This window comes from Brevibacterium sp., assembly GCF_031179145.1.
Taxonomy (GTDB): domain Bacteria; phylum Actinomycetota; class Actinomycetes; order Actinomycetales; family Brevibacteriaceae; genus Brevibacterium.
In genome coordinates, this window is the sequence record NZ_JAPSIB010000001.1 from 229,974 (window position 1) to 286,059 (window position 56,086).

Sequence of the window (56,086 nt, forward strand, 5' to 3'; positions counted from 1 at the left end):
CCGACGTCAGGTTCCCCGGCTCGTTCCAGGTGGTGCGCGGGCAGTCGGTGCTCGCGTCGACGCGCGGTCACGTCGAGACGGTCCGCCTCGATCCCGTCGCACCCCCGGCCCGGTACGAGACGATCGAGGCCGTCGCCGAGGCGGATGTGCTCAATCTGGGCCCCGGATCCTGGTACACCTCCGTCATGCCGCACCTGCTCGTGCCGTCACTGGCGCAGGCGATCGAACGCTCGGCGGCCGTGAAATCCCTCACCCTCAACCTCAGCTCCAGTGATGGCGAGACCCGCAACCTCAGCCTCGGCGAACACCTCGTCTCACTGCACCGGCACGCCCCTCGCCTGGTCCTCAACTACGTCCTCGTCGACGAGGCCGCAGTGGTCGCGGAACCGGACCTGGCGACCCGTGCCGAGGACATGTTCAACGCCAAGCTGTGGGTGCGCCCGATGAGCTCCAGGCGGGCAGGACAGCACGACAGCCTCAAACTCGCGGCGTGTTACCGTGACATGTTGATCGACGCCGGGATCGACGTCGATGAGCAGTGGTAGGAAGAGCTTCAGGAGGGACGAACAATGGCACTGACCGCTCAGGTCAAGGATGAGTTGGCACGGGTGAAGATCACCCGCACCTCCGCTCGGAAGGCCGAAGTCTCCGCGATCTTCCGCTTCTCCTCGGCGCTCCACCTCGTCAACGGCTCCATCGTGCTCGAGGCCGAACTCGACACCGCTCAGGCCGCCAAGCGCCTGCGCAGCGAGATCAAGGAACTCTACGGGCAGTTCGCCGACATCGTCGTCATCAACGCCGCCGGCATCCGCCGGTCCAACCGCTACCTGCTCCGCGTCACCCGCGACGGTGCGGCGCTGGCCCGGCAGACGGGACTCGTCGACAACCGCGGCCGGCCCGTGCGCGGGCTGCCCTCGGCCATCGTCAACGGCTCGGTCGCCGATGCCGAAGCCGCCTGGAGGGGAGCCTTCCTCGCCCACGGCTCGCTGACCGAACCGGGACGCTCCGCCGCGCTCGAGGTCACCTGCCCCGGACCGGAAGCGGCGCTGGCCCTCGTCGGCGCCGCGCGCCGGCTGGGGCTGAGCGCCAAGGCCAGAGAGGTCCGGGGAGTCGACCGGGTCGTCATCCGCGACGGCGACGACATCGCCGCTCTGCTCACCCGGATGGGATCGCACAGTGCCGTCCTCGTCTGGGAGGAGCGCCGGATGCGCCGCGAGGTGCGCGCGACGGCGAACCGTCTGGCCAACTTCGACGATGCGAACCTGCGCCGGTCCGCACGCGCGGCCGTGGCCGCCGGAGCCCGGGTCGAGCGGGCATTGGAGATCCTCGGCCCCGATGTTCCCGAGCATCTGCGCTACGCGGGTCAGCTGCGCGTCACCCACAAACAGGCCTCCCTCGAGGAGCTCGGCCAGCTCGCCGACCCGCCGATGACCAAGGACGCGGTGGCCGGTCGCATCCGCCGGCTCCTGTCGACCGCCGACAAGCGGGCCGAGGAACTGGGAATTCCGGGAACCGAAGCCAGCCTCACCCCGGAGATGCTCGAAGATCGCTAAGATCTTCAGGAGTACCCGATCCACTGTCGAAAGGCCCCCATGAGGACATATTCCGACCCCCAGGAATTCGCCCACCGCACGGTCCTGGTCCGCAGCGACCTCAACGTCCCCATGGACGGGACCACGATCACGGACAGGGGTCGGATCCTGGCTTCGGCGGGCACCATCCGGGAACTCGCCGAAGCCGGCGCCCGCGTCATCGTCATGTCCCATCTGGGCCGCCCGAAGGGCGAGCCGGACCCGCAGTACTCGTTGGCGCCCGTCGCCGCCGAACTCGCCTCCGCGATCGGCCGCGACGTCGTCTTCGCCACCGACACGGTCGGTGACGACGCCGAGGCGAAGGCCGCAGCGCTGAGCGACGGGCAAGTCATGCTGCTGGAGAACCTGCGGTTCAACCCCGGTGAGACCTCGAAGGACGACTCCGAGCGCGCAGCCTTCGCCGCCGAACTCGCCGCGCTGGCCGAGGTGTTCGTCTCCGACGGTTTCGGCGTCGTCCACCGCAAGCAGGCCTCGGTCTACGACATCGCCTCCCTGCTGCCTCACTATGCCGGTTCGCTCGTGCGCACGGAGGTCGAAGTCAGCGATCGCCTGCTCAACTCCCCGCAGCGGCCCTTCAGCGTCGTCCTCGGCGGGTCGAAGGTGTCCGACAAGCTCGGCGTCATCGACAACCTCATCGACCGTGCCGACCACCTGCTCATCGGCGGGGGAATGGTCTTCACCTTCCTCTCCGCCCTCGGCCACGACATCGGCTCCAGCCTCGTCGAGAGGGACCGGGTCGATGACGTCAAGGGCTACCTGGAACGGTCCCGAAACGGCGGTGCGACGATCCACCTGCCCACCGACATCGTCATGGCCGCCTCGTTCTCCGCCGACGCCGATCACTGGGTGCGCCCCGTCGACGCCCTCGAATCGACTCCGGCCGGCAGCGCCGCGCTCGGTCTCGACATCGGCCCGGACACCGCCGCCGCCTACGCCGAGGTGATCGCCGGGTCTGCGACCGTGTTCTGGAACGGACCGATGGGTGTGTTCGAGTTCCCCGCCTTCGCGTCCGGCACCAAGACCGTCGCCGAGGCGCTGACCTCGACCGGCGATCCCGAGCGGCTGACCGTGGTCGGCGGCGGCGACTCCGCCGCAGCCGTGCGGACGCTCGGATTCGCCGACGAGGACTTCGGGCACATCTCCACCGGCGGCGGCGCCAGCCTGGAGTATCTGGAGGGCAAGACGCTGCCCGGACTCGTGGCACTGGGATGAGGAAGAGGACGACGATGAGCGAACGCACCCTGCTGCTGGCCGGCAACTGGAAGATGAACCACGACCACCTCGAGGCCATCGCCACCGTGCAGAAGCTGGCGTGGGCGCTTGAGGACGCCAAACTCGACGAGACGTCCTGTGAGGTCGTCGTCATCCCGCCCTTCACCGACCTGCGATCGGTGCAGACGCTGATCCAGGGCGACAAGCTGTGGCTGCACTACGGAGCTCAGGACGTGTCCCGGCACGAGCCCGGCGCCCACACGGGTGAGATCGCCGCGAGCTTCCTGTCCCGGCTCGGCTGCACCTATGCCGTGGTCGGCCACAGCGAGCGGCGCGCCGACAACCACGAGACCAACGAGGTCGTGGCGGCGAAGGTCAGAGCCGCCCTCGGCCATGACCTCACTCCCATCCTGTGCGTGGGCGAATCCCTGGCCGAGCGACAGGAGAAGTCCCACATCGACTTCACCCTGAACCAGCTGGAGGAATCACTGGCCGGATTCGAGGCGACGGACCTCGACGGTCTCGTCATCGCCTACGAACCCGTCTGGGCCATCGGCACGGGGGAGACGGCGACGGCCGCGGACGCCGCCGAGATGGCGGCGGCGATCAGGAAGCGGCTCGGTGAGCGCTTCGGCGAGGGTCTGGCCGCAACCACCCGCATCCTCTACGGCGGATCGGTCAAGGCCGACAACGTCGCGGAGATCGTCGCGTCGCCCGACGTCGACGGGGCCCTCGTCGGCGGGGCCAGCCTCAGCGGCCCGGACTTCGCCGCTTTGTGCAAGGCTGCCGTCGGCAAGTAGACTGCCAGCAAATCCTCTGACGAAACATAGGTTGAACTCGACGTGGAAATCCTCAACATCATTCTCATCGTGGTGCTCGTCATCACGAGCATCTTCCTGACTCTCCTCATCCTCATGCACAAGGGCAAGGGCGGCGGAATGTCGGACATGTTCGGCGGCGGGATGTCCTCCTCACTGGGCTCCTCGGGAGTCGCGGAGCGCAACCTCAACCGGTTCACCACGCTGATGGCCGTCATCTGGGGTGCCAGCATCGTCCTGCTCGGAGTCCTCACCCGCTTCAACTCCTGAGACCGAACCGGTTCGGATTCCCGCACACCCGGGTCTCCGAACACGCAGAGAAGGGCCCCTCCCGCAACCGGGAGGGGCCCTTCTCTGCGTCGGCGCGCTCAGTCGACGCCGTAGTGGTGGCGGGGCTCGATCGCAGCGATGGCGTCGCGCAGCTGCTCGAGACCCTTGGTCCGATCGAGAAGATGGACCCGCAGCACCCGCCGGCACTTCTCCCTCAGCGCAGCGGCATCGCCGAGAGCCTGAGCCCGCTGCAGGACGCTGAAGCCGTAGGAACGACCGGGAACCAGCAGCTCCGTCCGGGGATCAGCCGTGATCTGGAGGTACACCCCGTTCGGATGCCCGCCCTTGTGGTACTGGCCGGTCGAATGCAGATACCGGGGCCCGAAGCCGAAGGTCGTCTGCACTCCCGAATGGCGGGAGACGAGCGGGCGCAGCTCCTCGGCGTGGGCCTCGGCGATCCGGTCGAGGAACGCCTGCACGCCGACGTAACCGTACTCGTCGACCTCGCCGAAGAGCGATTCGAGCGCTGAGACGAGGTCGGTGGCCTCGCCCACGTCACCGAAGACCTGGACCTGCCCCTCACGGAACGCCGGTTCCTCGTCGTCGGTTCCGCCGCTGCCCTCGAGGACGGTGCGGGCATGTGCCTTCGCCGCCTCGACATCGGGCTGGTCGAACGGGTCGACCCCGATGCTGTAACCGGCGATCGCGGTGGCGAACTCCCAGAACAGGAACATCTCGCCGAGGCTGCCGTCGATGACCGCGTTGAAACCCGAAGGGGCTCCGAACTCCACGGCCGGCCCGAGCGCGCACAGCACTGCGTCGGCACGGGCGTCGGCGAAGCCGACATCGCCCGTCCCAGCGACGACGACGGGCAGGATCCCCTGGCCGTCCTTGCCGAGGGATTCGGCGACGAGCTGCTCGATCCACTTGCTCAGACCCGCCAGCGCCGGTGAGGTCTCAGCGAGCACGAGCTTCTCGGTGGCCCGCGCATGGGCGATGGACAGCCAGGTGCCGAAGCGCAGCGCAGGATTGTCCGCGCTGTCCGAGGCCAGCCCGGGCAGCGCCTCGGCGGCCTGAGCGACGATGGAGCGGATGTCGACACCGGCCAGCCCGGCCGGCACCAGGCCGAACGCGGACAGCGCGCTGAAGCGGCCGCCGACGGTCTCATCGGCGTGGAACGTCGCGAGGAAGCCCTCCTCGACGGCGAGCCGATCGAGCTCGGTGCCCGGGTCGGTGATCGCGATCATCCGCCCGGCGGGATCGATCCCCGCCGTGGTGAAGGCATCGGCGAAGGCGCGGCGGATCGCGTCCGTCTCGATCGTCGTGCCGGACTTCGACGCGACGATGAGCACGGTGTGGGCGAGGTCGGTGCCGATGGCCTCGATGACCTGGTTGGGGTCGGTCGAGTCGACGATCTCGAGAGTGACGTCGGCGGACTCTGCCATCACCTCCGGGGCCAGGGAGGACCCGCCCATTCCGGTCAAGGTGATCGAGCGCAGACCCTGAGCCCGCAGCTCCTCACGCAGCGTCTCGATCCGTGCGATGAGGTCCTCGGAGCGCAGCGGCAGGTCGACCCAGCCGAGTCGGTCAGCGGCCTCGGACTCGGCCGGCCAGACGGACGCGTCCGCCGCGGCCAGCTTCGAGGGCAGACCGGCGTCGAGGAGACGCCGCAGCTCCGCATCGAACTCCTCCTGGACGGGAACGCTCAGCTGCAGCCTCATGAGGCCTCCAGTGCCTTGGCCACGGTCGCCTGGAGTTCGCTCCAGCTGTCGTCGAACTTCTCCAGTCCCTGGGCCTCGAGCAGCTCCATCACCTCGGCGTAGTCGATGCCGAGGCGTGCGAGCGAGTCGAACACCTCATCCGCGGCCCGGTAGTCCTCGGTCGAGATCTCCCTGTCGACCTCTCCGTGGTCGGCGAAGGCCTCGAGGGTGGCCTCGGGCATCGTATTCACGGTGTTCGGGGCGACCAGCGAGGACACGTAGAGCGTGTCCGGGTAGTCCGGGTTCTTCACCCCCGTCGACGCCCACAGTAGCCGCTGCGGAGCGGCACCGGCGAGTTCGAGGACCTTGAAGCGCTCCGAGGAGAACAACTGGGAGTGGATCTCGTGGGCGAGCACGCAGTTGGCGATTCCCGCCTTGCCCTTGAGCCGCGCGGCGGCCGGATCGTCGAGGGCGTCGAGGCGGGCGTCGATCTCCGCGTCGAGGCGGGAGACGAACACCGAGGCCACCGACTGGATCCGGCTGAGGTCGTGTCCGGCGGCGCGGGCCTTCTCGAGCCCCTGCAGGTACGCCTCGACGACGTGCCGGTAGCGGGTGAGGGAGAACACCAGGGTGACGTTGACGCTGATGCCGGCCCCGATGGTCTCGGCGATCGCGGACAGGCCCGCCTCGGTGGCGGGGATCTTGATCATCGCGTTCGGCTCCCCGACCTTCTCCCACAGCACCTTCGCGCTGGCGGCGGTTCCGGCCGCATCGTGGGCGAGCGGGGGAGCGACCTCGATGGACACCCGACCGTCGACGCCGTTCGTCGCCTCATGGACGTCACGGAACAGGCGGGCGGCGTCGGCCACGTCCGCCGTCGTCAACTCCTCGATGGCCTCGTCGACCGATGCGCCCCGAGCACTGAGCTCGTGGAGGGTGTCGGTGTAGCCGTCCCCGGCGATCGCCTTGGCGAAGATCGTCGGGTTCGTCGTCACACCGGTGACGTGGGACTTCTCGATCATCGCGGCCAATCCGCCCGATTCCAGGCGTGTGCGGGAGAGATCGTCGAGCCAGATCGAGATCCCCCGGTCGCTCAGCTGCTGCAGTCTGCTGCTCATACTCCTACTTTCACGTCGGCTGCGTCGGAGATCGACTCCTTCGCCGCGGCGACGACCGCGGCCGGAGTGATCCCGAACTTCTCGTACAGGGTCACATAGTCCGCCGAGGCGCCGAAGTGCTCGATCGACACGGCGCGGCCGGCGTCCCCGAGGTACTTGTGCCAGCTCATCGCCGAGGCGGCCTCCACGCTCACCCGGGCCCGGAGCCCGCGGGGGAGCACGGTGTCCCGGTACTCGGCCGGCTGGGCGTCGAACCATTCCTGGCACGGCATGGAGATGACCCGGGCGGCGGTCCCGCCGGCCTGGAGCTCCTCGGCTGCGTCCAGGGCGATCGCGACTTCGGATCCGGTGGCGATGATGGCCACCTCGGGGTCCTCTGCCGTGTCGAAGAGGACGTAGCCGCCGCGCGCGGCGACGGAGGCCGGGGCGTACTTCTCCCGGTCGAGGACCGGGACGGCCTGCCGGGTCAGCGCCAGCCCGCTGGGCCCGTCGGTGCGGTCGAGGATCTTCCGCCACACGACGGCGGTCTCATTGGCATCCGCCGGCCTGACGACGTCGAGGCCCGGGATCGCGCGCAGGGCGGACAGGTGCTCGATCGGCTGGTGCGTCGGTCCGTCCTCGCCGAGTCCGATCGAGTCGTGGGTCCACACGAACAGGGTCGGGAGCTGCTGGAGGGCGGCCAGGCGCACGGCCGGACGCTGATAGTCGCTGAAGACGAGGAAGGTGCCGTTGTAGGGGCGGGTGTTCCCGTGCAGGGCGATGCCGTTGCAGATCAGGCCGGCGGAGAATTCGCGGACGCCGAAATGGATGTTGCGGCCGTACTCGTTCCCCGCGAACGTCGACGAGGAGCGGTGGGCAGGCAGGAAGCTCGGCTCGCCCTTGATCAGAGTGTTGTTCGATCCCGCGAGGTCGGCGGATCCGCCCCACAGCTCGGGCATCGCCGCAGCGATGGCGTTGAGGACCTGGCCCGAGGCGGCGCGGGTCGCAATGCCCTTCCCTCCGGCCTCGAAGGTCGGGAGAAGGTCGTCGAGACCGGCCGGGAGCTCACGCAGGGCGAGCCGGTCGAAGAGCTCGACGCGCTCCGGGTTGGCGTCCCTCCAGGACTGGTACGACTTGTCCCATTCGGCGTGCGCGGCGGCACCGCGGTCGCGGACGGCGCGGGTGTGCTCGAGCACCTCGTCGGATACGGCGAAGGTCTGCTCCGGGTCGAAGCCGAGCAGCTCCTTGGTCGCCCGCACCTCGTCGTCACCGAGGGCGGCGCCATGGGCGGCGCCGGTGTTGCGGGCGTTGGGGGCCGGCCACGCGATGATCGTCGACAGGCGGATGAACGAGGGGCGCGGATCCTGCCGCGAGGCTTGGACGGCGGCGTGGAGAGCGTCGATGTCCTCGGTGTACTCATCGCCGGCGGTGAAGTCGACGTGCTGGACATGCCAGCCGTAGGCGGCGTAGCGGGCGGCGACATCCTCGGCGAAGGCGATCGAGGTGTCGTCCTCGATGGAGATCCGGTTGTCATCCCAGATCACCGTCAGGTTCCCGAGCTCCTGGGTGCCGGCGAGGGAGGAGGCCTCACCGGAGACGCCCTCCTCGAGGTCGCCGTCGGAGGCGAGCACGACGATCTGGTGGTCGAACGGCGAGGAGCCCGGCGCCGCGTCGGGGTCGAAGAGCCCGCGTTCGCGACGGGCGGCCATCGCCATGCCGACCGCCGAGGCGAGTCCCGACCCGAGTGGGCCGGTGGTGATTTCGACGCCCGCGGTGTGACCGACCTCCGGGTGGCCCGGGGTCAGGGAGCCCCACGTGCGCAGCGCCTTGAGGTCCTCGATCTCGAGTCCGAAGCCGGCGAGGTAGAGCTGCACGTACTGGGTCAGCGAGCTGTGTCCGCAGGAGAGGACGAAACGGTCGCGGCCGAGCCACTGGGGGTCGGAGGGGTCGTGGTTGAGCCCGTGCTGGTAGAGGTAGTAGGCGACCGGAGCCAGGCTCATCGCTGTTCCGGGATGTCCGTGACCAGCCTTCTGGACGGCATCAGCGGCGAGGAGGCGGGCGGTGTCGACGGCGCGGTCGTCGAGTTCTGTCCAGGACAGGGATTTCATGAGGCGTGGCGGTCCTTCGTTCGGGTCTTCTGCTCTGCGAAGCTTGCACTCAAACTCTACCGTGCCCGACCGCGAACACGACCGTGCGCCGACTGGCAAAAACTTCGACAGAGGGTAGAATCGAGTCCGTGAGCGAACTTCGTCAGACCCCCGGCACGCAGAGTGAACGACCTCTGCAGAGGACAATCGACGAAGAGAGACACTCCAAGCGACCCCGGTCGATCATCGGAGCCTACATCGCTCTGACGAAGCCGCGCGTGATCGAGCTCCTGCTGGTCACCACCGCGCCCGTGATGTTCCTCGCAGCCCAGGGCATGCCGAACATCTGGCTCGTCATCAACACGCTCATCGGCGGCGCCGCGGCTGCGGCCTCCGCATCGGTGTTCAACTGCTATGTCGATCGCGACATCGACGCGAAAATGGAGCGGACGAAGCACCGTCCGCTCGTCACCGGGGAGATCAGCCCCCGGGCGGCTCTGATCTTCGCGTTCAGCCTCGGCATCGGCTCGATCTTCTGGCTCGGCGGGTTCACCAACTGGGTGGCCGCCGGTCTCACCGCCTGCGCCATCCTGCTCTATGCGGTCTTCTACACCCTCGTGCTCAAGCGCCGCACCACTCAGAACATCGTCTGGGGCGGAGCCGCGGGGTGCATGCCCGTGCTCATCGGCTGGTCGGCGGTGACCGGCACGCTGTCGTGGGAGGCGGTGCTGCTGTTCCTCGTCATCTTCTTCTGGACTCCGCCGCACTACTGGCCACTGGCCATCAAGTACAAGGCCGACTACGACGCCGCCGACGTGCCGATGCTGCCCTCGAAGGTGCCGCCGACCTCGGTGGGTCGCCAGATGATCCTCTACACGTGGGCGATGATCCTGTGCTCTCTTGCGCTCATCCCGGTCGCCCCGATGGGTCCTGTCTACTCGATCACCGCGATCGTCGCCGGCGCCTGGTTCCTGTTCTCGTGCTATGCGCTGGTGTCTCGGGCGAAGAAGGGCCTCGACGGCACCTCGCTGCGGGCGATGCGCGTCTTCCACGGATCGATCACGTACCTGTCGGTGCTGTTCCTCGCGGTCGCGATCGACCCCTTCGTCGACCAGCTGATTCCCGGCTTCTGGTGAGGCGCTGACTCTCCCAGCCGCTCCGAGTCGGCGAGAAGCACAAGAAGAAGTAGGAATGCACGGAATCTGTTCCACGCATTCCTACTTCTCTTTGTCGGCAGCTCTGTCTCAGCAGCAGCGTCGTGGCGTCAGCGCCCGGCACCAGCACCGCGCGCCACGGCGGCACCAGGACCCCGCACCACGGGCCTCAGCTGGCGGCACCAGGACCCCGCGCCCGCGCCTCAGCCGGCGGTGACGAGGTCGTCGATGACGATCTTCTTCATTCCCATCAGAGCCTTGATCTGGCCCTCACCGGTCATCAACTCGCCGAGGTTGCGCGGCACGATCTGCCAGCTGACCCCATACCTGTCCTTGAGCCAGCCGCACTGTTCGTGCTCGGGTGAGGCCGACAGTGCCGTCCAGTAACGGTCGATCTCGGCCTGGTCGGCGCATTCCACGGTCAGGGAGATCGCCTCGTTGAAGGTGAAGACGGGACCGCCGTCGAGACAGATGAAGCGGTTGCCGTCGAGTTCGAAGACGCCGGACAGGACTTTGCCCTCCATGCCCTCGAAATGCTCGTCGAGGGAGGCGTCGGGGTACTTCTCGATCGAGACTATGCGGGAGTCGGGGAACACGGAGCAGTAGAACTCCATGGCCTCCTCGGCGCAGTCATCGAACCACAGGCAGGGGACGATCGGTGTCGGCATGGGTGCTCCTCGGGTACGCGCTGTCGGCGACGGCGACGCTTGCTGCGATGGTAGCCGAGAGGCCGATCATATGGAATGCCACGAGCACGATCGGCACCCCGAGGAAGTACTGCACATAGCCGATGAGGCCCTGGCAGATCTCGACGACGAGGAGCACCTGCAGGGGCCGCACCATCGGCTGCCACTTCTTCCGCGCAGAGACCACGAGGGCAACCACGGTCGTGATCACGAGCAGCCACACCGGAAGGGCGTGGGCGCGGGTGATGAGGACGTTGTCGAGCCCATTGCGCGTCGACATCGTCGAACCCGAGTGGGGGCCGGCGCCGGTGGTGAGCACGCCGAAGAAGACGATCGCGGCAGTGAGGCCGAGGATGGTCCACCCGAGTGCCGGCAGCGGTGCGGGTGCCTTCTCCTCCGTGCGCACGCCCGTGTCGTAGGTGCGGCGGACGAAATACGCGGCGACGCCCACGGCGATCGCCGAAGGCACGAAGTGACCGGCCACGACCCACGGGTTGAGCTTCGTCCAGACGGTGATCCCGCCGACCACCGCCTGCACCGGGACGATCGCGGTGAGACCGATGTTGAGCCAGAACAGGTCCTTGCGCTCCTTCCGGTGGCGCCACAGCAGGCACAGGATGGCCACGCCGAGGAGGGCGAGGGCGACGGCGAGGAGGCGGTTGCCGAATTCGATCGCGCCGTGGATGCCCATCTCCTGGGTGGCCACGAGCGAGTCGGGTGTGCACTTCGGCCAGTCCGAGCACCCGAGGCCGGACCCGGTGAGCCGGACGATGCCGCCGGTGAAGATGATGCCGGCCTGGGCGATGAGCATCGCCCAGGCGGCGACGCGGATCTTGGTGGGGACCACTGTTCTCCTCATTCGAATCGGAACCACCTGCGTGCGGCCAGCGTTCCCGCCAGCGCCCACACCAGGAGGACGATGAGTGCTTTGACGTCGGTTGTGCCTGAAGCCACGGCTGCGCGCATCGCGTCACCGAGCGCTCCGGAGGGCAGGTAGGCGACCACGGTGCCCCATTCGCCCGGGTGGGCGAGCACGAGCCCGCCGGCTCCAGCCATGAGCACCCAGATGAGGTTGGCTCCGGCCAGGACCGCCTCGGCGCGCATCGTGCCCGCCATCAGCAGGCCCAGGGACAGGAGGGCGGCGGTGCCGAGGAGGGTGGTCAGGATCAGGGCGGGCACATCGATGTGCCAGTCGAAGCCGAGCACGCCCGCGATGGCGAAGGCCAGGGCGAACTGGATGAGGACCACCGCGATCACTGCGCCGAGCTTGCCGAGGATCAGTCCGGTGGTGCCCAGGGGCGTCGTCGCCAGCTGCCGCAGCACTCCGTAGCGTCGGTCGAACGCCGTCGCGATCGCCTGGCCGGTGAACGCGGTCGAGGCCAGGCACAGGCTCAGCGCCGCCGGCAGGGCGAGGGTGAGCGGGTCGGTGCCCGGCGGGATCATCTCGAGGGCCTCGAGCAGCGGGGTCCGGGCGAGGAAGACAAGCATCCCGAGCGGGAGGATGAGCGAGAGCAGGAGCTGCTCTCCGTTGCGCAGCACGGCCAGGGTCTCGAACCGAGTCTGCGCGAGCACGCGGCGCATCCGCATGTCCCGCGGTGAGCGGGCGGCGCCGGCCCCGGTCGACCCGGTCGCATTGGCGCCGGGAGCGTTCGATCCTGTCGCGCTCGTTCGGGCTCCGGTCATCGCAGCGGCCTCCCTGTGAGTTCGAAGAACACATCCGACAGCGACTGTGCCTGCATCTGGATGTCGGTGATGGACTGGCCCGCGGCGGCGATCGCCTGGCACAGGTCGGCGATCTGCGCGCTCGTCAGCGTGCCCGCGACGACGACGGAGGAATCGCCCGCCGAGGTGGGGGCGATGGCATTCAGGGCCGTGACCAGGTCCGGGTACGGGCCCGGGGGAGCGAGGCCGATGACGAGTCGACGGTTCTCGGGCGAGGAGTTGCGCAGCTGCTCGGGAGCGCCGTGGGCGATGATGCGGCCGCGGTCGATGACGACGACCTCATCGGCGAGCTCCTCCGCCTCGGCGAGGTCATGGGTCGTGAGCACCACCGCCACCCCCTGACCGCGCAGGTCGCGGATGAAGTCGTGGACGACTGCACGGGACTGGGGGTCGAGGCCCGCGCAGGGTTCGTCGAGGAACACGAGACGGGGCCGGCCGATCAGAGCGGCGGCCAGGGCCACCCGCTGTCGCTGACCGCCGGAGAGCCGGCGGATCGTGCGGTTGGCGAAGTCGCCGATCCCGAGGGGACCGGCCAGCTCCTCGACCGGCACCGGGTCGGGATAGAGAGAGCCGAGGTGTCCCAGGACCTGCAGGGGCTTGGAGCTCATCGGCAGTCCGCCGTCCTGGAGCATGACGCCGGTGAGCACCGAGGTGCGCTCATGGTCGCGCCAGGGGTCGAGACCGAAGATCCGGACCTCACCGGCATCCGGGGCGCGGGTGCCCACCGCCAGGGAGATCGTCGTGGACTTCCCGGCTCCGTTGGGTCCGAGCACCGCGAGGATGGAGCCGACGTCCGCCTGCAGATCGATTCCGTCGACGACCTCGTGAGCGCCATAGGAGTAGCGGAGTCTGCGAATGGAGAGGGCCGGTTGTGACACGCCATCATTCTACGCGCCGTCGAAACGGGCCCGGAGTTAGGCTTACCTGGTTTTACGAAACAATTTACGCAACAATATTGTTGTGTTAGTCAAGGAGGTGGGAAATGGCGACGAACGACACGGAAGACAGCCGCACGCGGCAGAAGGTCTTCCGCTCTGTGCTCGACGATGGACCCATCACCGCCTCGGCGCTGGCCAAGGGCCTTGACCTGACCCCGGCGGCGATCCGTCGCCACCTGGACGCGCTGGAGAGCGAGGACCTCGTCGAGGTCCGTGAACTCGCCGGCAAGCAGGCAGGCCGGGGTCGACCTGCCAGGCATTACGTGGTCACCCCCCGCGGGCACGGGGAGCTCAGCCGATCCTACGACCGTCTGGCTCTCGACATCCTCCGCTTCATGCAGAGGAAGGTCGGGGAGGAGGCCATCGCCGACTTCAGCGAGGACCTGGTCGCGAAGCTCCGCGACCGAATGGGACCGGAACTCGACCGCCGGGGAGGCACCACCGTGGCCTCCCGGTCCCGGGCCCTGGCTGCGGCACTGACGCGGGAGGGGTACGCCGCCTCGGCGACGCCGGTGGCAGCCGGAACCCCGCTCGAGGCGATGCAGCTGTGCCAAGGGCACTGCCCGATCCAAGCGGTCGCCGCCGAGTTCCCCGAGATCTGCGAAGCAGAGCTCGCGATGTTCTCGGAGTACCTGGGAGTCGACGTCCGTCGTCTGTCATCCCTGGCGCACGGAGACCACGTCTGCACCACCCATATTCCGACTTCGGAACTCACCCGTCCCCTAATCCACAGCAACGATCGACCTCAAGGAGGTTCACGATGACTGACACCAGTAATCCGATCATCGAGGCGAACCCCGAGCTCAAAGACCTCGGACAGTACGCTTACGGTTGGCACGACAAGAACGACGCGGGCGAGCTTGCCGTCCGAGGTCTGTCCGAAGATGTGGTGCGCAACATCTCGGCCCTCAAGGAAGAGCCGGACTGGATGCTGCAGCGCCGCCTCAAGGCTCTCAAGCTCTTCGAGAAGAAGCCGATGCCCAGCTGGGGCGCGGATCTGACCGGCATCAACTTCGACGACATCAAGTACTTCGTGCGGTCGACCGAGGGTCAGGCCACCTCCTGGGAGGATCTGCCCGAGGACATCAAGAACACCTACGACCGCCTCGGGATCCCCGAAGCGGAGAAGCAGCGACTCGTCGCCGGCGTCGCCGCGCAGTACGAGTCCGAGGTCGTCTACCACAAGATCAACGAGGAGCTGGAGAAGCAGGGCGTCATCTTCCTCGACACCGACACCGGCCTCAAGGAGCACCCGGAGATCTTCGAAGAGTACTTCGGCTCCGTCATCCCCTCCGGTGACAACAAGTTCTCGGCCCTCAACACTGCGGTGTGGTCGGGCGGCTCGTTCATCTACGTCCCCAAGGGCGTTCACGTCGAGATCCCGCTGCAGGCCTACTTCCGCATCAACACCGAGAACATGGGTCAGTTCGAGCGGACGCTGATCATCGCCGACGAGGGCTCCTACATCCACTACGTGGAGGGCTGCACCGCCCCGATCTACAAGACGGATTCGCTGCACTCGGCGGTCGTGGAGATCATCGCGAAGAAGGACGCCCGCGTCCGCTACACGACCATCCAGAACTGGTCGAACAACGTCTACAACCTCGTCACCAAGCGCGCGATCGCCGAAGAGGGCGCGACCATGGAATGGGTCGACGGCAACATCGGCTCCAAGGTCACGATGAAGTACCCGGCCATCTGGCTGACCGGTGAGCACGCCAAGGGCGAGACCCTGTCGGTGGCGTTCGCCGGTGAGGGCCAGCACCAGGACACCGGTGCCAAGATGGTTCACGCCGCCCCGCACACGCAGTCCTCGATCGTGTCGAAGTCGGTCGCCCGCGGCGGCGGGCGGGCCGGTTACCGCGGCCTCGTCCACGTCCACCCGGGAGCCGAGGGCTCGTCGAACAACGTCCTCTGCGACGCGCTGCTCGTCGACAACATCTCGCGCTCCGACACCTACCCCTACATCGACATCCGTGAGGACGATGTGACGCTGGGCCACGAGGCCACCGTGTCGAAGGTGAGTGAGGATCAGCTGTTCTACCTCATGAGCCGCGGCCTCGAAGAGACCGAGGCGATGGCGATGATCGTGCGCGGTTTCGTCGAGCCGATCGCCCGCGAACTGCCGATGGAATACGCCCTCGAACTCAACCGCCTCATCGAACTGCAGATGGAAGGGGCCGTGGGCTGATCCGGCCTACGACCCGACAAGGAGCTTAAGTGACTGACACCACCAATCCGCTGGGCCTCGACGAGCACTCTCATGGCTCTGGGGTTCAGGTACCCGATTCCAAGCGCGACGCCCGCACCCGCAGCTTCGACGTCGCCGACTTCCCCGTCCCCACCGGACGTGAGGAGGAATGGCGCTTCTCGCCGGTCCGCCGACTCGCCGACTACTTCGCCGACGCCGATTCCACCGGACGTCTGAGCGTCAGCGGCGACCTGCCCGCCGGCCTCAACGTCGAGGAGATCAGCCTGTCCGCCGCCCAGGAGCTGGGCATCCTCGAACCCGAGGACCGGGCCGCGGTCGTCGCCGCCAACCGCGCGAAGACCGTCACCCACTACTCGGTTCCCGCCGAGACCGAGGTCGAAGGCGCCGCCATCATCCACGCCGACGGCACCGGCAACGACCTGGTCCACGGTCACACCGTGATCTCGGTCGGGGCCAACTCGAAGGTCACCATCGTCGTCGAGCACGAGGGGCTGGCCCGGTACTCCGAGCTGGTCTCGCTGGTCGTCGGGGACGGCGCCGATGTCACCTTCGTGTCGTTGCAGCTGTGGGACGACGAGTCCCAGCACCTGGGCCAGCACGACGCGATCGTGGGCAAGGACGCGAAGCTCAAGCACATCGTCATCAGCCTCGGCGGTGACATCGTGCGCCTGAACGCGAACGTCCGCTACTCCGCGAACGGGGGAGAGGCCGAACTGCTCGGACTCTACTTCGCCGACGCCGGGCAGCACCTCGAACACCGCACCTACATCGACCACAACTCCGCGAAGGCCACCTCGAACGTCATGTACAAGGGCGCTCTGCAGGGCAAGGACGCGCGCAGCGTGTGGATCGGCGATGTGCTCATCCGCCCCGAGGCCCTGGGAATCGACACCTACGAGCTCAACCGCAACCTCATCCTCACCGATGGGGCGCGCGCGGATTCGGTGCCCAACCTCGAGATCGAAACCGGTGACATCGCCGGCGCCGGACACGCCTCCTCGACGGGGCGCTTCGACGAAGAGCACCTGTTCTACCTGATGAGCCGCGGCATCCCCGAGGACGTCGCCAGGCAGCTGGTGGTGCGCGGGTTCTTCAACGAAGTCATCCAGAAGATCCAGGTCCCGGAGATCGAGACGACCCTCAACGACCGGATCGAGGACGAGCTCTCGCGGAGCGTTCTGTGACCATGATCGACGTGGCGGCCAGCGCTGACGTCGCAGCCGGGGGCACGCTGCGGATCGAAGTGGACAACCACGAGATCTGCATCGCCCGCGACTCCGACGGAACCGTCCATGCCATCGACGATCTGTGCACGCACGGCGAGGTGTCGCTGGCCGAGGGTGAAGTGGAGGGGTGCGCCATCGAATGCTGGCTGCATGGCTCCCAGTTCGACCTCAGCTCCGGCCGGCCGCTGAGCCCTCCGGCCTTCGAACCGGTCTCGGTCTACGCGTGCAAGGAAATCGCGGGCCGCATCCTTCTCGACCCGAGCACCGTGCTCAACTGAGCTGCATGCTCAACTGACCTCAGTCTCGACTGACTACGAAACTACAGCTAAGGATCATCATGTCCACACTGACAATCACCGATCTGCACGTCAGCGTCAACACCGACGCCGGTGCGAAGCCGATCCTCAACGGGATCAACCTGGAGCTCAACTCCAACGAGACCCACGCCATCATGGGCCCCAACGGCTCCGGCAAGTCGACCCTGGCCTACGCCCTGGCCGGTCACCCGAAGTACGAAGTCACCAGCGGGTCCGTCACCCTCGACGGTGAGGACGTGCTCGAGATGAGCGTCGACGAGCGGGCCAAGGCTGGTCTGTTCCTGGCCATGCAGTACCCGGTCGAGGTTCCCGGCGTGACCGTGACGAACTTCCTCCGCTCGGCCAAGACCGCGATCGACGGCGAGGCTCCGAAGCTGCGCAACTGGACCAAGGACCTCAAGTCCGCGATGGAGAACCTCCGCGTGGACCCCGAGTTCGCCTCGCGCAACGTCAACGAGGGATTCTCCGGCGGCGAGAAGAAGCGCCACGAGATCCTCCAGATGGAGATGCTCAGCCCCAAGTTCGCCGTCCTCGACGAGACGGACTCCGGCCTCGACGTCGATGCCCTGCGCATCGTGTCCGAGGGCGTCAACCGGGCCAAGGACGCCACCGACGTCGGCATCCTCCTCATCACCCACTACACGCGCATCCTGCGCTACATCAAGCCCGACCACGTGCACGTGATCATCAAGGGCAAGGTCGTCGAAGAGGGCGGACCGGAACTGGCCGATCGTCTCGAGGCCGAAGGCTACGACCGGTTCCTGCAAGCCGCGGTCTGATGTTCGCCAGACTTCGCAACGACTTCCCGATCCTGGACTCCAGGATCGGGGAGTCGCCTCTGAGCTACCTGGACTCGGGAGCGACGTCGCAGAAGCCGCAGTGTGTCATCGACACATTCACGGAGTACTACTCCCAGCGGAACGCGGCCGTGCACCGCGGTGCCCATTCGCTGGCCGTGATGGCCACCGACGCGTTCGAGGCCGGGCGTGAGGCAGTGGCGGACCTCGTCGGAGGTGCGCCGGAACAGGTGTGCTGGACGAAGAACGCCACCGAGGCGCTCAACATCGTGGCGCTTGGCTTCGACCGGGCCGGCCGCGGCTTCGGCGGGCCGGAGGCCGGGCGATTCGCTCTCGGTCCCGGTGATTCGATCGTCGTCACCGAGATGGAGCACCACGCGAATCTCGTGCCCTGGCAGCAGCTGGCCCAGGCGACCGGGGCCGAGCTGCGCTGGCTGCCGGTCACCGATGGCGGCGAGCTCGATCTCACGGAGCTGAACTCGATCGTCGACTCCACGACGAAGGTGCTCGCCTTCACCCATGTGTCGAACGTGCTCGGGACGATCAACCCGGTCGAGACCCTGGTCGCCCGGGCCCGTGAGGTCGGCGCCTTCGTCGTCCTCGACGCCTGCCAGTCGGTGCCGCACATGCCGGTGGACTTCCCGGCACTCGACGTCGACTTCGCCGCGTTCTCCGCACATAAGGCGCTCGGCCCGACCGGCCTCGGCGTGCTGTGGGGCAAGACCGAGCTGCTCAACGCTCTGCCCCCGGTGCTCACCGGGGGATCCATGATCACCACGGTGAGCATGGAGGAGTCGGCGTTCATGCCGGCTCCGCAGCGGTTCGAGGCCGGCACCCAGCCCGTCGCGGAGGTGGCCGCGTTCGCCACCGCACTCGGATACCTCGCCGAGGTGGGTCTGGACAACGTCCTCGACCACGAACGGGAGCTCGTGCGGATCCTGCTCGACGGAATCGCCGAGATCCCCGGCATCCGCGTCCTCGGCAGCGCCGAGAACCGGATCGGGTCCGTGGCCTTCGACGTCGAGGGCGTCCACGCCCATGACGTCGGCCAGTACCTCGACTCCCAGGGCGTGGCCGTGCGGGTCGGACACCACTGCGCCCAGCCCCTGCACCGCCGCTTCGGGGTCACTGCCTCGACGCGGGCGAGCACGTACCTGTACAACGACGTCGAGGACTGCCGGCGGTTCCTGTCCGCCCTGGCCGAGGTCCGCCCGTTCTTCGGCGTCGGGGAGGTCACCGCATGAGCACTCAGATGCAGCAGCTCTACCAGCAGGTCATCCTCGATCACTCGCGGTCGCGGATCGGCAACAGTGCGCTGCGCCGCGATGCGGCGGACGGCCCCCACGGCTATTCGCACCAGGTCAACCCCACCTGCGGTGATGAGATCGAGCTCGAGACGGAGCTCGGTTCCGACGGGCTGATCGTGCGGTGGACGGGTGACGGCTGTTCGATCTCGATGGCGTCGGCCTCCGTGCTCTCGGAGCTGGCAGCCGAGTCGACGCCGGAGCAGATGCTCGAGATCGAGGCGAAGTTCCACGAGCTCATGCACTCACGTGGCACCATGGAACCGGATGAGGAAGCACTCGGTGACGCCGCCGCGTTCACGGGAGTGTCGAAGTTCCCGGCCAGAATCAAATGCGCTCTGCTGGCCTGGATGGCGTTCAAGGATGCCCTGGGCCAAGCGCAATCGTCCCTTGAGGAGAAGTAATGCCCGAAGTCATTGACTCACCCAGCAATGCGAGCGTCGACGAGGTGATCGAGGCGCTGATGGATGTCGTCGACCCGGAACTCGGGATCAACATCGTCGACCTCGGACTCGTCTACGGCGTCAGCGTCGAGGACGACGGCACCGCGGTCATCGAGATGACGCTGACCTCGGCCGCGTGCCCGCTCACCGATGTGATCGAGGACCAGACGGCGCAGTGCCTCGACGGCATCGTCCCGGCCTACCGCGTCAACTGGGTCTGGATGCCGCCATGGGGTCCCGAGAAGATCACCGACGACGGCCGTGAGCAGATGCGCGCGCTCGGCTTCAACATCTGAGACCCTCAGCCGCATGACATGAGACGAGACGTCCCTGCGGGGACGTCGACCCTCGATTCGCCGAGGTGGGTGTGACGGAACCGTCGCCCCCACCTCGGCGTCGTCCTGGGCGGACGTGGAAGAATGAGAGTCCGACACCGAGGAGCTTCATTGACGATCATTGCCGCCGCAGACGGTTCTGCCCTCGGCAACCCCGGACCCGCGGGCTGGGCCTGGTACATCGACGATGACTGCTGGCACGCCGGCGGCTGGCCGGAATCGACGAACAACCGCGGCGAGCTGATGGCCGTCCTCGACCTGCTCGTCTCCACCGCCGACGTCGACGACGATCTCAAGATCTACTGCGATTCGCAGTACGTCATCAACGCCCTGACGAAATGGATGCCGGGCTGGAAGCGTCGCGGCTGGAAGAAGGCCGACGGCAAGGAGGTCCTCAACAGGGACCTGCTGGCCGAGCTCGACGAGGCGCTGACCGGGCGCAGCGTCGAGTTCGAATGGGTCAAGGGCCACAGCGACCACACGATGAACGAGGCCGCCGACAAACGCGCCCGCGCCGCCGCCACCGCCTATCAGAACGGGACCGCGGTCCCCGCGGGCCCCGGATTCGTCGCCGGGCGAGTTCCCGAGTCAAGAGCCGTTCCCGAGACGACAGCCCCCGAGACGACAGCCCCCGAACCACCCGCAACCACAGTGGTGTCCTGCCGCGTGCCCACGAATATCGCCGACGAACTCGTCGCCCGGGCCCACGCCGCCGACGTCCACCCACAGGAATATCTGGCCGAACTCATCGGCCGCAGTTTGGAGAATCAATGATTCAGGCCTCAGGGCTCGAAGTCGTCGTCGGCGCCCGCACGCTGATGTCCGATGTGTCCTTCCGCGTCGACAAGGGGGACCGGGTCGGTCTCGTCGGCCGCAACGGAGCCGGCAAGACCACCCTGACGAAGGTGATCATGGGCGGTCACCCGGCCGCGCAGGGCAGCGTCTCGGTCTCCGGGACCGTCGGCTACCTGCCGCAGGACCCGCGCAGCGGCGACCTCACGTCCACGGGCAAGGAGCGCATCCTCGGCGCCCGCGACCTCGACGTGCTCGTCCGCCGGTTGCGCAAGGCCGAGCGGCAGATGGCGTCACCGGATGAGAAGGTCGCCGCCAAGGCGATCGAGAAGTACCCCCGCATCGAGGCCGAGTTCATGGCCGCCGGCGGCTATTCGGCGGAGTCCGAGGCGTACGCGATCGCGGCCAACCTCGGCCTCGACGAGGACCTCGTCAGCCAGGAAATCGGCACGCTGTCCGGCGGTCAGCGTCGGCGCGTGGAGCTCGCCCGGATCCTGTTCTCGGCTCCGGACACGATGATCCTCGACGAGCCGACCAACCATCTCGACGCCGAATCGGTGCTGTGGCTGCGCGACTACCTCAAGGCCTACTCGGGCGGGCTCATCGTCATCAGCCACGACCTCGACCTCATCGACGAGGTCGTCAACAAGGTGTTCTTCCTCGACGCGACCCGGCAGACCATCGACATCTACTCGATGGGCTACCGGCTCTACCTCAAGCAGCGCGAGGACGACGAGCGTCGTCGCCGCCGCGAACGCGCGAATGCGGAGAAGAAGGCCTCGGCCCTGACCGCGCAGGCGAACAAGATGATGGCGAAGGCGACGAAGACCGTGGCCGCCCAGCAGATGGTCAAGCGGGCCGAGCGGATGATGGCCGGGCTCGAGGACGAACGCAGCGCCGACAAGGTGGCCAATCTGCGCTTCCCGGCGCCGGCCGACTGCGGACGCGTGCCGCTGACGGCCGAGGGTCTCTCGCGCAGCTACGGCTCGACCGAGGTCTTCACCGGCGTCGACCTCGCGATCGACAAGGGCTCACGAGTGGTCATCCTCGGCTTCAACGGCGCCGGGAAGACGACGCTGCTGCGACTGCTCGGCGGCCTCGACGAACCCGACTCCGGGAAGGTCGTCCCCGGTCACGGGCTCAAGCTCGGCTACTATGCGCAGGAGCACGAGACCCTCGACCTCGACCGCAGTGTGCTGGAGAACATGCGCAGCTCCTCGCCGCACCTCGACGACACCGCCGTGCGGACCGTGCTCGGTTCGTTCCTGTTCTCCGGAGACGACGTTCACAAACCCACAGGTGTGCTCTCCGGTGGGGAGAAGACGCGTCTGGCCCTGGCCACCCTCGTCGTCTCGAGCGCCAATGTGCTCCTCCTCGACGAGCCGACGAACAACCTCGATCCGGCTTCGCGGGAGGAGATCCTCGCCGCGATCCGCCGCTACGAAGGTGCGATCGTCCTCGTCACCCACGACGAAGGAGCGGTGGCCGCTCTCGACCCGGACCGGGTGCTCCTGCTGCCCGACGGCGACGAGGATCTGTGGAACGACTCCTACCTCGATCTCGTCACCCTGACCTGAGCAGGGTCTACCTGAAGCGGTCCTCGAGCAGCGCGTCCTCGTCGGCTTCGTCCTGCCCGCGCACGACCGCAGGGCCGAGCCGGTGGCGACCGTAGCGGCTGCCGGGAGCGATCTTCGCACCCGCTGCCAGGGCCGCCTTGTCGACGACGACGTATTCGACGTCAACAGCCGGTCCCTGACCCGCCTCGGCGGCGGCTCTGCGCTCCCGCCGCGCCGAGATCGCCACGGCGATGATGATCATCACCCCGAACGCGAACCACTGCAGCATGTAGGACAGATGGTTGCCGGGGTTGCGGTCGGGTTCGGGCAGGGCGGTGAGCCCCTGGCCGTCGGTGCCGTCGGCACGCGTGCCGGTGGCCGCGACCTCCCCGTAGGCGTGGGCGTAGGAATTGTCCATGCCGGGGATCCTCGCGGGATCGATCGCCTTGATCATCCCCTTGGGGTTTGTGTCCTCTGACCCGTCCTGCGCAGGGCGGAGGCGGGCTGTGACCGTCTGCTCACCCTTCGGGGCCGGGGGCACTGCCTCGGCGTCGGGAATCCACCCGCGCACCAGCGCGATCGTGTCTCCCGATTCCAGCCGGAACGGGACGACGACGTAGAACCCGGTCTGATCGTTGACGGTCCGGTTGCGCGCCAGCACCGTGTCCTCGGCCAGGTACTCGCCGGTCAGCGTCACCGGCCGCCATTCGTCATCAGGACTCAGCCGCGCCGAGGTGGAGCCGAGGAGCTCATCGATGGCGGCGGGCTGCGCGGAGTAGTTGGCCTCGATCGTGTTGATCTCGTCCATTCGCTGGGTTCGGCGATCCTTCTGCCACAGGGCCAGGCACACGCAGGCGATGACGACGACGATCGTCATGGCGATGTACTTGAGCCAGCGGCCGCTGAGCAGGAATGAGTAGCGGCCGCTCATCCTGCGTCCTCCGGGATCTCGTCGACCGAGACGTCGGAGAGGTAGAAGCCGCGCAGGCGGAGGAATTCGCGCAGATGGTCGAGATGTTCGTCACAGGCCAGCCACACCTTGCGCCGCACCGGGGTGTGCAGGCGCGGGTTGTTCCACAGGATGGCACGTGAGGCATCGGCTCGGCAGCCCTTGGCCGAGCATCTGAGGTCAGCGTTCAACTCTCACTCCCTGTCGGGATCGGATCCGGAGCCGGGCGCGGGCTCCGGTGGGGATGTGGGATCCGGGGACGTGTGTTCGTCCGCCGCTGCGGAATCGTCGTCGACGACGTCCCCGGGGATGATGGTGGTCTCGGACCCGCCTGTGCTCTCGGTCGTCTCGTCGGCGAGGTCCGAGGGGATCGTCGCTCCTCGCGCCGGGGGCAGCTCGAGCCGCGGGGCCTCGTCGATGAGCGCGGAGGCGTCGTTGCGGCTGCGCTCCCGTCCCGCGTTGGCGAAGATCACCGCGGGATAGGGGAGGAGGACGGCACCCGCGACGAAGATCCACATCAGGACCGTGGCGGAGGCATCGAAGGCGAAGTACGCGGCGACGAAGCAGGCTGTCCGGATCCCCATGGTGATCGAGTACTTGATGATCCGCGACCGCATATCGTCGTCAAGGGCGGCCTCGGCCGTCGTGATCTGCTTGGGGTGCTTGGACATATCCTTCTTCGATCGATGGCTGGTACAAAATCATACTCTTGCTTTGTGAGAGTCGTATCGACGCGGTGGGCAAACACGATAGGTTTGGTCTGTATTCGTCGAATCAACAGGAGAGTTCTGTGTCTGAACCACGCGTAGTCCTCGTCACCGGGGGCAACCGCGGGATCGGTCGCACCATCGCCGAGGAGTTCCTCGCCCTCGGCGACAAGGTGGCCGTCACCTCCCGCAACGGAGATGCCCCCGAAGGAGCATTGGCGGTGGCCGCCGATGTCACCGATACCGCATCCCTCGACCAGGCCTTCAGCCAGGTCGAGGAGCAGCTCGGCCCCGTCGAGGTGGTCGTGGCCAACGCCGGCATCACCCGGGACAACCTTCTCATGCGCATGAGCGACGACGAGTTCGAAGCCGTCGTCGACACCAACCTCACCGGTGCCTTCCGCACCGTCAAGCGCGCCATCACCGGCATGATCCGAGCCAAGAAGGGCCGAATCGTCCTCATCTCGTCCGTCTCCGGGCTCTACGGCGTCCCCGGTCAGGCCAACTACTCGTCCTCGAAGGCCGGACTCGTCGGCCTGGCACGGTCGGTCACCCGTGAGCTCGGCTCCCGCGGCATCACCGCCAACGTCGTCGCCCCCGGGTTCATCCGCACCGACATGACCGACGAGCTCAGCGAGAAGCAGCGATCAGACTACCTGTCGACGATCCCGGCCAAGCGCTTCGCCGAAGCCACCGAGGTCGCCCAGGTCGTGCGCTGGATCGCCTCCGACGAGGCCGCCTACATCTCCGGAGCCGTCATCCCCGTCGACGGCGGCCTCGGCATGGGACACTGAGCACCAGCATCACTCGACCAAGAGCCGTTGAGTCTCCGCACGGACGTCGGCTCTGCATAAGCATCATGAGAAAGGACCACCATGGGAATTCTTGAGGGAAAGCGCATCCTCGTCACCGGAGTGCTGACCGAGGCCTCCATCGCCTTCGCGGCCGCCCGCATCGCCCAGGAGCAGGGTGCTGAAGTCATCCTCTCCAGCTTCGGCCGGCAGATGAAGATCACCCAGATCATCGCCGAGCGCCTGCCCGTCACCCCGCGCGTGATCGAACTCGACGCGACCAACGAGGATGACCTCGCCGCCCTGCCCGAGCGTCTCGAGAGCAACATCGACGGCATCGTCCACGCCATCGCCTTCGCCCCCAAGGACGCCCTCGGCGGCGTGTTCCTCGACACCCCCTGGGAGTCGGTCTCCGCGGCGATCCACGTCTCCGCCTACTCGCTCAAGGCCATCACCGTCGCCGCCAAGCCCGTCCTCAACCCGGGCTCCGGCGTCGTCGGCCTGACCTTCGACGCGACGATCTCCTGGCCCGTCTACGACTGGATGGGCGTGGCGAAGGCCGCGTTCGAATCGACCGCTCGCTACCTCGCGAAGTACGTCGGCGACGACGGTGTGCGCGTCAACCTCGTCTCGGCCGGTCCTCTCAAGACCACCGCCGCCACCTCGATCCCCGGCTTCGGGACGCTCGAGGACATGTGGGGCGAGCGCGCGCCGCTGGGTTGGGACCAGAAGGACACGACCCCGGCGGGCAAGGCGATCGTGGCGCTGCTCTCGGACTGGTTCCCCGCCACGACCGGTGAGATGGTCCACGTCGACGGCGGATTCCACTCGACCGGCGCCTGAGTCGGCTCCCACGATGCCTGTGCTCATCCTCGCCCGCCATGCCACGGCGGAAGACGACGGTCCCACCGACTATGAGCGGTCGTTGAACGCCAAGGGCCTGGCCCAGGCGATCGAAGCCGGAGCCGAGATCGCCGAGCGCTGGTCACCCGATGTGGCCATCGCCTCGGCGGCGCGGCGCACCATGCAGACCGGGCAGGCCGTCGTCGAGGCGGTCAACGCCCCCGACGACTCCCCGTCCGCGAGGGGGCTCGAGCTGCGGCTCGACGAATCCCTCTACCGCGCAGGAGTCGAGGACTGGATCGATGTGATCCGCTCGATCCCGGCCGAGGCGAACTGCGCCTACATCGTCGGCCATCAGCCGACCGTCGCCGAGGTGATCGGCCACCTGTGCCCCGACTTCGGAGTTCCGCAGTCGTTCCGGCCGTCCTCGCTGGCGGTGTTCACACTCGAGAGCTGGGACGTCGAACCCGGGCAGTACCCCGAGCCGGAGCTGAGGTACTTCCACGGCGTCTGAGTCGGCAGGGGAACCTGCCTTGGCTCAGAGCAACTGCAGGACCTGGCGCAGGTCGCGTTCGACGATGACGGCGTCGGCAGCCTGCGCCAGCGCCGGCTTCGCGCAGAACGCGACTCCCAGGCCGGCGGCCTCGATCATCCCGATGTCATTGGCTCCATCCCCGACCGCCACAGTCAGGGAAGGATCGCAGTCATAGGTGCGCACGAGCTCGGCGAAGATCTGCGCCTTCGCACTCGGATCGATGACCCGGCCCCGGGTCCGACCGGTGAGTCGGCCGTCTGCGATCTCGAAGCTGTTGGCGAAGACCTCGGTGATCCCGACCTCCGTGGCCAAGGGGGCGATGACTTCGGTGAAGCCGCCCGAGACCAGAGCCACATGACCGCCCCCGGCCATCACCGCCTCGACGAGGTCCTGGGCGCCCGTGGTCAGGGTGATCTGCGACCGGACGGAGTCGAGCACGGACACCGGCAGGCCCCGCAGCAGTGCGACCCGTTCGGCCAATGACGCCGCGAAGTCGATCTCGCCGGCCATCGCCCTCTCCGTGATCTCCGCGACCTGGGGGCCGACCTGGGCGTGGAAGGCGATGAGGTCGATGACCTCCTCATTGATGAAGGTCGAGTCGACGTCCATGACCAGCAGCTGTGCTCTCTTCTCATTCACTCCTTCATCGTAGCCACTGCCGTGATGTAGTCCGCGGCGGCGGGGTGCAGCCGGGCCAGCAGAGCGCCGAACTCGGGCGGGGCCACGGTCGCGGGAGCCAGCACGCTGCGCATCCGGTCGTGGATGTCCAGGGCTGCGTAGATCGCCCGCCCGTCGGCGCTGCGGGGGATGAGCTTCGAAATCGGATGGCTGGTGCTCAGTTCCTCCTGCCAGTCCCGCCACGGGCCCGTGCGCCATGCCTCGGGCACGCGGGTGGTCTCGACGATGCCCAGACCTTCCATCACGAGCAGACGCAGGCGGCGCAGCGCCTCGGCGGGGGTGCCGACCGTGACCGGGCGGAAGACCGTGTCCGCGCAGGCGATCACCTCGACGTTCTCCTCGGCGCCGAGGAGGACGACTGCGACCTGCTGCTCACCGCGGTGGAGGACCACCGGTGCCGTGTGCCGGCCCACCCGCAGCCGGTCGGCCTTCGTCACTGGGGGAGTCGTGTGCGGCAGGGAGGGGTGGTGCAGGGACAGCCGCGCATGGGTGACGCCCTGGCCGGCGATCTCGGCCGCGAAGAGCAGCAGCCCGGTGGGCGCATGAGTGCCGAAGACCTCGTCCGAGACGATGAGGGGAACATCACGTCCGTCGTCGAGGAAGGCCGCGGACACCTCGTCGGGGGCCATCGTCGCACGCAGGCGGTGATTGAGCGCCAGGGTGAGCAGGAACGAGTCGAGAGTGGAGTCCATTCGAACCAGGATAGACCCGCGTGCCTGCGGTGTAGAGCGCGGTGCGCCTGGGATAGAGTGTGGAGACATGAGCGATGTCCTGACTTTGGAGTCCGTGTCCGTGCGCCGAGGAGAGAATTTCCTCCTCCGAGACTTCTCCCTGACCGTCTCAGAAGGTCAGCACTGGGTCGTCCTCGGCCCCAACGGCGCAGGCAAGACGACTCTGCTGGAACTGGCCGCCGGACGGATGCACCCGACCTCGGGAGTGGTCGGCATCCTCGAGGAGAGGCTCGGACGCGTCGACGTCTTCGAGCTGCGTCCGCGCATCGGCTACGCCTCGACGGCGCTGGCGAACCGGATCCCCATGTCCGAAGCGGTCCTCGACACCGTGCTCACCGCCGCCTACGGCGTCACCGGCCGCTGGGTCGAGGAGTACGACGACGCCGACGTCGACCGGGCCAAGGACCTGCTCACAGCCTTCGACATCACCCACCTGGCCACGCGCACCTTCGGCACCCTGTCCGAGGGTGAGCGCAAGCGCGTGCAGATCGCCCGCGCCCTGATGACCGATCCGGAGCTGCTCCTCCTCGACGAACCCGCCTCGGGACTCGACCTCGGCGGCCGTGAGGAGCTGCTGATCGCGATGACCGAGATCCTGTCCTCGAAGTGGGCGCCGGCGACCATCATGGTCACCCACCACGTCGAGGAGATCCCGGTCGGGATCACCCACGCCCTGCTCATCAAGGACGGTGCCCCGGTCGCGGCTGGGCCCCTCGACGAGACCCTGACCGCGGAGAACCTCTCGGAGACCTTCGACATCGACGTCAAGCTCAGCCGCGACGGCGCGCGCTTCCACGCCAGATCGCATCTGCAGTGATGGAGTGGTGGCAGATTGCGCTGATCGTCGTCGCCGGCGTCGGCGCCGGGGGGATCAACGCCGTCGTCGGTTCGGGCACCCTCATCACCTTCCCCGCGCTCGTCGCCTTCGGCGTCCCGCCCGTGGTGGCGACCATGAGCAACGCGGTCGGCCTCGTGCCCGGCAACATCACCTCGTCGCTGGGCTACCGGGAGGAGCTGCGCGGCCAGTGGCGGAGGATCCTCGGGTTCGTCCCCGCATCCATCCTCGGGTCGCTGACCGGCGCCTATCTGCTGCTCCACCTGCCCGAGGACGCGTTCGAGACGATCGTCCCGGTTCTCCTCGTCGTCGCCCTCATCATGGTCGTCGGACAGCCCGCGCTGTCGCGCTATCTCAAGGAGCGCTCCCTGCGCCGGGCGCAGGAGAACGGAACCAGCGCCTCCGTCGCCGAGGTGGGGGACCCCCTCGGCACCGGGCGCTACATCCTCACTCTCATCGTCGTGTTCCTCACCGCGATCTACGGCGGCTACTTCGCCGCGGCGCAGGGCATCATCCTCATCGCCCTGCTCGGGCTCATCCTGCCCGACGACCTGCAGCGCCTCAACGGGCTGAAGAACGTGCTCGTCCTCGTCGTCAACACGGTCTCGGCGACGACGTACATCATCGTCGGCCATGACCGGATCAATTGGATCGCCGTCATCTGCGTGGCCGTCGGCTCCCTCGTCGGCGGGTACTTCGGCGCACGGATCGGACGGAAGTTCTCGCCCGTCCTGCTGCGCACCATCATCGTCGTCCTCGGCCTCGTCGCGATCTGGCGGATCCTGACCCTGTGAGACTCGAAGCGCGTCTCGAAGAACGGTGGGGCAGGTGAACACTCCGGCCAAGGCCCCGATGACCCGCGAGCAGGTGATCGCCGGCGCCCTCGCCCGCGGCATCGCCGCGGATCGACTGCACTTCTTCGACGCCGAGGCGGTGGCAACGCAGCCATCCTCGGTCGGCGGTCCCTCGCAAGGTGAGCTGTCCGGCCTGCGGGACTACACGCACCTGACCGACGTCGCGCTGCGCAGCGTGCGCGAACCTGCCGAAGGGCTGTTCATCGCGGAGTCCTCGAAGATCATCCGCCGTGCGCACGCCGCAGGGCTGAGTGCGCGGTCCTACCTGACCAGCCCGAAGTGGCTCTTCGATCTCGCCGATCTGCTCGCCGGCAATGATGCGCCCATCTTCATCGGCACGGACGCCGCCGTCGAGGCGCTGACCGGCTTCCACCTCCACCGCGGCGCGCTGGCGGCCATGCACCGGCCGGTGACGGCACCCGTCGAGCAGCTGGTGGCCGATGCCCGGCGGCTCGTCGTCATCGAGGATGTCGTCGACCATACGAACGTCGGCGCGATCTTTCGCTCGGCCGCCGCCTTCGGGGTCGACGCTGTGTTGGTCACCCCCAGGTGCGCCGACCCCCTCTACCGCCGCTCAGTGCGGGTGTCTATGGGCACCGTGTTCCAGGTCCCCTGGACCCGCATCGGCGAGTGGCCCGTCGGTGTCGACCGGCTGCGCGAGCTGGGATTCCACGTCGCGGCACTGGCCCTCGATGAGGACTCCGTGTCGATCCAGGAGTTCGCCGCCGCGGCTCCCGACCGCTGCGCCATCGTCCTCGGCACCGAGGGCGACGGGCTCGGGCGGGCGACGATCGCGGCCTGCGATTCGACGGTGATGATCCCGATGAGCGGGGGAGTGGACTCTCTCAACGTCGCCGCCGCCTCGGCGGTCACCTGCTTCGCGCTGCAGAGAGATCCGTCCGGAGGCTGAGGCCCGACTGAGGGCTGAACGGCGGCGCTGCCGACACCGACGATGCCGTCCGGGAGACGATCATCCGCGCCCATCGTGCACTCGACCGTTTCGATGCCGATCGCGCGGCGAAAGCCGACACCGCAGCCCTTACCGATGCGCAGCTGCTGGCAACATCCACACCGACTGGCGTCCGCCCGGCGGCGGCGCGGCCGGAGCACTCAGCCACGACGTCATCCACGGACTCGACATCACCGAACCCCTCGGCCTCCCCGCAGTTCCACCCGAACGGATCCGGCTGGTGCTCGAACACGCCGGTGAGAAGAACCTCGCCTACTTCGGAGTCGACCTCACGGTCGCCGCCTCATCGCCGACGCCGTCGACCTGACCCTCGGCACGGGACCGGACGAAATCCGGATGAGTGCCAGGGAGATGCTACTGACAGTGACCGGAAGGGCAGGCGCAGTGACCTGACCAGCAGCGGGGCGGATATGGGAAGATGAGAACGCTGACATCCCCACCTGACCGAGGAGACCATTGGACCGCAGCCAGCTCGCCCGTGCCCTTGAAAGCGCCCGCATCACGGGGGAGGTGGCGACCCCGCGAGAGAACAACCTCGCCCACATCCACCGGTTCCTCGCCCAGGAGCGGCAGTTCGACTTCGGCGTCGACCTGACCCGGGAGTGGGACTATCAGTCCGTCTTCGCGCTCATGGTCGACCGTGCCGGTCTGCGTCCGGAAGCCGACTACTCCGACGGTGTCGACACCATCTCCACCGACCGCTGCCTCGACGCGCTCGAGGCACTGGCGACGGCCGTCGGTGACGTCGCGCGCGCGGGCGGGACGATCCTCTTCGCGACCGGGCACCCGGCCGGCATGCTGCCGGTGCACATGGCGATCGCCGCGGCCGCAGAGGACAACGGCGCCCGCATCATCGGCCAGGACAGCGTCATCCCCGTCCCGGCCATCGGCGGGGACTGTCGTGAGATCAACCGGGTGTGGATCTGGCACCTGCACGGCGGCACCCCGCACACCCACCTCGCCGAACCCATGCACACCCTCCTCGACGACCTCGATCGCCGAGGAGGACCCGCCCCTGATCTCGTCGTCGCCGATCACGGATGGGCAGGAGCCGCCGCGAGCAGGGGGCTGCGCACCTACGGCTACGCCGACTGCAACGATCCCGCCCTGTTCGTCGCCGAGGCGCAAGGTCAGATCGAGGCAACCGTCCCCCTCGACGACGATGTCGCCCCCTACCTCTACCAGCCGATGATCGGCTTCGTCCTCGACAGGGCGGGGTTCAGCTGAGTGCAGGGTTCAACTGCGGGCGGGCTCGACTGAGCACAGAGCTCAGGCGATCTCGTGGGCGAGTCCGTCGATCACCTCGGCGCCGGGAAGCGACGCCAGGGCCTGGCCTGCGAGGATGAGCTTCGAACCGCGGATCCCGGAGCCGATGATGACGTCGTCGGCCTCGACGATGCGGGAGTCGATGAGGACCCGATAATGCGTGGGCAGTCCGATCGGTCCGATTCCGCCATACTCCATTCCCGAGTCCACGACAGCCCGCTCCATGGGCAGGAACGACGCCTTGCGGACGTCGAGGAGCTTCTTCACGCGCTTGTTGACGTCGGCGCGAGTGTGGGCGAGCACCAAGCAGGCCGCCACCCGCTCCTCACCTCCACGGGCACCGGCGACGAGCACGCAGTTCGCCGAGGTCTCGGGTCCGAGACCGGTGGCATCGAGGAGGGCGGCGGTGTCAGCGATGACCGGGTCGATCGCGAAGACGTCGACCGCCCCATCAACGGTGGGAAGCGCTTCGGCGGTCGGCTGGGCCAGGAGCTCGGGAGCCTCGGCCGCGGGGTGGAGCGTGAACTGGGTCGAGAGTCTCTCCTTAGTGTTCATGACCACAGTCTAAGAGCTTCGGGTCGAATCGCTTCCCCGACGTCCATCGGATAGACTGGACTGTCGGTTCGCGTCCGGTTCCTACGGCGCGAAACGTTTCCAGCAGACGAATTCGGGCACTGGCGGATGGGTCGACCCATACCAGGCGCCTGATTGGATTCAGCAAAGGTAAGCATATGAAAAAGGACATCCACCCGGAATACGCGCCGATCGTGTTCAACGACCTCGCGTCCGGAACCAAGTTCCTCACGCGCTCGACCGCGAAGAGCGACAAGACGATCGAATGGGAAGACGGCAACACCTACCCCGTGATCGACGTCGAGATCTCGAGCGCCTCGCACCCGTTCTACACTGGAAAGCAGCGCATCCTCGACTCGGCCGGTCGTGTCGAGAAGTTCAAGGACCGCTACAAGGGCTTCGGCAAGCGCTGATCCCGCCGCGGCGTCCGGCCGCGCGCACGTTCTCAACGGAAACTGCCCCGCACTCTTGGAGTGCGGGGCAGTTCTCGTCCCTGCTGACGATGCCCAGACGGACCGAGGCCGGCAGCGTCGGGAGGTCAGCCCTCGACCGTCAGCGGTTCGTCGACGGTGACGACCACCTCGGAGGAGGGCGTCGTGCGGGCGGCGGGGTGGAACAGGGACGCGACTCCGGTGGCGTTGTCGAGGCAGCCGGCGATGCCGTGGGCGACCTGCTCCTTGGCGGCGATGACCGCTTCGCGGATGCTCATCCCGGTCGCGATGCCGGCGGCGATCGAACTGGCGAAGGAGCAGCCGGCGCCGTTGACGAGCTTCTCGTGGACCTTGCGCGAGCGCAGGATCGTCGCGGTCTCACCGTCGTAGAGGACGTCGATGGCGTCCTCACCGGCCAGTCGTGCACCACCCTTGACGACGACGTTCTGGGCGCCCTGGGCGTGGATGATCCTCGCGGCCTCGATCATGCCCTGAACGGAGTCGATGGGATCGAGACCGGCCAGGGTCGCGGCCTCCTCGAGGTTCGGGGTGATAACGGTGGCCAGGGGCACGAGGTTCTCGACGAACAGGTCCTTGAGATCGACCATCGTGCCCGCGCCCTTGCAGACGAGGACCGGGTCGAAGACATAGGGCAGTTCGTTGGTCCGCAGCTCGCGGGCGAGCACGAGCGCCGAGTCCACGGATCCGAGCATCCCCGACTTGATCGCCTGGAACTCATGCACGGACAGTGCCGATTCCAGCTGCCGGTTGACGACCTCGGGGTCGATGAACTCGAGCACGTGGCCGTAGTCCGCGGCCGGATCGAAGGTGACGATGCAGGTGACGACGGCGGTGCCGAACGCGCCGTATTCCTCGAACATCTTGAGGTCGGCTTCGAGCCCGGCTCCGCCGGAGACGTCGGAGCCGGCGATGGTGAGCACTTTGGCGGTCATGAGGGTCCTTTCACAATGATCTGACGACGAAGAGTCTACGCGTGCGGCTCACGCGCCCGCATAGCCGTGCTGACGCCACGCCTCATAGAGGGCGATGGACGCCGAGTTGGCGAGATTGAGCGAGCGCCTCGACGGCAGCATCGGGATCCTCACGCTCAATCGCACGTGCTCATCGGCGATGACCGTCTCGGGCAGCCCCGTCGACTCCTGACCGAACAGGAGGACATCGCCGTCACGGTAGTCCACCTCGGCGAAGGACGTCTCCGCGTGCGTGCTGAACGCGATCACCCGGCGATCGCCGAGGTGGTCCCAAAGGTCCGTGATCGACGCGTGCACGGTGACATTGGCCAGGTCATGGTAGTCGAGACCCGCCCGCCGCAGCTTCGCGTCGGAGAGGTCGAACCCGAGGGGTTCGACGAGGTGGAGGTGGGCTCCGGTGACCGCGGCCAGGCGGATGGCGTTGCCGGTGTTGCCCGGGATCTCGGGAGTGTGGAAGACGATGTCGATGTTCATATGGGTGTCATTGTCTCACTTCGGCGCGAGTAGCCTACGCATGAGCAGGTAGCCCTGAGGTGTGCTCTCGGGGTACTGCCCGTGCTGGTCGGGTTCCCGCTCGACGCGAGCGACCGGGGCGAATCCGTGGGCCCGGAGGCGGGAGGCGACCGAGCCGAGCGTTCGCCGGTGGAAGCTGAGATCGACATCGATTCCCGCCAGCTCGGTGAAGTGCTCCACCTGGTGGCCGGCGGCAAGGCCATCCGCTTCGGTGGGATCGGTCGGCTCTGCAGGATGGGTCGGTTCGGAAGGGAGCTGGAAGGCGAGCTGGAAGTGGCCGCCCGGCCGGAGCACCCGGGCCACCTCGGCGAAGACGGCGTCGAGATCCTCGTCCGGGACGTGGATGATCGAGTACCACGCCACCACCCCCGCGAGGCTGTCGCTGTCCCGGGGCAGACAGGTCATCGTCCCGACGGTGAAGTCGATGCCAGGATGATGCTGCTTCGCCTGGGCGATCATCGCCGGCGAGAGGTCGAGCCCGCTGGCCTCGAGACCCAGTGCGGCGAGGAAAGCGGTGATCCGGCCGGGTCCGCAGCCGAGTTCGAGCGTCTCCGCGCTGCCGGTGGCGAGCACGAGTTCGGAGAACGCCCCGAGCACGGCGCGATCATAGGGCTTCGCGGCGAGTTCGTTCGCGATCCAGGCGGTGTACTCCTCCGCGATCGCATCGTAGGAGTCCCGCGTCGCAGTCCGATGGTCGGGTGAATGGTCAGCGCTGCCGGGGGCAGTGTCGCGGTGGCGGTCGGGTGCAGGGGCAGGGGAGTCGGTCATCTGCTCAGCCTATGCCTTCGACCAGCGTCAGCGAGGCTCTTGCCGGACCCCTGTTGGCTGTGCTCAACTGGCAGGACCTGCACTGAGAAGCACCCCGGATCGACGGGCCGCCACCGGCCCGAGGAAAAACCCGGGGTGGATGCGAGGGACGTGATGGACTGGGCTGATTGGCTGCTGCTCCTCGACGCGCATGACTACACGATCGCGCGCGAGGTCATCATGCGCGGGGTCGCGGCCGTGTTCCTCCTGGCATTCCTGTCCTCCTTCTGTCAGTTCCCCGCCCTGCTCGGCGAGCGCGGTCTCCTGCCCGCACCGGTCTTCATCCGTCGGACCAGCGGCCGTTGGTCACCGAGTCTCTTCCGCTGGCGGCGCACCCCCTACAGCGACCGCCTGCTGCGCGTGGTGTGCGTGGTCGGGATGGTCCTGGCCGCCTCGGTGGTGGCAGGGGTGGTGCAGCTGGGACCGGCATGGACGCCGATCCCGGTGTTCCTCGCGATGTGGGGCCTCTACCTGTCGATCGTGAGCATCGGGCAGCGCTTCTACGGTTTCGGCTGGGAATCGATGCTCCTCGAATCCGGGTTCATCGTCGGCTTCCTCGGTTCGCACGAGGTCGCTCCGCCACTCCTCATCCTGCTGTTCCTGCGCTGGCTGATGTTCCGCCTCGAGTTCGGGGCGGGGATGATCAAGATGCGCGGCGATCAGTCCTGGCGCGACCTGACGGCGATGAACTACCACCATCAGACTCAGCCCATGCCCAATCCCCTCAGCCGCTGGGCGCATCAGAAACCCGAGTGGTGGCACAAGTCGGAGACGTTGGGCAGTCACATCATCCAGTTGGTGATGCCGTGGCTGCTCTTCCTCCCGCAGCCGATCGCCTCCTGTGCCGCCTGCCTGATCATCGGCTCTCAGTTGGCGCTGGTCATCACCGGCAACTATGCCTGGCTGAACTGGCTGACCATCATCCTCGCCTTCTCCGGCATCAGCGACTCCTTCCTCCGCTGGGTCGGCGGCGGCCCGTTCCCGAGCTGGGGCTGGGAGCACTGGGGCGAGGCGACCGGCGGGAACGCGGTGGGCGCTGGCGCCTCTGCTGCTGATGGCAGTGTCGCGGTCTCCGGCGCCTCACCTCTGTGGTGGCTGATCCTCACCGCTGGGGTGTTCGTGGTCCTCGCCGTCCTCAGCCGGCGTCCGCTGCTCAACCTCTTCTCCGCGCACCAGCTGATGAACGCCAGCTACAACCGCTGGCATCTCGTCAACGCCTATGGGGCATTCGGCTCGATGAGCCAGGAGCGCCGCGAGGTGATCATCGAAGGCACTCTGAGTCCGGACCCGGAGGAGGCGGACTGGCACGCCTTCGAGTTCAAGGGCAAGCCGGGCGACGTCTCGCGGAGGCCACGGCAGTTCGCCCCCTACCACCTCCGACTCGACTGGATGATGTGGTTCCTGGCACTGGGGGACTGTGGAGACGAGTGGTTCCTCCGTCTGCTGCGGAAGATCCTCGCCGGTGACCCGGGAGTGCGGCGTCTGCTCCGGGTCGATCCCTTCGACGGCCGGGCGCCCGCCCTGATCCGGGTCCGGGTCTTCGACTACCGCTTCGCGACGAAGGCGGAGAAGCGCGAGACCGGGCAGTGGTGGGTGCGTGAGGAGCTCGGCACCCTCGTGGCACCGCGCGGCCACCTCTGAGAATCGCCGCGCCGGGCACTGTCTGCCTTGGCCGACTCGGCCGGCGAAGTGCCCTCCGTCGACACAGCCGCACCGTGGGTTCTGCGGGCGAGGCTAGACGGGACGGAATCCGCTGCACACGAGCCGCATCTGTGCCCAGGATGATGTCGGTGATGTATGCGCCATCCGCCCACCGAGCGACGTGTCAACAGGAGTGTCAGCAGGCGTGTCAGTAACTGAACGTGTTGGCCGGCTCATCACCGATCCACCCCCACATCGGTATCGTGCCGCCGAGTTCCGCGGCGGCGAGGAGGTCGTCCTTGTCCAAGTGCTTGGCGTCGAAGCAGATTGGGCAGACCATGAAGCGTCCGCCGGCGTCGACGTACCTGCGGACCAGGTCTTCCAGGGGAGGGCACCCTGCGCATGCCGTGCCCCTGGCGACGCCGCCGATGACCAGGCGCACCGCCTCCTTGGTGAGGAACATCAGGGTGGGGCGCTCCGTCTCGGCGGATCCGACGGCGACGAGGAAGGCCACGGTGACCTTCTCGGCGTCCTCGAGTCCGGTGCTGAGGCTGATGACTGTCTTGGTTTTCATGTCGGCTCCTTCGTTGAACGCAACGTTAGGCGTTCGGGAGCCCCCGATCATGGGGCAGCTGCCCCATCTTCCGCGCTGCCGGCGATGCCGTGCTGAAGAGCGAACAGGGCAGCGCCCGTGCGGTTGCTCACCCCCGCCTTGAGGTAGATGTGCTCGAGGTGGTTCCGCACGGTCTTGGCGCTGATGACCAGGCGCCGTGCGATCTCGGTGCTCGTGAAGCCGCGCGCGAAGAGGCCAAGGACCTCCACCTCACGAGCGGTGAGACCGGCGGGCCCGGGGGAGCGGCGGCCCTGCTGGTGTCCGGAGACGGCCAGGACGGCGTCGACGGCCGTGGCGTCGAGCCGGCCCGCACGGACTTCGGAGCGGAGCCGGGCGGCTGCCTGCTCCGTCGCCAGCGCAGGGCGATGGGGTCGGTGCTCAAGGGATTCCCGGTAGCTGTCCGCAGCGGCCAGGATGCGCTGCGTCATCGGCAGGGCCGAGCCGCCGATGCCCCGGGGGTAGCCCGACCCGTCGAGGCGTTCCCGGTGGTTGCCGGCGACGGCGGCCACAGTCTCCAGCCCGCGGACCCGGTTGAGGATGCGCCCGGTCAGGTAGGGGTAGAGCCGGATCCGCTCCCGGTCCGACTCGGTGAGCGGGCCCTGCTTCTCCCACACCGAGTTGGGCACGCCCATGCGTCCGAGATCGTGCACCAGAGCCGCCTGTCGAACCAGGTCCACGTCCTCTCCCGTGAGACCCACGTGCACTGCCGCGGCGGCAGCCGTCTCGGCCACCGTTCGTGAGTGCCCCGCGGTGAAGGGGCATTTGAGATCGGCGAAGTCGCCGATGGCCCCGAGCAGCGAATCGAGTTCTCCGCCGTGCAGCACCACGTCGCCGTCGGGCGCCAGATCGAGCGCCGTCGCCCAGACATCCTGGTCGGGGAGTGCGTCGATCCGATCCCGGCACCGGGACAACGCCTCCACCAGCGAAGGGTCGAACTGCCTGCCGCTGCGCTCCCTGGTCATGGCAAGGGCGCCGGACACGCCGTACATGCGCAGGTGCACCTCGCACGTCTCCGCCAGTTGGACCACACGCGTCGCGAGCGGAATCTCATCGCGGCTCCGTGCCGCGGGCAGGCCGTTGCCGTCCCAGCGTTCGAACGCGCACTCGACGGCCTCGCCGACTGCCCGTTCCAAACCGATGCGCTCGGTCATCAGGCCCGCTGAGAGGCAGTGCGAGTGGATCAGGGCTGCCATCCGCGCCTGAGGGGCGAGCAGCAGGGAGAGCCGCTTCTGCGTTCGCCGGGGCAGCGGATCATTGGAACCGGTGCGTCTCAGGAGGTATTTCATGTACGCCGGACCGGACCAGTCGAGCTGATAGCTGTCCCTGCGCATGGCCAGATCATCGCCGAACCAGCGGCTGAACTCGTGCGAGTCCGCATGGCAGCCGATCCACAGCACCAGGTTCGTGTAGTAGATCGTGGTCCGCTGCTCCTCGGTGAGGTCGAGCTCCTCGGCCAGGATGGCCGCCAGCAGCGACGACCTCAGCATGTGCTCCATCGGCAGCCCCAGTCCGAGGTCAATGGCGATCGAGAGCGCGGCCAGCACCTCAGCCCTGCGTGCGCCCGCGCCCCGCCCATCGGTCTGCCGCTGCATGCTGAAAGTATGGCACGCGCCCGTCCGAGGCACACCACTTCTTTTTCTTTGCCCTCGATGTTCGGCACGACGCCGAACAGGACTCTGACCCGGGGCGGCCTCACCGCCGGCGCGGCGCGGCCGCGTCGATGCCGGCGCTCAATGAGGCCGTCCCCGCGTCAGGGTCTCTCCGATCACACGTTGATGGGCACCTCGTAGACGTTGTCCGCGGGGTGCCCGGTCCTTTCGTGGATCCGCTGCACCGCTTCGGCCGTCGGTGCCTCGGACAGGCAGAACACTGTGCCGCTGACGGGGTCGGCCCAGGCGCGCTCGAAGCTCACTCCCTCCTCGTCTTGGATTGCCAGGTCGGCGCTGTGAGCCTGCGCCAGCATTTCAGTGGTGATTCCTGTCATGCCGCTGTGGACATCCATGAACTTGGACATCGGATCCCCTTCCCGAGAACCTTGCTGTGAGGAAACTGGTGATTTCGAGCATGACGCAATGACCGCCCTGGCGCATGGGGCAAGTGCCCCATTCTGAGGAACGCAGCTGAGGAACCCGACCGAAGAACCAGGGCGAGGGATTTCGGCGAGGCGGGAGAGCGTCGTGTCGGTGCCGATCCCTAGGGTGAGGATCGGTCGAGGGGCGACGAACGAAGCGGGTCCGAGCGCGTGTGCGCGGGTCGCGGATCTGACCTGCGGGATTATCCTGCATCGAGGTGCGGATCGGAGCCGCGACACGCCCGAGAATCCGCAATCACCTCTTGAATCTTGCCAATTTCGAACACTAGTTCGATAATGGAGACATGTCTGCAGTGCCACTCGTCGAACAGCTCAGCCGGGAGATGGGGATCTCCACGGCCACGGCTCTGTTCCATGGACACGCACCCAGACCAGTGCACCCGGTGCTGGCGCCGCTGTTCCGCCGCGGTGGTCTGCCCCGAGGTGAGATCGTGACCATGACGGGTTCCCAATCGCTGAGCTGCGCGCTCGCCACCATCGCCGAGGCGACCAAGGAGCAGAAGTGGTGTGCCGGGATCGGACTCGGTGAGCCGGCTGTGTCCTCCATCGCGGATCTCGGGGTCGACCTCGACCACTTCGTCAATGTCGTCACACCCGCCCAGGATTGGCTGCGGGTCGCCTCCATCCTCATCGAATCCTTCGACATCCTCGTCGTCGACCCCGGGTATCTGCCCAGCGCGGGGGAGCAGGCACGTCTGCTGGCGAAGGTGCGCGAACGCAGGGTCAGCTTCATCAGCCTGGCACCGGCCAAAGGGAGCACGGAGCAGATCGAGATCACGGACACCCAGTGGTCGGGCACCGAGCACGGCCAGGGTCGACTGCGTTCCTGCCAGGTCGTCGCCCGTTCTCAGACCGGGGTCCATCGCTTCCTGCTGCCCGGTCCCGACGGCACTCCCACCGAGGTGCCCGCTTCCGTGCCCGAGCGGATGAAACCGGTGATCCGCAGTGTCAGCTGACCCCGCACTCGAACTGCCCCTGCCCGGCCGGGTCGAAACCGGCCGGGTCGAAACTGAACGGTCCCTGGTCCTCACGGTTCCCGACTGGTCGGCGGTGGCAGCCGCGGCCGAACACGATCTCGATCCCCGCACCCCGGTGGTCGTCCTCCACGGAGGCAGAGTGATCGCCGCCGACGCCTTCGCCCGATCCGCCGGCGTCATCCTGGGCATCAGCAAGCGGGCGGCCCAGCTGCGCTGCCCCGAGGCCCGGGTGGTGGTCTGGGACGAAGAGGTGGACAATCGGCACTTCTCCGCCGGGGTGAGCGCCCTGGAGGAGCTCGTCGCCCGCTTCACCCTGCTCAGCCCGGGCACGCTCACGATTCCCCTCGGCTCACTCCGGCACGGCTACGCGGATGAGCCGAGCGCGGTCGAGGCCCTGATCTCCTCTTTCGTGTCCGCGACCGGGTGGGAGTTCTTCCCCGGCATCGCCGACACGGTCTTCGCCGCGGTGCTCGCCGCCAGGCAGGCCAGGCGAGTCGAGCCGGGGGAGACGCGGCAGTTCCTGGCCGCTCAGCCGATCCATGCCCTCGAATACGCCGGGGCCGAGTATGCCGAGCTCATCGACGTCTTCGGCCACCTGGGTCTGCGGACCCTGGGCGACCTGGCGGCCCTCGACGCCAAGGACGTCAACTCGCGGTTCGGCGAGCTGGGCAGGCGCGCCCACGGTCTGGCCACCGGCCGTGGTCGGACAGCTGTGGACGACCATGTCCGGAGCGAGCAGTTCGGAGTCGAGGTCGGCCTGGACACTCCGACCACCCGCAGCGACACCTTGAGCTTCCTCACCCGCCAGCTCGCCACCGAGCTGCTGACCAAGGTGCGCCGGCACAGCCTCGTGTGCACGCAGATCACGATCGAACTCAGCGCCGTCGGCGGTCAGTCCTCGACGCGGACCTGGCGGATCGATGACATGAATGAGACGAGCATCGCCGACCGTCTGCGCTGGCAGGCCGAGGGGTGGCTGGCCGGCAGCGCGGGCGGGTCCAAGTCGGGCGGGTCCAAGTCGGGCGGAGCCAGGTCGGGCGGGGCCGGGCGTCGGAATGCCGAGGCGGGGGATCTGCCCGACCCCGGTCCCGATCCGGAGGACTTCTCCGAGGAGGGCATCATCGCCCTGAGTCTCGTCGCCGCCGAGTTGACCACCGCCATCGGCGCCACCAAGAGCCTCTTCGATGAGAACACCGGCCAGGTCACCCACACTCTCGAACGGCTGCAGGGCCTGTTCGGCCCCGACGCAGTGCTGGTCCCGGGACTCCAGGGCGGGTGGGATCCGGCCGAAACGAACCTGTGGACGCCATGGCAGCAGACCGCGACGCCCGCGCGCAACCCTCGCGCGCCCTGGCCCGGGGCGCTGAGCGCACCTCGGCCCACCACCGTCGAGCACCTGCCCGTCGATGTGCTCACCGCGGACGGCCATCCGGTGGGAGCCCGCCCGGCAGGTCTCGAAGCCGAACCCCGCACGATTCGCTTCCCGGTCGGAGGCGCCGAGGCGATCGCCGACTACTCCGGCTCCTGGCCCATCGAATCGGGCTGGTGGGACCCTGCGCACTCCACCTACCGGACTCGGCTCCAGGTCGTCACCGAATCCGGCCGGGCCCTGCTGCTGAGCAAGGAGAACGGTCAGTGGTACGTCACGGGACGGTACTGCTGATGGGCTTCTCGAATCCCCGCACTCCCTGGTCACAGCTGGCCAAACGGTTGGAGGGCAAGCGTGCGGCGGTCGACGAGCACGCCGAGGGCTCCGATGCGCCCGCGTTCTCCCGTCCGGACCGCTACCGGGTCTCCGTCGGACCCGGAGGCTCCGACGGCTCCGACCGCTATTCGCAACCCCAGCCGGAGCCCGGACCCCAGGCCGCACCGGAGCTCCACCCGCAATCCCCACCCGAGCCACAACCCGAACCTCAACCTCAGCCCGAATCCCAACCCGCGCCCCCACCCGGGCAGCGCGGGCCGCTCCTGCGCACCGCGACCCAGCCCTGGGCGGAGCTGCACGTGCACTCCCAGTTCAGCTTCCTCGACGGGGCCTCCGACCCCGAGGAGCTCGTCGCCGCGGGAGTGGCCGCGGGGCTGTCGTCCCTGGCGCTGACGGACCACAACGGCCTCTACGGTGCGGTCCGGTTCGCCCATGCCGCCGCCGAGGTGGGCCTGCCCACCGTCTACGGCGCGGAGCTGTCCCTGGGCCTTGAGGAGAAGATCCCCGGACAGACGGATCCCGACGCGACCCACCTGCTCGTCCTCGCCCACGGTCGGACCGGCTACCACCGTCTCTCGGCGGCCATCACGAAGGCGAACCTGCGCGGGGAGAAGAACCGTCCCGTCTTCGACCTCGAGGAGCTCGCCGCCATGAGCGGGGACTGGATGATCCTCACCGGCTGTCGCAAGGGTCCGCTGCGACAGGCCCTGGACGAACCCGACGGGGGGCTCGGCGCCCTGCGGAAGCTCATCGCCCTGTTCGGGCAGGAGAGGGTCGCGGTCGAACTCAGCCGGGACGGAACTCCGGACGACGACGAGAGGCTGCGTCACCTCGGCGAGCTGGCAGACCGCACCGGTCTGCCGGTCGTCGCGAGCAATTCCGTCCACTTCGCGACCCGAGCCCAGTGGAGGTCGGCGCAGGTGAGAGCCTCCATCCGGTCCCGTCTGCCCCTGGACGAACTGGCCGGCTGGCTGCCGGCGACGGCGACCGCACGGATCCACACAGGCGAGGAGATGGCTGCGCGGTTCCCCCGGCAGGCCCTGGAGAACGCGGTGCGGATCGGGGCCGAGTGCGCCTTCGAGCTGCAATCGGCGCGACCCGAGCTGCCGCGTTCCCCCAGGCCCGATGACCGGGGAGCCGAGGAATACCTGCGCGCGCTCGTCACCGCATGCGGAACCCGCCGCTACGGCACCCGGGCGGAGAACCCCAGGGCATGGGCGCAGCTCGACCGGGAGATGGACATGATCGCGGAGCTCGGCTTCTGCGGCTACTTCCTCATCGTCCACGACATCGCCGACTTCTGCCATCAGGAGAACATCTTCTGCCAGGGGCGGGGATCGGCGGCGAACTCCGCCGTCTGCTACGTCCTCGACATCACCGCCGTCGACGCGGTCAAGCACGGTCTCCTCTTCGACCGGTTCCTGTCCCCGGACCGCAAGGGGTACCCCGACATCGACATCGACATCGAATCGAACCGGCGCGAGGAGGTCATCCAGTACGTCTACGACCACTTCGGCCGGGAGCGGGCCGCTCAGGTCGCGAACATCATCACCTACCGGGCGAAGTCGGCGATCCGCGACGCCGCGCACAGCCTCGGCTACGAACCCGGCCAGCAGGACGCGTTCTCCAAGACGAGCAACCGCTGGTCGACCCTGCCGGATCCGGCCGAGTCGGAGGTTCCGGCCCCGGTCCTCGACGTCGCCGCCGACCTCCTCGGCTCACCGCGGCACCTCGGCATCCACTCGGGCGGGATGATCCTCGCCGACCGACCCATCGGCGAGGTGGTGCCGATCGAGAAGGCCACCATGCCCGGCCGCACCGTCGTCCAATGGGACAAGGACGACTGCGCGGCCATGGACCTCGTCAAGTTCGACCTGCTCGGCCTGGGCATGCTCACGGCCCTGCACGAGATGGTCGACCTCGTCCACCGGCACACGGGCGAGCGCATCGACCGGGCGACGATCGACGATGAGGACGCCGAGGTGTACGAGATGCTCTGCCGGGCCGACGCCGTGGGCGTGTTCCAGGTTGAATCCCGTGCCCAGCTCGCGACCCTGCCCCGGCTCAAGCCGAGGACGTTCTACGACCTGGCCGTGCAGGTCGCCCTGATCCGGCCCGGTCCCATCCAGGGCGGGTCCGTCCACCCCTACATCCGCCGGCGGCAGGGCCTGGACGAGGTCGAGTACCTCCACCCGCTGCTGGAGAAGTCCCTGGCCAAAACCTGCGGAGTGCCGCTGTTCCAGGAGCAACTGATGCAGATGGCCATCGACGTGGGCGGCTTCACCGGTGCCGACGCCGATCAGCTGCGGCAGGCGATGGGAGCCCGGCGCTCCTCGAAGCGGATGGCCGAACTCGCCGAGAAGTTCCGGGCCGGGGCCCGATCGAAGGGCGTCGACGAGGAGACCGCGGAGTCGATCTTCGCCACCATCGCGGCCTTCGCGAACTACGGGTTCCCCGAATCCCACGCGATCAGCTTCGCGAACCTCGTTTACCAGTCGGCCTGGTTCAAGCACCACCACCATGCGGCTTTCACCGCCGGTCTGCTGCGCAGCCAGCCGATGGGCTTCTACTCCCCGCAGTCACTCATCGCCGACGCCCGCCGACACCGGGTGCCGGTGCTGCCGGTCGACATCCAGGCCTCGCAGGCGCAGACCGATCTCGAACGCGTCGAGACGGGTCAGCTGGGGATCCGGCTCGGTCTCGATACGGTCGCGCACGTCGGCACGAGCGCCGCGGCGATCGTGGCCGAACGGGAGCACGGACCCTTCGCCTCGGTCGCGGACCTGGCCGAACGCACCGGGATCGGCAAACAGGCGCTCGAGTCGCTGGCCACCGCCGGGGCGCTGGCCGGGTTCGACCTCGACCGCAGGCAGGCGCTGTGGGTGGCCGGGGGAGTCGCAGGAGCGCACCCGGGCGTGCTGCCGGGAACCGCCACGGTCACCTCGGCGCCGGCCCTGCCTCTGATGGACTCCTTCGACACGACACTGGCCGAACTCTGCTCCACCGGGATCACCGTGGACGGATACCCGACCGAGATGCTGCGGGAGACGCTGCGCGAGCGGGGTTATGCCTCCACGGCCGACGCCGCGGCCGCCGCGGACGGGCAGCGGATGACGGTTGTCGGCATCGTCACCCACCGGCAGCGTCCGGCCACCGCCTCGGGGATCACCTTCATCAACCTCGAGGACGAGTTCGGGATGCTCAACGTCGTCGCCACGGCCGGTCTGATGAAGCGGTTCCGGAAGGTCGCGACGACGAAGAACGTCCTCGTCGTGACCGGGCTGATCCAACGCGGGGGAGAGGTCGTGAGCCTCTATGCGCACAAGCTCCTCCCGCTCGACGTCCAGTTCCCCACGCACGCCCGCAACTTCCGCTGACGAACGCCCGCCCTCCTCGTCACGACACCGAGGTCCTGTGACGAACCGAGGTCCTGTGACGAACCGAGGTCCTGTGACGAAACATGACGGACGGTGACGCGAACATGACAGGTTCACGCGCTCGCCGCCTGAGCGTCGATGACAGTAGGAACAGCACCCACAACCACCAGCACCCGCCACCATCAGCATTCCAGGAGCAGATATGAGCCAGTCATTCGAAACCCGGCAGATCCATGCGGGACAAACCCCCGATCCGTCGACGGGATCCCGCGCCCTGCCGATCCACCAGACGACCTCGTTCGTCTTCGACAGCAACGAGACCGCGGCGAACCGCTTCGCCCTGGCCGAGCTCGGCCCCATCTACACCCGCATCACCAACCCGACCACCGAGGTGGTGGAGAATCGGATCGCGGACCTCGAAGGCGGAGTCCACGCGGTGCTCACCGCCTCGGGACAGTCGGCGGAGTTCCTCGCGATCGCCAACATCGCCGGGGCCGGTGACCACATCGTGGCCAGCTCCAGCCTCTACGGCGGCACATACAACCTCCTTCACGTGACCTTGCGCAAGCTCGGGATCGAGACCACCTTCGTCGACGTCGACGACCTCGACGCCTGGAAGAACGCCGTCCAGGACAACACGAAGCTGTTCTTCGCCGAGGTCGTGTCCAACCCCCGCTCCGACGTCCTCGACATCGAGGCCGTGTCGACCATCGCCCATGACGCCGGGGTCCCCCTCATCGTCGACAACACCCTGGCCACCCCATACCTGGTGCGTCCGATCGAGCACGGCGCCGACGTCGTCGTCCACTCGGCGACGAAGTACCTCGGCGGTCACGGCACCTCCATCGCCGGAGTCGTCGTCGACGGCGGCACCTTCGACTACGGAGCCGAGCCGGACAAGTTCCCCGGCTTCAACACCCCCGACGAGTCGTACAACGGCCTCGTCTACGCCCGTGACCTGGGCGCGGACTCGCCGTTCGGCGCCAACGTCTCCTACGGTCTGAAGATCCGCGTCCAGCTGCTGCGCGATATCGGTCCCGCCGCCAGCCCCTTCAACGCCTTCCTCATCGCCCAGGGGATCGAGACCCTGAGCCTGCGGGTCGAGCGCCACGTCGCCAACGCGAAGAAGGTCGCCGATTACCTCGAGAGCCACGACCAGGTGACGCGGGTCGCGTACGCCGGCCTCGAATCCAGTCCCTGGCACGAACGGGCGCAGAAGTACCTGCCGAACGGCGTCGGCTCCGTCCTCGCCTTCGACATCGCCGGCGGCTTCGATGCGGCCGTGGCCTTCGTCGACGCGCTCGAGCTGCACTCGCACGTGGCCAACATCGGCGATGTGCGGTCCCTGGTCATCCATCCGGCCTCGACCACCCACTCCCAGCTCGACGAGGAGGCGCAGGCCGCGGCGGGAGTCAACCCTGCGCTCGTGCGCCTGTCCGTGGGACTCGAAGGCATCGACGACATCCTCGCCGACATCGACAAGGGATTCGCCGCAGCCGCAGCCGTCACGGCCGCCGCTGCCTGAGACGAGCCCCAGAAGCAGCTGAGATGACCACCCAGAGCACATCCGTCGAGAGCATTCTCGGCTTCGTCACCGATTCCGGATTCACGTTCGGAACCGTGGAGGTCGCCTACCAGACCTTCGGCACGCTCGATCCCGACCGCAGCAATGCGGTGCTCGTCGAGCATGCCCTGACCGGCGACACCGCCGCCCCCGAATGGTGGCCCGGCGTCGTCGGTCCGGGGGCGGCCATCGACACGGACAAGTACTTCGTGGTGTGCGCCAATGCCCTCGGCGGATGCTCCGGGACCACGGGGCCGCAGTCACTGTGCGACGACGGGCTGCCCTACGGGTCCAGGTTCCCCAACGTCACGATCCGGGACATGGTGCGGCTCGAGCACAACCTCTCCCAGATCTTGGGGATCGAGACCTGGCATGCGGTCATCGGCGGTTCGATGGGCGGCGCTCGGGCGCTCGAGTTCGCCCTGCTGGCCAGTCACAAGGTCCGCAAGTGCGCGGTGGTGGCGTCCCCCGCCTACGTCGAGGCCGACCAGATCGCGTGGGCGATGATGCAGGAGCGCGCGATCCAGCTCGACCCCGAGTACTATGCCGGGGACTACTCCGCCGTCGGCCGGTTCCCCGCTCACGGGCTGGGTCTGGCCCGTCAGATCGCCCACCTGACCTACCGCAACGACGCCGAGCTCAACCAGCGGTTCTCCCGCAGGCTTCGTTCCGCGGATTACTACGAGGTGACCTCCTACCTCGACCACCAGGCGAAGAAGCTCACCGCCCGGTTCGATCCACAGAGCTATGTGGTGCTCTCCCGTGCTCTGCGCGACCACGATGTGCGCACGGGCCGGTCGGACGACCTGCGGACCGCGCTGGCGAACGCCTGCACGGACAACCTCGTGCTCTCGATCTCCTCCGACCGGCTGTTCCCACCCGGACAGGTCGAGCTCCTGGCCCGGAACCTGCCCGGGAAGGTCGACTACCGGGTCATCGACTCGGAGGTCGGCCATGACGGCTTCCTCACCGAGGCGGCCGCCGTGTCCGCGGCCGTCCGTGAGTTCCTCGAATCGTGAGTTCCTCGACTCCTGCGACCCGCGGGAATCACACCGCCGACGAGGTCGTCTGCCGGATCAGGTGCTTCTCGGGGACAGGGAAGTCACGGCGGGAGCGGGCGCGGCGGTAGTGCTCGGCGGCCTCGCGCTGACGCTGGGCCTCGATGCCGGTCGCGATCGTCGCCCGCCGGTGCTTGTCGGTGTAGCCGAAGGCCTCGACGAGGTCGAGCGAGTTCGCGGCGAGCTTCGCGCACAGCCGATTGAGCGTGTCGGGCAGCTGCCGGGCCCGCGACATGGGCAGGCGCCCGTACATGAGATGCCAGCTCATGTGCTTCTCGATCAGGCTCAGACCGTAGGCGTCGCGCAGGCGCCGGAAGACCTTCGCCTGATCCGGATCGTCCTGGGCGCGCATCGTCTCGTCGAGAGCCTTCCACTTCTCCAGCTCGACGTAGGCGCGTGCCATCTCGATGAGCTCGTGCTGTTGCGAGTTGAACAGTTCGGCCGCCGCCGCCGGGGACATCTTCGTGGCCGGACGCAGATCGCCGGCGAGCTCGGAGACCATGACCTCGAGGCGGGTCTCGAGCAGCGAGCGCTGCAGCTTGCCCGAGCGGATCCGACGATCGCCGAGGCCGCGGGTGAAGGCGTCGGAGATCGCCAGCCCGGCATTGGCCAGACCGGTGCGGTAGAGGGAGTGCTCGGCGGCCTGGGTGCCGATGAACCGGGCCACGCCGCCGACGTCGATGTGTGCGAACTCCTTGGCGTAGTCACCGAGGATCCGCTTCGCAGCGAGCTGGAGCAGCACAGTGTTGTCGCCTTCGAAGGTGACGTAGACGTCGAGGTCGGCACGCAGCCCCACGAGTCGGTTCTCCGCCATGTACCCAGCGCCCCCGCAGGCCTCACGGCACTCCTGGATGACGTCGAGGGCCAACCAGGTCGAGTCCGCCTTGAAGGCCGCTGCCCGGGTCTCGAGCAGAGCGCGGTTCTCCTCGCTGTCATCGGCTCCGGAGAACACCTCGTCGAAGGAGGTGAGCAGCTTCTCGTGGGCGAGCGCCGAGGCGTAGACCGCGGCCAGCCTGGGCATCAGCCGGCGCTGGTGCTGCTGGTAGTCCATCAGGGTGGTCTCGGTGATCTCGTCCGAGGTCGTGAACTGCCTGCGCTCGAGCCCATAGCGGATCGCGATGTCGAGGGCGAGCTTGGACGCCACGATCGCGGCCCCGTCGAGAGACACGCGCCCCTGGACCAGGGTGCCGAGCATGGTGAAGAAGCGGCGACCGGGGGAGGTGATCGGCGACGAGTAGGCGCCCGCGGCGTCGACGGCTCCGTAGCGATCGAGCAGATGGGTGCGCGGAATGCGGACGCCGTCGAAGCTGATGCGGCCGTTGTCGACCCCGGGCAGACCGCCCTTGTAGCCGTCATCGGTGAAGGTGATGCCCGGCAGCGGCTGTCCGTCCGAGGTGCGCAGCGGCACGAAGAACGCGTGCACGCCGTGGTTGACCCCGCCGGTGACGAGCTGCGCGAAGACCACTGCCGCGCGGGCGTCGCGAGCGGCGTTGCCGATGAATTCCTTCGTCGCCGCGGTGAACGGAGTGTCGATGACGAACTCCTCGTCCTCGGGCAGATAGGTCGCGGTGGTGCCGATCGCCGAGACGTCCGATCCGTGTCCGATCTCTGTCATCGCGAACGATCCCAGGAGCTCTCCGGTCATCGCCGGACGCAGCCACGACTCGTGTTGGCGGCTGTTGCCGAGGTGGAGGATCGCGCCGCCGAAGAGCCCGAACTGGACGCCGGCCTTGATCTGCAGGCTGGGGGAGGCGGTGACGGTCTCCTCGAAGCCGGCGACGTTGGCCGCATGGGCGTTCTCCCCGCCCATCGATTCGGGCAGGGCCAGCAGCGGCAGACCGGTGTCGGCCATCAGCCCGACGGCTTCGAGCGTCTTCGCTCGGGTTGTCTCGAGATCGTCGGCCGGATCGAGGTGCGTGGTCTCGTTGAGGGCCAGCGACCTGCCGAGGCGGCGGGTGGGGGCCCACCGGCCGTCGAGGACGGCTCCGATCGCGTTGGGGTCGAGGGACAGCGTCATTTATGCTCCTGTTTTCGTATTCGGGTCGGTGCTCAGCTGCAGGGATGCCCACAGCCAGTGGCTGATGGTGGCGGCGAAGTCCTCGGGCGGGCCGGGATCGGCGAGCCAGTTCTCCGTGGCGGCGCGGACGAAGCCGATCGCCCCGGCCGCCCACAGCGTGCCCTCCGGTCCCTGCAGTCCCAGCCGCTCGGCCAGCAGCTCGGCGATGGAGTTGAAGAACCCACCGGTCTCGGCCGGGGCGAAGCGATTGACCGCGGTGTCGCAGAATCGATAGACGCTGGGGGAACCGGCGGCCAGGGTGACGAAGGCCCGGATCATCGCCGTCAGCGCCTCCTCCGGCGAGAGGGTGCCCGAATCGGTGCCCTGATTCCCGCCGGTGGTCGCCGGGGAGGTGCTCGCCGGGGAGGTGCGCGCCGAGGCGGTGCGCGCCGAGGCGGTGCGCGCCGAGGCGGTGCGCGCCGAGGCGGTGCTGGGGTCCGAGGCCGCGTTCGTCGAGGCGGCACCCGCGTCGTCGAGGGACTTCGCGATCACGCCCATCGCCCATTCGCCCATCGCTGCCTGCAGTCCCGCCCGGTCCGTGAAGTACCGGTAGAGAACGGCCTTCGTGGTGCCCGAGTACTCGGAGATCTGCCCCATCGAGAGGTCGTCGCCGTGCTCGTCGACGACGTGGCGGACGGCGCGGAGGAGTTCGTGGCGGCGGAGATCGCGATGCTCCTGCCACCTCGTCGATCGGCCATCTGTGATCGATTTCATGTCACAGACGGTATCAGGTACTGTCGGTAACGGTTAAATCCACGTTCTCGGAGGTGTCAATGTCCACTCCCCACTCACGCGCCGTCATCCTCGGCGGCAACCGCATTCCGTTCGCCCGGTCCAACAAGCAGTACGCGAAGGCGAGCAACCTCGATATGCTCACCAGCGCCCTCGACGGCCTCGTCGCCCGATTCGGCTTGGCCGGCGAGCGCCTCGGCGAGGTGGCCGGCGGTGCCGTGCTCAAACACTCGAAGGACTTCAACCTCACCCGTGAGGCGGTCCTCGGTTCGGCGCTGTCGCCGACCACCCCGGCCTTCGACCTCGGTCAGGCCTGTGCGACGGGGTTGGAGTCGGTCGTCACCCTGACGCAGAAGATCAACGCCGGGCAGATGGAATCGGGGATCGCTGCGGGCGTGGACTCGGCGTCCGACGCTCCGATCGTCGTCGGGGATTCGATGCGGGAGATCCTGCTCGAGCTCAGCCGCGCCAAGACGCTGCCGCAGCGGGCGAAGATCGCCTCCCAGATCCGTCCTTCCTACCTGACCCCGCAGGCACCCTCGACGGGGGAGCCGCGGACCGGTCTGAGCATGGGCGAGCACCAGGCGATCACGACGGCGGCCTGGCAGATCACGCGGGAGGCGCAGGACGAACTCGCCCTGGCCTCGCACCGCAACCTCGCCCGAGCCTGGGATGAGGGGTTCTTCGACGATCTGTCCACCCCGTACCTCGGAGTCACCCGGGACACGAACCTGCGCGCGGATGCGACCCTGGACTCCCTGGCGAGGCTCGACCCGGTCTTCGGCCGGAAGCTGGAGACACCTGCGACGATGACCGCCGGGAACTCGACCCCACTCACCGACGGCGCCTCGACGGTGCTGCTCGGCAGTGAGGAATGGGCCGCCGAACGCGGCTTCACTCCACTGGCGAGGATCATCGACGCCGAGGCGGCCGCCGTCGATTTCGTCGACGGCGCCGAGGGCCTCCTGATGGCACCCGCCTACGCGGTGCCGCGTCTGCTCGCCCGCAATGGGCTGACCTTCGCCGACTTCGATGTGTTCGAGATCCATGAGGCCTTCGCCTCGACCGTCCTGTGCCACCTCGCGGCATGGGAGTCCGAGGAGTTCTGCCGCGAGAAACTCGGACTCGACGCACCCCTGGGCTCCATCGACCGGGCGAAGCTCAACCCGCTGGGCTCGAGCCTCGCCGCCGGCCATCCCTTCGCGGCCACCGGCGGTCGGATCATCGCGACCACCGCCAAATACCTCAGACTCACCGGACAGAAGCGGTCTCTCGTCTCGATCTGCGCCGCCGGCGGCCAGGGACTGACCGCGATCGTGGAGGCAGCATGAAAGACACCTATCTCGACCTCGTCAACGGGCCCCTCAAGCAGATCGCCAAGACGCTGGGGCTGCCGCAGCCGGTGAAGCTGCAGCGATTCGGCCAGACTCCGGCGCAGTATCTGTCCGCCCCCGTCCTCGTCCTCGGCACCAGCCCCGGAGCGCAGCGGATCGCTGACCGGCTGCTGGAGAACGACTTCGAGGTCCGCCGCCACCCCGGCTCAGGGGAATCCCTGCGCGCTGTCATCGCCGTCTTCGACGATGCCCGGGAGCCCGACGACCTGTCGCAGACTGCGCTGGAGCTCGGAGCCTCACTGCGGTCCCTGCTGCCCTGCGCCCGGGTCATCAGTGTCAGTCAGGCGCTGCGACCCGAGGGCCAGGACCCCGAGGAGGCGGCGACGGCCCAGGCCGTGACCGGGCTGACCCGCTCCCTGGCCCACGAGATGCGGGCCGGTTCGACGGCGAACGGACTCCTCCTCGACGGAGTCGACGTCGACGCCGCCTCGGCGACCGCCGCTCTGTGGTTCCTGCTCTCGGCCAAGTCCGCCTACGTCTCCGGGCAGCTGCTCACCGTCTCGAGCACCGCCGGTGAGGAGATCCGGGCGGCCGAGTTCGTCGCCACCGGCGACGCCGGACCGCTGGCGGGCCGCACCGCGATCGTCACCGGGGCGGCCCGGGGGATCGGGGCGGCGATCGCCCGCACCCTCGCCCGCGACGGCGCCCAGATCGTCGGAGTCGACATGCCCCAGGCCGGTCAGGCCCTGGCCGCGGTGATGAATGAGGTGGGTGGACGCACCCTGCAGCTCGACATCACCTCGGACACAGCGGCCGAGCGCCTCGCCGCAGCTGTCGACAACCAGGTCGACATCCTCATCCACAACGCCGGAATCACCAGGGACAAGCTGCTGGCCAACATGGACGCCTCCCGCTGGGACTCCGTCCTCGCCGTCAACCTGCAGTCCCAGGCCCGGATCAACGCTCGCCTCGGAGAGGCGAACCTGTTCGCGAGCGGCTCCCAGGTGGTGTCGCTGGCCTCGACGTCGGGGATCGCGGGCAATCGCGGGCAGACGAACTATGCGGCTTCGAAGGCCGGGGTCATCGGACTCACGGCCGCCTCGGCGCAGGCGTTCGGGCAGCGTTCGGGCAGCATCAACGCCGTCGCCCCCGGATTCATCGAAACCGACATGACGGCGAAGATGCCCGCGCTGACCCGTCAGGTCGCACGCCGGCTCTCCAGCCTCCAGCAGGGTGGCCTGCCGGTCGACGTCGCGGAGGCGATCGCCTTCCTCGCCTCCGCCTCGGCGCGGGGGATCAACGGGCAGACCCTGCGGGTCTGCGGACAGAACATGGTGGGTGCCTGATGAAGATGCTGCCGCTCTACGCGAAGGCGGTGCTCAAGGCCCTGCCGCTGGGCGCCGCGAAGACCGGTCCGCTGCCCGGACGCACGATCATGCGCAGCGTGCCGATCGAGGCCGCCGCCTATGCCGGGTTCACATCCGTCGTCGGGGCGGGCCTGGGCAACGTCGTCCATCCGGGCTATCTCCATGTGCTGGCCTTCCCGCTGAGCATGCAGCTGCTCAGCGATCCCGACGTCCCGCTGCCGATGATGGGCATGGTCCACATCCGCAACCGGATCGACGTCCATCGGCCCGTGAAAGTCGGCGACGTCGTCGACCTGCATGTGCGCCTCGACGGCCCCTTCGAGCACAAGTCGGGGACGACGATCGACGTGCTGGTCGAGGGACAGGTCGACGGGGCCGTGGCAATGGTCGAGACCACGACGTACCTGGCCAAGGGGCGCTCACTGCCCCAGGCGAAGCCCGCGTCCGAGGCCGAGCGCGAGGAGTTCATCGCGCCCCACCCCACGGCACTGTGGCGGCTCGATCCGATCATCGGCACCCGCTACGCCCGCGCCTCGGGCGACTACAACCCGATCCACCTCAGCGGACTCGCCGCCCGGGGATTCGGGTTCCCCCGAGTCATCGCCCACGGGATGTACTGCGCCTCCCGGTCCCTGGCCGCCGTCGACGTCCGGCTGCCGGACTACCGCTGGGACGTCACCTTCGCCAAACCTGTGCTCCTGCCCTCGACGGTCGGATTCGCGATCACCGAGGGCCGGCGACACGAGGCGGCGAAGTTCGCCGTCTTCGACCTGAAGAAGGGCAGGCCACACGTGCTCTCGGAGGTCTCAGAACTGAGCGCTCGGCGCGATTAGTGGAGTGCGTCACAATCGACCGATTCGATTTTGCGCCGCCGGAAACCGCGTGTAAAGTAATACCTGTTGCCAGCGCGGGTGGCGGAATTGGTAGACGCGCTAGCTTGAGGTGCTAGTGCCCAACTTATCGGGCGTGGGGGTTCAAGTCCCCCTCTGCGCACAACGTCAAGGCCTCCGGATTTCGATCCGGGGGCCTTGAGTTCATTCACCGGCGGATCGGCCGGATCCGGAGCTGCGGCGATAGGCTGGATGCGTTCGCACCGTCACAGCCACCGATCGGAGATCCACGTGTACGATTTCAGCGCCGCCGAGGCCGAAGTCACCTCCCTGTGCCAGCAGCTCATCCGCATCGACACCCAGAACTGGGGCGGCAACCGCGCCAACCCCGAACGTCCTGCCGCGGATCTCATCGCCGGATGGTTCGACGAGGTGGGGCTGACGTCGTCGATCGTCGAGTCCGAGCCCGGCCGCGCCTCCCTCGTCGCCCGCATCCCCGGAACCGACCCGGACGCCGGGGCCCTCGTCGTCCACGGGCACACCGATGTCGTGCCCGCTGCCGCCGAGGACTGGAGCGTCGACCCGTTCGCCGGTGAGATCAGGGACGGAATGCTCTGGGGCCGGGGAGCGGTGGACATGAAGGACATGGATGCGATGATCATCGCCGCCGTCCGCGACATGCTCCGGTCGGGGCACCGCCCCCGCCGCGACCTCATCATCGCGTTCTTCGCCGATGAGGAGGCCGGAGGCGCGTACGGCGCCGGGTACATGGTGAAGAACCATCCCGAGCTCTTCGCCGGCGCCACCGAGGCGGTCTCCGAGGTCGGCGGCTACTCCGTCGACATCCGCGGGCAGCGGGTCTACCTCGTCCAGACCGCGGAGAAGGGCCTCGCCTGGCTCAACCTCCTCGCCCGCGGCACCGCCGGCCACGGGTCCCAGCGCAACGACGACAATCCCGTGACCCTGCTGGCGGCGGCCATTGCGAGGATCGGCTCCCACCCGTGGCCGCAGGAGATCCCGATCGCCACCCGGCAGCTGCTCGAGGGGGTGTCCGAGATCACCGGCATCGAATTCCGGTCCGAGACGATCCCGCAGCTGCTCGCCGAACTCGGCTCGGTCGAGAAATTCGTCGCCCCCACCCTCCAGAACACCTCGAATCCGACGCTCCTCGAAGCCGGATACAAGCACAATGTGATCCCGGGCACCGCCTCGGCGTACATCGACTGCCGCACGCTGCCGGGACAGCACGAGGACGTGATGCTCCAGATCAAGGAACTGGCGGGACCCGGGATCGACATCGACGTCGCCACCGAGGGCATCGCCCTCGAAGCCCCCTTCGACACTCCGCTGGTGGCGCAGATGAAGGCGAGCCTGCTCGCCGAGGATCCGGGTGCCAGAGTGCTCCCGTACACGCTCTCGGGCGGCACCGACAACAAGTCGCTGGCGGAGCTGGGGATCACCGGCTACGGATTCGCGCCCCTCCAGCTGACCGGCGATCTCGACTTCCCGGCCATGTTCCACGGCGTCGACGAACGGGTGCCCGTGTCCGCGCTCAAGTTCGGCGCTCGGGTCCTCGGGAACTTCCTGCTCAAGGCCTGAGCGGGTCGCCTCAAGGCCTGAGCGGACCGCCCGCGCTCGGGCTGCGGCCACTTCCGCCTCCCGGGATCAGGGTGAGTCCGATCCCGACCAGCACGAGCGCCGCGCCGGCAGCCGTGGTGCCGCTGACCAGGGATGAGGACATCGGCAACCAGACGTCGAGCGCGAGCGCCCCGGCGAGGTTGCCGAAGAGTGAGAACAGGCTCAGCCGGAGCACGCCGAGGCGTCTGACAGTGCGCGCCGTGAGCGCGATGAACACGACGCCCAAGGTGCCGCCGAGCAGAGTCCACCACTGACCGACAGCGGTGGGGAAGCCGTCCCAGGTGACTCCTGCGGCCAGCAGGGCACCGGTGATCGCGATTGGCAGGATGAGGCCGGAGACGAAGTTCACGGTCGTCGCCACCACCGCCG

General features: G+C 68.0%; 56 protein-coding genes and 1 tRNA gene (2 of these 57 only partly in view). 35 read left to right on the forward strand and 22 right to left on the reverse strand.

Going from position 1 to position 56,086, the window contains the following annotated elements; genetic code table 11:
* The 5 genes in view from yvcK to secG are tightly spaced (at most 42 nt apart) and all read left to right on the forward strand, a layout consistent with a single transcriptional unit that may run on beyond the window.
* Positions 1–545, forward strand: the 3' portion of a protein-coding gene (gene yvcK, locus RIT73_RS01000) for a uridine diphosphate-N-acetylglucosamine-binding protein YvcK (RefSeq protein ID WP_309130183.1). Its footprint begins 451 nt before the window's first position; only the last 545 of its 996 coding nucleotides appear in the window; the start codon falls outside the window, past its left edge; the stop codon is at positions 543–545.
* Between the two features lie 24 nt (positions 546–569).
* Complete coding sequence (gene whiA, locus RIT73_RS01005) at positions 570–1,553, forward strand: DNA-binding protein WhiA (RefSeq protein WP_309130184.1); 984 nt, start codon at positions 570–572, stop codon at positions 1,551–1,553.
* A gap of 39 nt (positions 1,554–1,592) precedes the next feature.
* On the forward strand, positions 1,593–2,804 hold the full coding sequence (locus tag RIT73_RS01010) for a phosphoglycerate kinase (protein WP_309130185.1): 1,212 nt from the start codon (positions 1,593–1,595) through the stop codon (positions 2,802–2,804).
* Between the two features lie 14 nt (positions 2,805–2,818).
* Complete coding sequence (gene tpiA, locus RIT73_RS01015; protein WP_309130186.1) at positions 2,819–3,604, forward strand: triose-phosphate isomerase; 786 nt, start codon at positions 2,819–2,821, stop codon at positions 3,602–3,604.
* Between the two features lie 42 nt (positions 3,605–3,646).
* On the forward strand, positions 3,647–3,892 hold the full coding sequence (gene secG, locus RIT73_RS01020; RefSeq protein ID WP_309130187.1) for a preprotein translocase subunit SecG: 246 nt from the start codon (positions 3,647–3,649) through the stop codon (positions 3,890–3,892).
* A gap of 98 nt (positions 3,893–3,990) precedes the next feature.
* Here secG and RIT73_RS01025 read toward each other — a convergent pair whose 3' ends face one another.
* The 3 genes from RIT73_RS01025 to tkt are packed head-to-tail and all read right to left on the reverse strand — an operon-like array spanning position 3,991 to position 8,797.
* Complete coding sequence (locus RIT73_RS01025; RefSeq protein ID WP_309130188.1) at positions 3,991–5,613, reverse strand: glucose-6-phosphate isomerase; 1,623 nt, start codon at positions 5,611–5,613, stop codon at positions 3,991–3,993.
* Positions 5,610–6,710, reverse strand: coding sequence for a transaldolase (gene tal / locus RIT73_RS01030; protein ID WP_309130189.1), 1,101 nt, complete (start codon positions 6,708–6,710; stop codon positions 5,610–5,612). Before tal ends, RIT73_RS01025 begins: the two co-directional genes overlap by 4 nt.
* Entirely contained in the window at positions 6,707–8,797 is a 2,091-nt protein-coding gene (gene tkt / locus RIT73_RS01035; protein WP_309130190.1) for a transketolase, read from the reverse strand. Before tkt ends, tal begins: the two co-directional genes overlap by 4 nt.
* A gap of 128 nt (positions 8,798–8,925) precedes the next feature.
* On the opposite strand from tkt, the gene RIT73_RS01040 reads away from it, so the two are divergent.
* Positions 8,926–9,912 carry a heme o synthase gene (locus RIT73_RS01040; protein WP_309130191.1) on the forward strand — a complete coding sequence of 329 codons (987 nt, stop codon included), beginning with the start codon at positions 8,926–8,928 and terminating at the stop codon, positions 9,910–9,912.
* Between the two features lie 221 nt (positions 9,913–10,133).
* Here the strand turns inward: RIT73_RS01040 and RIT73_RS01045 are convergent, their stop codons facing one another.
* Genes RIT73_RS01045 through RIT73_RS01060 form a run of 4 tightly spaced genes read right to left on the reverse strand, consistent with a single transcriptional unit; the run spans position 10,134 to position 13,216 of the window.
* Positions 10,134–10,598, reverse strand: a complete 465-nt coding sequence (locus RIT73_RS01045; protein ID WP_309130192.1) for a VOC family protein — start codon at positions 10,596–10,598, stop codon at positions 10,134–10,136.
* Complete coding sequence (locus tag RIT73_RS01050; RefSeq protein WP_309130193.1) at positions 10,561–11,463, reverse strand: COX15/CtaA family protein; 903 nt, start codon at positions 11,461–11,463, stop codon at positions 10,561–10,563. The genes RIT73_RS01045 and RIT73_RS01050 overlap by 38 nt, the downstream gene beginning before the upstream one ends.
* Positions 11,464–11,471: 8 nt before the next feature.
* On the reverse strand, positions 11,472–12,299 hold the full coding sequence (locus RIT73_RS01055; RefSeq protein WP_309130194.1) for an ABC transporter permease: 828 nt from the start codon (positions 12,297–12,299) through the stop codon (positions 11,472–11,474).
* Positions 12,296–13,216, reverse strand: coding sequence for an ABC transporter ATP-binding protein (locus tag RIT73_RS01060; RefSeq protein ID WP_309130195.1), 921 nt, complete (start codon positions 13,214–13,216; stop codon positions 12,296–12,298). The genes RIT73_RS01055 and RIT73_RS01060 overlap by 4 nt, the downstream gene beginning before the upstream one ends.
* Before the next feature lie 104 nt (positions 13,217–13,320).
* Here RIT73_RS01060 and RIT73_RS01065 point away from each other — a divergent pair, with 104 nt between their 5' ends.
* The 10 genes from RIT73_RS01065 to RIT73_RS01110 all read left to right on the forward strand — a co-directional run bounded on the left by RIT73_RS01065 (position 13,321) and on the right by RIT73_RS01110 (position 22,279).
* Positions 13,321–14,040, forward strand: a complete 720-nt coding sequence (locus tag RIT73_RS01065) for a helix-turn-helix domain-containing protein (protein WP_309130196.1) — start codon at positions 13,321–13,323, stop codon at positions 14,038–14,040.
* Positions 14,037–15,467 (forward strand): Fe-S cluster assembly protein SufB, encoded by a 1,431-nt coding sequence (gene sufB, locus RIT73_RS01070; RefSeq protein ID WP_309130197.1) that lies wholly within the window; start codon positions 14,037–14,039, stop codon positions 15,465–15,467. The genes RIT73_RS01065 and sufB overlap by 4 nt, the downstream gene beginning before the upstream one ends.
* Positions 15,468–15,496: 29 nt before the next feature.
* A complete protein-coding gene (gene sufD / locus RIT73_RS01075) occupies positions 15,497–16,672 on the forward strand; it encodes a Fe-S cluster assembly protein SufD (RefSeq protein WP_309130198.1) in 1,176 nt (391 codons plus the stop codon).
* Positions 16,669–16,992: a non-heme iron oxygenase ferredoxin subunit gene (locus tag RIT73_RS01080; RefSeq protein ID WP_375294957.1), complete on the forward strand. Its 324-nt coding sequence runs from the start codon at positions 16,669–16,671 to the stop codon at positions 16,990–16,992. Before sufD ends, RIT73_RS01080 begins: the two co-directional genes overlap by 4 nt.
* Positions 16,993–17,051: 59 nt before the next feature.
* Positions 17,052–17,810, forward strand: coding sequence for a Fe-S cluster assembly ATPase SufC (gene sufC / locus RIT73_RS01085; RefSeq protein ID WP_309130199.1), 759 nt, complete (start codon positions 17,052–17,054; stop codon positions 17,808–17,810).
* Entirely contained in the window at positions 17,810–19,072 is a 1,263-nt protein-coding gene (locus RIT73_RS01090) for a SufS family cysteine desulfurase (protein WP_309130200.1), read from the forward strand. The genes sufC and RIT73_RS01090 overlap by 1 nt, the downstream gene beginning before the upstream one ends.
* Positions 19,069–19,536: a Fe-S cluster assembly sulfur transfer protein SufU gene (gene sufU / locus RIT73_RS01095; protein WP_309130201.1), complete on the forward strand. Its 468-nt coding sequence runs from the start codon at positions 19,069–19,071 to the stop codon at positions 19,534–19,536. The genes RIT73_RS01090 and sufU overlap by 4 nt, the downstream gene beginning before the upstream one ends.
* Positions 19,536–19,871, forward strand: a complete 336-nt coding sequence (locus RIT73_RS01100; RefSeq protein ID WP_309130202.1) for a metal-sulfur cluster assembly factor — start codon at positions 19,536–19,538, stop codon at positions 19,869–19,871. Before sufU ends, RIT73_RS01100 begins: the two co-directional genes overlap by 1 nt.
* A 150-nt stretch (positions 19,872–20,021) precedes the next feature.
* Positions 20,022–20,684 carry a ribonuclease H gene (locus RIT73_RS01105; protein ID WP_309130203.1) on the forward strand — a complete coding sequence of 221 codons (663 nt, stop codon included), beginning with the start codon at positions 20,022–20,024 and terminating at the stop codon, positions 20,682–20,684.
* A complete protein-coding gene (locus RIT73_RS01110; protein WP_309130204.1) occupies positions 20,681–22,279 on the forward strand; it encodes an ABC-F family ATP-binding cassette domain-containing protein in 1,599 nt (532 codons plus the stop codon). The genes RIT73_RS01105 and RIT73_RS01110 overlap by 4 nt, the downstream gene beginning before the upstream one ends.
* A gap of 7 nt (positions 22,280–22,286) precedes the next feature.
* Here RIT73_RS01110 and RIT73_RS01115 read toward each other — a convergent pair whose 3' ends face one another.
* The 3 genes from RIT73_RS01115 to RIT73_RS01125 are packed head-to-tail and all read right to left on the reverse strand — an operon-like array spanning position 22,287 to position 23,878.
* Entirely contained in the window at positions 22,287–23,189 is a 903-nt protein-coding gene (locus RIT73_RS01115) for an SURF1 family protein (protein WP_309130205.1), read from the reverse strand.
* Positions 23,186–23,398, reverse strand: a complete 213-nt coding sequence (locus RIT73_RS01120; RefSeq protein WP_309130206.1) for a hypothetical protein — start codon at positions 23,396–23,398, stop codon at positions 23,186–23,188. Before RIT73_RS01120 ends, RIT73_RS01115 begins: the two co-directional genes overlap by 4 nt.
* 3 nt (positions 23,399–23,401) lie before the next feature.
* Positions 23,402–23,878: a DUF3099 domain-containing protein gene (locus RIT73_RS01125; RefSeq protein ID WP_309130207.1), complete on the reverse strand. Its 477-nt coding sequence runs from the start codon at positions 23,876–23,878 to the stop codon at positions 23,402–23,404.
* Between the two features lie 119 nt (positions 23,879–23,997).
* On the opposite strand from RIT73_RS01125, the gene fabG reads away from it, so the two are divergent.
* From fabG to RIT73_RS01140, 3 genes are all read left to right on the forward strand, one after another.
* Entirely contained in the window at positions 23,998–24,708 is a 711-nt protein-coding gene (gene fabG, locus RIT73_RS01130) for a 3-oxoacyl-ACP reductase FabG (protein ID WP_309130208.1), read from the forward strand.
* Between the two features lie 81 nt (positions 24,709–24,789).
* A complete protein-coding gene (gene fabI / locus RIT73_RS01135; RefSeq protein ID WP_309130209.1) occupies positions 24,790–25,548 on the forward strand; it encodes an enoyl-ACP reductase FabI in 759 nt (252 codons plus the stop codon).
* 13 nt (positions 25,549–25,561) lie between these two features.
* Entirely contained in the window at positions 25,562–26,062 is a 501-nt protein-coding gene (locus tag RIT73_RS01140) for a histidine phosphatase family protein (protein WP_309130210.1), read from the forward strand.
* Positions 26,063–26,086: 24 nt separating this feature from the next.
* Here RIT73_RS01140 and serB read toward each other — a convergent pair whose 3' ends face one another.
* A complete protein-coding gene (gene serB, locus RIT73_RS01145) occupies positions 26,087–26,722 on the reverse strand; it encodes a phosphoserine phosphatase SerB (RefSeq protein ID WP_309130211.1) in 636 nt (211 codons plus the stop codon).
* Positions 26,719–27,453, reverse strand: a complete 735-nt coding sequence (locus RIT73_RS01150) for a hypothetical protein (RefSeq protein ID WP_309130212.1) — start codon at positions 27,451–27,453, stop codon at positions 26,719–26,721. The genes serB and RIT73_RS01150 overlap by 4 nt, the downstream gene beginning before the upstream one ends.
* Before the next feature lie 67 nt (positions 27,454–27,520).
* On the opposite strand from RIT73_RS01150, the gene RIT73_RS01155 reads away from it, so the two are divergent.
* From RIT73_RS01155 to RIT73_RS01170, 4 genes are all read left to right on the forward strand, one after another.
* Positions 27,521–28,309 (forward strand): ABC transporter ATP-binding protein, encoded by a 789-nt coding sequence (locus RIT73_RS01155; RefSeq protein ID WP_309130213.1) that lies wholly within the window; start codon positions 27,521–27,523, stop codon positions 28,307–28,309.
* Positions 28,309–29,121, forward strand: coding sequence for a sulfite exporter TauE/SafE family protein (locus RIT73_RS01160; RefSeq protein ID WP_309130214.1), 813 nt, complete (start codon positions 28,309–28,311; stop codon positions 29,119–29,121). The genes RIT73_RS01155 and RIT73_RS01160 overlap by 1 nt, the downstream gene beginning before the upstream one ends.
* A 34-nt stretch (positions 29,122–29,155) precedes the next feature.
* Complete coding sequence (locus tag RIT73_RS01165) at positions 29,156–30,091, forward strand: RNA methyltransferase (protein ID WP_309130215.1); 936 nt, start codon at positions 29,156–29,158, stop codon at positions 30,089–30,091.
* 516 nt (positions 30,092–30,607) lie between these two features.
* On the forward strand, positions 30,608–31,378 hold the full coding sequence (locus RIT73_RS01170) for a phosphatase (RefSeq protein WP_309130216.1): 771 nt from the start codon (positions 30,608–30,610) through the stop codon (positions 31,376–31,378).
* A 42-nt stretch (positions 31,379–31,420) separates the two neighbouring features.
* Here the strand turns inward: RIT73_RS01170 and RIT73_RS01175 are convergent, their stop codons facing one another.
* A complete protein-coding gene (locus tag RIT73_RS01175) occupies positions 31,421–31,972 on the reverse strand; it encodes a YbaK/EbsC family protein (RefSeq protein ID WP_309130217.1) in 552 nt (183 codons plus the stop codon).
* A gap of 176 nt (positions 31,973–32,148) precedes the next feature.
* Between RIT73_RS01175 and RIT73_RS01180 the strand changes: the two genes are divergently transcribed.
* Positions 32,149–32,403: a type B 50S ribosomal protein L31 gene (locus tag RIT73_RS01180; protein ID WP_009375892.1), complete on the forward strand. Its 255-nt coding sequence runs from the start codon at positions 32,149–32,151 to the stop codon at positions 32,401–32,403.
* Positions 32,404–32,528: 125 nt separating this feature from the next.
* Here the strand turns inward: RIT73_RS01180 and RIT73_RS01185 are convergent, their stop codons facing one another.
* The 3 genes from RIT73_RS01185 to RIT73_RS01195 are packed head-to-tail and all read right to left on the reverse strand — an operon-like array spanning position 32,529 to position 34,694.
* Complete coding sequence (locus RIT73_RS01185; RefSeq protein ID WP_309130218.1) at positions 32,529–33,374, reverse strand: PfkB family carbohydrate kinase; 846 nt, start codon at positions 33,372–33,374, stop codon at positions 32,529–32,531.
* Between the two features lie 48 nt (positions 33,375–33,422).
* Positions 33,423–33,887, reverse strand: a complete 465-nt coding sequence (locus RIT73_RS01190) for a tRNA (cytidine(34)-2'-O)-methyltransferase (RefSeq protein ID WP_309130219.1) — start codon at positions 33,885–33,887, stop codon at positions 33,423–33,425.
* 15 nt (positions 33,888–33,902) lie between these two features.
* Positions 33,903–34,694, reverse strand: coding sequence for a class I SAM-dependent methyltransferase (locus RIT73_RS01195; RefSeq protein WP_309130220.1), 792 nt, complete (start codon positions 34,692–34,694; stop codon positions 33,903–33,905).
* Between the two features lie 153 nt (positions 34,695–34,847).
* Here RIT73_RS01195 and RIT73_RS01200 point away from each other — a divergent pair, with 153 nt between their 5' ends.
* Positions 34,848–36,374: a lipase maturation factor family protein gene (locus tag RIT73_RS01200; protein WP_309130221.1), complete on the forward strand. Its 1,527-nt coding sequence runs from the start codon at positions 34,848–34,850 to the stop codon at positions 36,372–36,374.
* Between the two features lie 208 nt (positions 36,375–36,582).
* Here the strand turns inward: RIT73_RS01200 and RIT73_RS01205 are convergent, their stop codons facing one another.
* The 3 genes from RIT73_RS01205 to RIT73_RS01215 form a co-directional block, all read right to left on the reverse strand.
* Positions 36,583–36,948, reverse strand: a complete 366-nt coding sequence (locus RIT73_RS01205) for a DsrE family protein (RefSeq protein WP_309130222.1) — start codon at positions 36,946–36,948, stop codon at positions 36,583–36,585.
* Positions 36,949–36,995: 47 nt separating this feature from the next.
* Positions 36,996–38,579, reverse strand: coding sequence for an HD domain-containing phosphohydrolase (locus tag RIT73_RS01210; protein WP_309130223.1), 1,584 nt, complete (start codon positions 38,577–38,579; stop codon positions 36,996–36,998).
* A gap of 173 nt (positions 38,580–38,752) precedes the next feature.
* Entirely contained in the window at positions 38,753–39,001 is a 249-nt protein-coding gene (locus RIT73_RS01215) for an SCO4226 family nickel-binding protein (RefSeq protein WP_309130224.1), read from the reverse strand.
* A gap of 362 nt (positions 39,002–39,363) precedes the next feature.
* Here RIT73_RS01215 and RIT73_RS01220 point away from each other — a divergent pair, with 362 nt between their 5' ends.
* From RIT73_RS01220 to RIT73_RS01240, 5 genes are all read left to right on the forward strand, one after another.
* Positions 39,364–40,035, forward strand: coding sequence for a porin (locus RIT73_RS01220; RefSeq protein ID WP_309130225.1), 672 nt, complete (start codon positions 39,364–39,366; stop codon positions 40,033–40,035).
* The gene (locus tag RIT73_RS01225) at positions 40,025–41,719 is read left to right on the forward strand and encodes a DNA polymerase Y family protein (RefSeq protein WP_309130226.1); all 1,695 of its coding nucleotides are present in this window, start codon (positions 40,025–40,027) and stop codon (positions 41,717–41,719) included. The genes RIT73_RS01220 and RIT73_RS01225 overlap by 11 nt, the downstream gene beginning before the upstream one ends.
* Positions 41,719–45,138, forward strand: a complete 3,420-nt coding sequence (locus RIT73_RS01230) for an error-prone DNA polymerase (protein WP_309130227.1) — start codon at positions 41,719–41,721, stop codon at positions 45,136–45,138. Before RIT73_RS01225 ends, RIT73_RS01230 begins: the two co-directional genes overlap by 1 nt.
* Before the next feature lie 202 nt (positions 45,139–45,340).
* On the forward strand, positions 45,341–46,663 hold the full coding sequence (locus RIT73_RS01235) for a bifunctional o-acetylhomoserine/o-acetylserine sulfhydrylase (protein WP_309130228.1): 1,323 nt from the start codon (positions 45,341–45,343) through the stop codon (positions 46,661–46,663).
* A gap of 23 nt (positions 46,664–46,686) precedes the next feature.
* Positions 46,687–47,721, forward strand: a complete 1,035-nt coding sequence (locus tag RIT73_RS01240) for a homoserine O-acetyltransferase (RefSeq protein ID WP_309130229.1) — start codon at positions 46,687–46,689, stop codon at positions 47,719–47,721.
* Positions 47,722–47,749: 28 nt separating this feature from the next.
* On the opposite strand, the gene RIT73_RS01245 is transcribed toward RIT73_RS01240, so the two are convergent.
* Both RIT73_RS01245 and RIT73_RS01250 read right to left on the reverse strand, forming a co-directional pair.
* Complete coding sequence (locus RIT73_RS01245; RefSeq protein WP_309130230.1) at positions 47,750–49,777, reverse strand: acyl-CoA dehydrogenase family protein; 2,028 nt, start codon at positions 49,775–49,777, stop codon at positions 47,750–47,752.
* Positions 49,778–50,530 carry a TetR/AcrR family transcriptional regulator gene (locus RIT73_RS01250; protein WP_309130231.1) on the reverse strand — a complete coding sequence of 251 codons (753 nt, stop codon included), beginning with the start codon at positions 50,528–50,530 and terminating at the stop codon, positions 49,778–49,780. It abuts the gene before it with no gap.
* Positions 50,531–50,589: 59 nt separating this feature from the next.
* Between RIT73_RS01250 and RIT73_RS01255 the strand changes: the two genes are divergently transcribed.
* The 5 genes from RIT73_RS01255 to RIT73_RS01275 all read left to right on the forward strand — a co-directional run bounded on the left by RIT73_RS01255 (position 50,590) and on the right by RIT73_RS01275 (position 55,678).
* Positions 50,590–51,879, forward strand: a complete 1,290-nt coding sequence (locus RIT73_RS01255; RefSeq protein WP_309130232.1) for an acetyl-CoA C-acetyltransferase — start codon at positions 50,590–50,592, stop codon at positions 51,877–51,879.
* Positions 51,876–53,228 carry a 3-oxoacyl-ACP reductase gene (locus RIT73_RS01260; protein WP_309130233.1) on the forward strand — a complete coding sequence of 451 codons (1,353 nt, stop codon included), beginning with the start codon at positions 51,876–51,878 and terminating at the stop codon, positions 53,226–53,228. Before RIT73_RS01255 ends, RIT73_RS01260 begins: the two co-directional genes overlap by 4 nt.
* Positions 53,228–54,082, forward strand: a complete 855-nt coding sequence (locus RIT73_RS01265; RefSeq protein WP_309130234.1) for a MaoC/PaaZ C-terminal domain-containing protein — start codon at positions 53,228–53,230, stop codon at positions 54,080–54,082. Before RIT73_RS01260 ends, RIT73_RS01265 begins: the two co-directional genes overlap by 1 nt.
* A gap of 72 nt (positions 54,083–54,154) precedes the next feature.
* Positions 54,155–54,242: transfer RNA gene (locus RIT73_RS01270), tRNA-Leu, on the forward strand.
* Between the two features lie 89 nt (positions 54,243–54,331).
* A complete protein-coding gene (locus tag RIT73_RS01275) occupies positions 54,332–55,678 on the forward strand; it encodes a M20/M25/M40 family metallo-hydrolase (protein ID WP_309130235.1) in 1,347 nt (448 codons plus the stop codon).
* 10 nt (positions 55,679–55,688) lie between these two features.
* Here the strand turns inward: RIT73_RS01275 and RIT73_RS01280 are convergent, their stop codons facing one another.
* On the reverse strand, positions 55,689–56,086 hold the 3' end of the coding sequence (locus RIT73_RS01280) for a DMT family transporter (RefSeq protein ID WP_309130236.1). Its footprint extends 598 nt past the window's final position; 398 of the gene's 996 nt are visible here — the last part of the coding sequence; the start codon falls outside the window, past its right edge; it ends in the stop codon at positions 55,689–55,691.

Coding starts and splice junctions, on each gene's coding strand:
- whiA (WP_309130184.1), top strand. CDS start 570: ATGGCACTGACCGCTCAGGTCAAGGATGAGTTGGCACGGGTGAAGATC.
- RIT73_RS01010 (WP_309130185.1), top strand. CDS start 1,593: ATGAGGACATATTCCGACCCCCAGGAATTCGCCCACCGCACGGTCCTG.
- tpiA (WP_309130186.1), top strand. CDS start 2,819: ATGAGCGAACGCACCCTGCTGCTGGCCGGCAACTGGAAGATGAACCAC.
- RIT73_RS01025 (WP_309130188.1), bottom strand. CDS start 5,613: ATGAGGCTGCAGCTGAGCGTTCCCGTCCAGGAGGAGTTCGATGCGGAG.
- tal (WP_309130189.1), bottom strand. CDS start 6,710: ATGAGCAGCAGACTGCAGCAGCTGAGCGACCGGGGGATCTCGATCTGG.
- tkt (WP_309130190.1), bottom strand. CDS start 8,797: ATGAAATCCCTGTCCTGGACAGAACTCGACGACCGCGCCGTCGACACC.
- RIT73_RS01045 (WP_309130192.1), bottom strand. CDS start 10,598: ATGCCGACACCGATCGTCCCCTGCCTGTGGTTCGATGACTGCGCCGAG.
- RIT73_RS01055 (WP_309130194.1), bottom strand. CDS start 12,299: ATGACCGGAGCCCGAACGAGCGCGACAGGATCGAACGCTCCCGGCGCC.
- RIT73_RS01065 (WP_309130196.1), top strand. CDS start 13,321: ATGGCGACGAACGACACGGAAGACAGCCGCACGCGGCAGAAGGTCTTC.
- sufB (WP_309130197.1), top strand. CDS start 14,037: ATGACTGACACCAGTAATCCGATCATCGAGGCGAACCCCGAGCTCAAA.
- sufC (WP_309130199.1), top strand. CDS start 17,052: ATGTCCACACTGACAATCACCGATCTGCACGTCAGCGTCAACACCGAC.
- RIT73_RS01090 (WP_309130200.1), top strand. CDS start 17,810: ATGTTCGCCAGACTTCGCAACGACTTCCCGATCCTGGACTCCAGGATC.
- sufU (WP_309130201.1), top strand. CDS start 19,069: ATGAGCACTCAGATGCAGCAGCTCTACCAGCAGGTCATCCTCGATCAC.
- RIT73_RS01100 (WP_309130202.1), top strand. CDS start 19,536: ATGCCCGAAGTCATTGACTCACCCAGCAATGCGAGCGTCGACGAGGTG.
- RIT73_RS01110 (WP_309130204.1), top strand. CDS start 20,681: ATGATTCAGGCCTCAGGGCTCGAAGTCGTCGTCGGCGCCCGCACGCTG.
- RIT73_RS01115 (WP_309130205.1), bottom strand. CDS start 23,189: ATGAGCGGCCGCTACTCATTCCTGCTCAGCGGCCGCTGGCTCAAGTAC.
- RIT73_RS01125 (WP_309130207.1), bottom strand. CDS start 23,878: ATGTCCAAGCACCCCAAGCAGATCACGACGGCCGAGGCCGCCCTTGAC.
- fabI (WP_309130209.1), top strand. CDS start 24,790: ATGGGAATTCTTGAGGGAAAGCGCATCCTCGTCACCGGAGTGCTGACC.
- RIT73_RS01140 (WP_309130210.1), top strand. CDS start 25,562: ATGCCTGTGCTCATCCTCGCCCGCCATGCCACGGCGGAAGACGACGGT.
- RIT73_RS01150 (WP_309130212.1), bottom strand. CDS start 27,453: ATGGACTCCACTCTCGACTCGTTCCTGCTCACCCTGGCGCTCAATCAC.
- RIT73_RS01155 (WP_309130213.1), top strand. CDS start 27,521: ATGAGCGATGTCCTGACTTTGGAGTCCGTGTCCGTGCGCCGAGGAGAG.
- RIT73_RS01160 (WP_309130214.1), top strand. CDS start 28,309: ATGGAGTGGTGGCAGATTGCGCTGATCGTCGTCGCCGGCGTCGGCGCC.
- RIT73_RS01175 (WP_309130217.1), bottom strand. CDS start 31,972: ATGAACACTAAGGAGAGACTCTCGACCCAGTTCACGCTCCACCCCGCG.
- RIT73_RS01180 (WP_009375892.1), top strand. CDS start 32,149: ATGAAAAAGGACATCCACCCGGAATACGCGCCGATCGTGTTCAACGAC.
- RIT73_RS01185 (WP_309130218.1), bottom strand. CDS start 33,374: ATGACCGCCAAAGTGCTCACCATCGCCGGCTCCGACGTCTCCGGCGGA.
- RIT73_RS01190 (WP_309130219.1), bottom strand. CDS start 33,887: ATGAACATCGACATCGTCTTCCACACTCCCGAGATCCCGGGCAACACC.
- RIT73_RS01195 (WP_309130220.1), bottom strand. CDS start 34,694: ATGACCGACTCCCCTGCCCCTGCACCCGACCGCCACCGCGACACTGCC.
- RIT73_RS01200 (WP_309130221.1), top strand. CDS start 34,848: ATGGACTGGGCTGATTGGCTGCTGCTCCTCGACGCGCATGACTACACG.
- RIT73_RS01205 (WP_309130222.1), bottom strand. CDS start 36,948: ATGAAAACCAAGACAGTCATCAGCCTCAGCACCGGACTCGAGGACGCC.
- RIT73_RS01210 (WP_309130223.1), bottom strand. CDS start 38,579: ATGCAGCGGCAGACCGATGGGCGGGGCGCGGGCGCACGCAGGGCTGAG.
- RIT73_RS01215 (WP_309130224.1), bottom strand. CDS start 39,001: ATGTCCAAGTTCATGGATGTCCACAGCGGCATGACAGGAATCACCACT.
- RIT73_RS01220 (WP_309130225.1), top strand. CDS start 39,364: ATGTCTGCAGTGCCACTCGTCGAACAGCTCAGCCGGGAGATGGGGATC.
- RIT73_RS01230 (WP_309130227.1), top strand. CDS start 41,719: ATGGGCTTCTCGAATCCCCGCACTCCCTGGTCACAGCTGGCCAAACGG.
- RIT73_RS01235 (WP_309130228.1), top strand. CDS start 45,341: ATGAGCCAGTCATTCGAAACCCGGCAGATCCATGCGGGACAAACCCCC.
- RIT73_RS01240 (WP_309130229.1), top strand. CDS start 46,687: ATGACCACCCAGAGCACATCCGTCGAGAGCATTCTCGGCTTCGTCACC.
- RIT73_RS01245 (WP_309130230.1), bottom strand. CDS start 49,777: ATGACGCTGTCCCTCGACCCCAACGCGATCGGAGCCGTCCTCGACGGC.
- RIT73_RS01250 (WP_309130231.1), bottom strand. CDS start 50,530: ATGAAATCGATCACAGATGGCCGATCGACGAGGTGGCAGGAGCATCGC.
- RIT73_RS01255 (WP_309130232.1), top strand. CDS start 50,590: ATGTCCACTCCCCACTCACGCGCCGTCATCCTCGGCGGCAACCGCATT.
- RIT73_RS01260 (WP_309130233.1), top strand. CDS start 51,876: ATGAAAGACACCTATCTCGACCTCGTCAACGGGCCCCTCAAGCAGATC.
- RIT73_RS01265 (WP_309130234.1), top strand. CDS start 53,228: ATGAAGATGCTGCCGCTCTACGCGAAGGCGGTGCTCAAGGCCCTGCCG.
- RIT73_RS01275 (WP_309130235.1), top strand. CDS start 54,332: ATGCGTTCGCACCGTCACAGCCACCGATCGGAGATCCACGTGTACGAT.